Origin of the sequence: Bacillus sp. LNXM65 (assembly GCF_002998575.1) — a bacterium.
Classification (GTDB): Bacteria; Bacillota; Bacilli; order Bacillales; family Bacillaceae; genus Bacillus.
The window spans coordinates 229,679-287,349 of record NZ_PVRB01000001.1; the positions used below are offsets into that span (position 1 = coordinate 229,679).

Sequence of the window (57,671 nt, forward strand, 5' to 3'; positions counted from 1 at the left end):
ATCTTCTTTGTTATAAACCGTCAGCATCGGAATACGGTCTGCGTCTAGTTCTTCTAATAGCTCATGAACCGTCCGTTCGTGACCTTCGTAATCCTCATTAGAAGAATCGATGACGTGAAGCAAATAATCAGCTTCCTTCACTTCTTCAAGAGTGGAACGAAATGCCGCAATCAGTGTTGTTGGAAGGTCTTGGATAAAGCCAACAGTATCTGAAATCAGCACACTGTAGCCAGATGCTAATGTCATCTTACGTGTCATTGGATCAAGCGTCGCAAACAGCAGATCCTCTTCATGACTATCTGCTTCTGTTAATTGATTAAACAAAGTAGATTTTCCGGCATTCGTATATCCGACAATGGCAATTTGGAACACCCCATTTTTCTTCCGGCGTTCCCGGTATCTTGTACGGTGTTCTTTGACTGTAGATAATTGCCCGTTAATTTCGTGAATGCGGTTTCGAATATGGCGTCTATCTGTTTCAAGTTTTGTTTCACCTGGACCTCTTGCGCCAATTCCGCCTCCTTGTCTTGAGAGGCTAATCCCTTGTCCACTTAGTCTTGGCAAGGCATACTGAAGCTGGGCAAGCTCTATTTGCAGCTTCCCCTCTCTTGTACGAGCCCTTTTTGCAAAGATGTCTAAAATCAATTGTGTACGATCAATAATTTTCACATCTAAGGCAGTTGCCAAAGCTTTTAGCTGACTTGGAGACAGTTCGTCATTAAAAATAATGACATCACATTCGAATTCCTCGCAAAGCACTTCAAGCTCTTCTACTTTGCCTTTACCGATATATGTTGCGCTGTCTTGTCTATTTCTCTTTTGCGTCATCACGCTGACAGCTTCACCGCCAGCTGTTTTGGTTAAGGAAGCTAATTCTTCCATTGAGTATTGAAAGCGTTCATCCGTGACATGCGGCAATTGACAGCCGACAAGGATCGCTTTTTCTGTCATTTCATGTTCATTCAACGTCAGTTGTTTCCTTTCTGTACTTAAGTTTTCAGTAGTACCATCATACCAAACACATCACACGTATACCACTATTCGGATGGTTTATTTTAGTATCTCTTTATAAAAAGGATACGCCATTTTAAGTAGGCGTATCCTCTTTCATTTGCAGATCGTGACTTTTAATGGTGAGCAAATCTTTTTTATCATAATGATCCACAAGCAGAAGTCTCATCGCTTGGGTTCGAATGGCCTTTTCAATCGTGTTTCGCACAAACCGGCCGTTACTGAATTTTGCAGGGCTTGTGGTGCTTTTAATGTGCATTAAATAATCTCGCAGCTTCCATTCAGCTTCTTGCGTAAATATATATTCTCTGTCAGCCATCATTCGTTTGGCAATGTCCATGAGCTGATCGACAGTATAATCAGGAAAGCTGATATTGATTGGAAATCTTGATTGCAGGCCGGGGTTTAATGATAGAAAATGATCCATTTCCTTGGAGTAGCCAGCAAGAATGAGAATGAATTCGTGCTGTTTGTCCTCCATATGTTTTACTAGGGTATCAATCGCTTCTTTCCCAAAATCCTTTTCTCCTCCGCGGGCAAGAGAATAGGCTTCGTCAATGAACAAAATGCCACCTAGTGATTTTTTAATTAACTCCCTTGTTTTTTGCGCAGTATGACCAATGTACTCTCCGACAAGATCTCCGCGTTCCGCTTCAATTAAGTGCCCCTTTGAGAGGACATTCATTTCAAAGAAAAGCTTCCCGACAAGCCTTGCAACCGTTGTTTTCCCTGTGCCTGGATTCCCTTTGAACATCATATGAAGCGCTTGTTTCCCTACTTTCAACCCTTGTTCCTGCCTTTTTTGATTGACAAAAATCCAAGCATAAATCTCTTTTATGTTTCGTTTCATTTCATCCATACCGACAAGGCTGTTCATTTCACGCTCTATTTCCCGTAAGATGCTGTGTTTTGCCTCATTTTTCTGCAAGGCTTCTAGGTATTCTGCCTCTGAATCTGCATCAACCAATACTTGCTTTTGTCCGTTAAGTATAATATTGATTTGGCCGTTGTTTTTATATGTGACAGCTCGCTCCAACGTATTCACCTCTCGCTCTTCTCTCTTTATTCTATTCGGGTGGAGCTGTAATCGTGACAATCGCCCGCTTAAGCCCAAGTTTGCTGTCAAAATGACCCGAGATACCGGATATTGTAGGGATTTCTGCGGTTTCCCAGGAAATGATGTGCTATTTCCATTGTATTCATCCAATTTAGGCGGACAAACCAACAATTTGCTTTTTCTTAGAAAAATGTAGCTTTCTCATCACAAATTATGCAGAAAAGAGTCTCAATGATTTCCGCATTTTGTACAGGCAATTCTTCTATTTTCTCATAAAATAAAGACGAGGTGATGAATAGATGGTGAAGATTTTTATTGATCCTGGCCACGGAGGAACAGATTCTGGAGCTGCTGCTAATGGACTTTTGGAGAAAAACATCACACTTCAAATCGCGCTTTTACTGAGAGATATCATGATTAGTGAATATGATGGGGTTTCCGTCCGCTTAAGTCGTTCAATTGACCAATCCGTCACTTTGTCCCAGCGTACAAATGCGGCAAACAGCTGGGGAGCTGACTATTTCGTGTCTATTCATGTTAATGCAGGCGGGGGCACAGGTTTTGAAAGCTTTGTGTATCCTGGCGTTTCAGCACCGACCACCACGTATCGCAATGCCCTTCATGATGAAATTGTTCGCTCGGTGGATTTTGCCAACCGCGGCAAGAAAACAGCGAACTTCCACGTTCTTCGAGAAACTTCTATGCCCGCTATTTTAACAGAGAATGGTTTCATCGATACGACAGCTGATGCCAATAAGCTCCGCAACGCGACCTTCCTTCAAGGCATCGCTCGCGCTCATGCCACTGGATTAGAGAAAGCCTTTCAGCTGAAAAAAAAAGCAGGTAATCTTTATAAAGTACAGGCTGGGGCTTTCAAGGTGAAAGCCAATGCAGATGAATTAGCAGCCACACTTAAATCCAAAGGCTTTGACGCCTTCGTTGTATTAGAAGGCGGTATGTTCCGAGTGCAAGCTGGGGCTTTCCGCACAAAGCAAAATGCGGATGAGCTCGTCGCAAGATTAAAGCAGGCCGGTCACGACGCATTCGTTTTCCAATAAGCTGAAGCTGTTATAACGAAACAAACCGGCTCAAGTCTGCTGCTGAGCCGGTTTGTTATTGATTCATTTATGCTAAAATGTTCACGACAAATTGAGACCATGTTTCAAGTCGATCGAAGTATTCAGGCTTTTTCAAATCGGATGCTTTCATCCATTTTCCTGAGATTTGATCTGTTTCTTTTACTTCCACATGAGCACCTGGAGATAGTTCAAGCGCTGATAACAGGCCAATGTGCACACGGCCGACACTGTTGTCATCATCATTAATTAATCCAAGGGTTTTCACCTCAAGTTTGTCTTCTTCTTGAATAGAAAGTTCCTCGTCTAGTTCACGATCCGTATTTTCTTTTAGAATTTCAGCAAAGTTTTTTCCTTCGATAAAATTCATGTGACCACCAAAGCCAAGAGATAACTTATGATGCAATCGAGTCTCTCCCCCGCCTTGAAGCCTTTCATATACATACACTTCGTCCTCACGCTTAATCACGACATAAGGAATCGGCTGCTTGAAGTCAGGATTTTCTTCCGCATCGCCTCTGCGCATCTGCTTGAAGTGCTCTTCGATTTCTTTCATAATGGTGTTGATTGTTTTCTCTTCACTATTCACACCATTAAACGCAAGCGTTTCGTTTTGGAACACGCGTGCGCGCGGTGCAACTAGTATGATTTCATCCATTTTTCCCATGTTCGGTAACCTCCAGTATGTAACGCATTGTATGAAATGGCAAAAAGCCAAAACGAGTGATGCGTTTTGACTTTTACGCCTTACTTATGATTCATCTCCAAAGAAGAAGTCGTCATCTTTTAACGGCTCAACCGTCGCTTTTTTGTAGCCGTTCCCTTTCATTGAGAAGAAGTCATGCGATTTTGTTTTTGTATTGAGTCCGTTCAATACAATTGGATTGATCTCTTCTTCTTCAAAGTAAGGGGCAAATCCAAGGTTCATTAACGCTTTATTGGCATTGTAACGAATGAACTTTTTCACATCATGCGATAAATTGACTTGGTCATATATATCTTCCGTGTAATGAAGTTCATTTTCATAAAGCTCGTTCAAGAGGTCAATTGAGAAATCGTATAGCTCTTTTTGCACGTCAGGTGTTTGTTTGTTGTAAATTTCTTGTGCTAATAATCCAACGTATACACCATGAATCGCTTCATCACGCAAAATCAAGTTGATGATTTCACCACTTTGCATGAGCTTTCCTTGTCCATAGAAATAAAGCGGGTAGTAAAAACCACTGTAAAATAGGAAGCTTTCTAAATAAACAGAAGCAACCATTGCTTTAAAGAGGGAAATCGGATCGTCCTTTTGAATCGAACGGTATAAACTGACAATCATATCTGCTTTCTTTTGCAAGAATTTATTTTTCTTGACCCATTCAAACACTTCACTGATCGTTTCAGTTGGTGCGAGTGTCATGAAGATATTTGAGTATGATTTCGCGTGTACCGCATTTTCCATCATCGCCATAAAGTTTAATACCGCTTTACGCTGATGGCCTTCTACATGTTCAGCCACAATCGGCATCCCTGTATTTCCTTGTTCTGTATCAAGTAAAGTCAGGCCAGCAAGTACCTTCATGTACGTATCTCGCTCTTTTTCACCTAAATATTTCCATGTTAAGAGATCCCCGTTTAAGGAAATCTCTTCAGGAAGCCAGAACTGCTTCACATTTTGGTTGTAAAACATTTGTGTAAAATCGTCTTCGTGTTTTGACCAGTTGGCTGCATCATAAATTTTTGTCACGTTAAACTCTCCTTTAATCAAACAACACAAGAAAGACAGCCTTCCTGCCCTGTATCCTTCGTTCTTGCATAATAAAGTGTCTTAATGCCTTTATGGTGTGCATACAGATCGATACGGTTTAAGTCACGCGTTGTCATCGTATCTTTCAGGAATAGTGTAAAGCTGATTCCTTGATCGACGTGCTGCTGAATCGTTGCGATCATATCGACCACTTTAAACATGTCCATATCGTACGCTTCTTTATAGAAGAACCAGTTCTGCGCTGAAAGACCTGGCATTGGGTAATAGGTTTTGCTGTTGCCGTATGTTCTTTCTTCGATACGTTCCATAATTGGCATAACAGAGGCTGTGGCCGATTGCACATAAGAAATGGAACCTGTTGGTGCAATACATAAGCGGTAGCTATGGTACATGCCATTTTCCGCTACAAAGTCTTTGAGTGCTGCCCAGTCTTCTTTTGTTGGAATGTGCATGCCTTCAAATAGTGCTGCTGCTTTTTCTGTTTTTGGTGTGAAATCATTCTCCACGTATTTATTGAAGTACTCACCCGTTGCATAGCCAGAGCCTTCATAACGATGGAATGTTTCTCCTTTTTCTTTTGCAAGCTCACTTGAGCGTTTAATTGAATAATAGTTCACCATCATAAAGAAAGTATTCGCGAAATCTCTTGCTTCTTCACTTTCATAGGCAATTTGGTTTTGAGCCAAATACCCGTGAAGGTTCATCGCGCCAAGTCCGATTGATTTCATCGCCTTGTTCGCTTTTCGAACAGCCGGTGCATTGCGAATGTCTGTTGTTTCAGACACAAGTGTTAGTGAGTCTGTTGCAAGTTTGACCGTTTTTTCGATCGATTTGTTTTTCATGACATTCATGATATTTAATGAACCAAGATTACAAGAAATATCAAGACCAATTTCATCTTCTTGGTCATAGTCCGTGTAAGAAGAGACCTCTGAAGCCTGAAGCACTTCTGAGCAAAGGTTTGAGAATTTCACTCGTGAAATATGGTTTAATGCATGCTCTCTATTCACATTATCTTGGAACATGATATATGGATAGCCTGATTCTGAGCGAAGAACAGCCAATTTTTCAAGAAGCTTTCTCGGATTGACTTTTTCTTTTTTGATTTCCGGGTTTTCTACAAGCTCATCATACATTTCTTCCATGTCCATCTCATCAAGATGCTGTCCATATTCTTTATAGACTGTGTGTGGATAGAAGGTGTAAGCTGTTTTATCTTCTCTTGCCAGCTCGATAAATTTGTCCGGGATGACAACACCGATGGACAATGTTTTCACACGAACATCTTCATCAGCAGAGATTTTTTTTGTATCTAAGAAATCATTGATATCTCTGTGGAAAATATTGAGGTAGGCACTGCCTGATCCTTGTCTTTGTCCCATTTGATCTGCATATCTGAATGCATTATCAAGAAGCTTCATCACGCCGACGACACCTTTTGTCGCGTTTTCAACATCTTTGATTGCTTCGCCTTTTGCACGAAGTTTTGACAGGTTCAAACTGACGCCGCCGCCTAGTTTTGAAAGCTGCATTGAAATATCAATCGCTCTTGAAATATCGTTTAATGAGTCATTCACTTCAAGCAAGAAACAGCTCACAAGCTCACCGCGTCTTTTACGTCCAGCGTTTAAGAATGTTGGTGTACTTGGCTGGTACTCCTGATTGATCATCAGTTCTACAAACTCAAGTGCTTTTTCTTTATCTCCGCCCGCAAAGAAAAGCGCTACAACTGAAATGCGGTCTTCATAGCGTTCAAGGATTTTCTTTTTATCATTTGTTTTCAGTGCATAGTCGTTGTAAAACTTAAACGCACTCATGAATGATGGGAATCTAAATTTCTTCGCATATGCAGCTTCGAATACTTCTTTAATATCTGCCATGCTGTATTGTCTTAAAAATTCTTCCTCATAGTAGTCGTTTTCTATTAAGTAATCAATCTTCTCTTCTAAGTTGTGAAAGAAGACCGTGTTTTGATTAATATAATCTACGAAATAACTATGTACAGCTTCTTTGTCCTTATCAAACTGAAACTTTCCTTCTTTTTGAATCATAATCTCGTTATTTAATTGTATCCACTTTGGAACCTGATTTTGTGACAATTCTTTCTACCTCCTGTGTAAACAATTCAACATCCCTTTTTGTTCCGCTTAGTTCAAAGGTGTGCAAAATAGGAACTTGATATTGTTTAGAAATCGTATCGGCGCTTTTGGCAAAATTATCTCCCCACACTTTGTTTCCACTCACCGCTACACCTAGTAAAAGGTGAGCATTTTTCTCTAAAAAGGACTGAGTGGTACTAGGGACTTGTCCAAATCCTGTCGTAAAGGTGACGAGAATAAACGGCGTATCCAAAAACTCTTCTCCAGTCAATTTTCGTTTGTCTGTAAAAGGGGTCTTGTCCAAAAAGCGTTGAACATTTCCCGTTTTTGAATCAAATACGATTTGAATCAATTCCATCACGACCTAGTTTTTAGTATTGTTGATCATTTCGTTATTCACTATATATAGTATACTATGTTTTTTCAAAACACAACATATAGATGTTCGAAACGAAAAAAATCAACCAACCCGGCCGAACATTCATAGCCGAACTCGTACGTTCAAATAAATAGAGCAGAACAGGATCTAAAAATAGACTGCTCTACTCCCTATTCAACTGAAACCGAAATCTATCATAACACGAAAAAAAATCGCTTAGTAGACTAGACTTTTTGTTTTATTTTTTGTAGGCGTCGCACTGTAAATCTTCTGACACTTCTGTAATTTCCACTTCAACACCTAATTCTTTTAGCACCGCTTCAAGCGCAGAGACGATTGAAGCTTCTCTGACTAATTCTTTCCCATTTACAGAAACGCTTGTTCCATATTCGAAACAGGAGTCGTCTTCACAAGTTTGTTCCCAGTGATTAATTTTAATTTTGTGTGTCATGAACTCATCCTTTTCTGTCTAGATGTCTGATGCATGATTATAGTGTAGCGACTTCACATTCATTTGTAAATTTACGTGCTTACTCTTCAACAGAATCATCATCATATTCCTCGTCCCATTCATCTATGTACTTCGTTTTAACGAGGGTCAGTTCTCCCTCTTTTTCATCAAACCGGTACACATGTACTTCATCATCTTTCACAACAGCAAAGTGATTATTTTTTAGTGCAACAGCTGATTGTAAAAGGCCTTCTATATGTCCATTATCATCTTGATTAGCATAGTTATGCGAGCTTTCCTGTCTCGATTCAATGTTTGAAATGGCGCACGATCCAAATAAGACAACAATCCCAATCAATAGAAGGATCACTCTAATCCTTCTTAATTCAAGCTCTGCATTTTCCATATCGCTTCCCTCACCTTTCTTCATATCCAATAAGGGATTATACGTAAAATAGACAGAAAAGTTTCACGGCATGCAAAATAGCCCCTCTGCACTGACAAAAAACGTAGCGGGTTCCGGCCGGTTTATTCGCAGATGCATGGGGCTATTAGGTCGAACATATCCTATTCTAATTCTAGATTTACATTCTTTTGAGGTGCAAATGTAGAAATGGCGTGTTTATAAATAAGCTGCTGCTTCCCTTCTGTTTCAAGCAGCACCGTGAAATTGTCAAACCCTTTCACTTGACCGCGAAGCTGAAAGCCATTCAGTAAGAATACTGTGACAAAGGTATTGTCTTTACGGATTTGATTCAAAAATTGGTCCTGAATATTAATCGGTTTCATGTTTCGTCCTCCTTGATTCTGATAACTACAGTTTCGCTTTAAGTTCAAGCTTTCCTGCTATATATGCGAAAATTTCCTCTTTTTTGTCTGAAAAGTGGCAAGGCGGTGTCATGTCGAACCAAGTGACATCCATTTTATTACGAAACCACGTGAACTGACGCTTCGCATATCTGCGGGAATTTTGTTTTAATTGCCGGGTGGCTTCATCAAGTGAGCAGTCACCTTTAAAATACGCATACAGCTCTTTATAACCAATCGCTTGAACCGATTGACAATCCTTCAAGCCAGATTGATAAAGTGCGCTCACTTCCTCAATTAAGCCTTCATCTATCATCATATCAATTCTTTGGTGAATGCGCTCGTACAAAAGCTCTCGATCCATTTTCAGCCCAATGAAGGCTGTATCATAAAGAGGAACTTCTTGATGACCGTTTTGCATCTCCGACATTTTCTGACCTGTTGTATGGATCACTTCCAGCGCCCGGATCACGCGGCGGACATTATTCGGATGAATGGATTTTGCAGCATCAGGGTCTACTGCCTTTAGCTTTTCGTGCAGCTGAAGGGGGCCATGCCGCTGTTCAAACAGCGCTATTTCTTCTCTAAAAGCAGGATCACTTTTCTCGTCGGTAAATGTATAATCATATAAAACAGATTGGATATACAAACCTGTTCCGCCGACAATCATGGGTGTTTTCCCTCTAGCGGCAATCTCTTTGATTTTCAAACGGACCAGCTGCTGAAATTCAGCTGTAGAAAAGGATTCTTCCGGCTCTTTAATATCAATTAAGTGATGCGGGACACCATCCATTTCTTCAGGGGTGATTTTAGCTGTTCCAATGTCCATTCCTTTATAAATCTGCATAGAATCACCGCTGATAATTTCTCCATTAAATGCTTTGGCTATATGAATGCTCAGTTTTGTTTTGCCGACAGCCGTCGGTCCTACTAATACAATCACTGGTTGTTTCGTTTTTTTCATAACATCACTCTCTTTTACAAACTGCCTACAGTATAGCATAACTTCTCATTCTCTCCTATATACGGCCTATCACCAGCCGAGTGGTTCATTTCCGACCACTTCGTATGTTTTTCCTTTTAAACGGTGCGTATGCGTTGGCCGCTCTTCGTCCGGACTATAGACGACTCCTCCATACGGAATAGGGACAGAATCGTTATAGGCAGAAAACGTGACTTCCTCAATCTCGTGATAGTGCGTACCATCCACTCTCGGTATCGCAGGCCCTGTGATGCCGTAGTATCTGTGGAAATGCCCCCTCTCAAAAGAGGTGATCCCGCGATAAAAATGTGTATGCTGATCTGTATTGCTTCCATTGACAGGCTGAGAAATGCCTTCTATTAAATGATAATGCTCCTCTGTTACATCCGTTCGTGCTTTATAGGCATGAGCATGCGGCGGGCATTTTGCCCAATCAGATGGATACAGGCCCATTTTTAACATTCCTCCTTATATTAGGCATTCACCCAAACACATATAGGCCATTCGAATACACTGATGTCAGTTACAGTGATTTTATGTGAGAGGAGCCTTTTTTTATGAATTATTTTGACGCACAGCCATTTATGCAAGAAGACATGAGAAGACCTTTTGGTTTTGGCTTTGGACGCCCGGGTTTTGGGTTTGGGAGACCTGGATTCGGTTATGGTAGACCCGGATTCTTCGGACCTCCATTTTTAGGTGGTTTTGCTGGAGGTCTGCTTGCTGGGTCTCTGCTTGCGCCAGGATATGGATATGGGTACCCTTATCCGCCTCCGTACCCGCCATATGGACCATACCCTTATTATTAAATATGACGATTTAACGAAATCAAATGAATCGATTGACACACTCGTTTTTGATGGGTTAACATTTACTTTACCGACCGTTCAGTAAAGTAGGTGTTTTTTTTATGTCTAAAACCAAAAAAGAGCAAATCTTTGATGCAGCTGCCCGCACGATTTTAGAAGAAGGATTAAGCCAGCTTACCCTTCAGCAAGTGGCAGAGCATGCACATATGACCAAAGCCGGCCTGCTTTATCATTTTGCAAGCAAGGAAGAGCTCATCCAAAAAATGAATGAGCACGCGATTCTTTGCTTTCGTCAGCAGCTCGAAACGTATCAAGAAACTTACAAACACGAAAAAGCGCCTTATGTACGTGCATATATATTGGCCACATTACATGATCTTGATCATCAAAATACGACCCAGCTATGTACAAGTATGATGGCTACCATGTCATTTGATGAAGCGTTATTGAACCCTTGGCGTGATTTTTATGCGGAGTTCAAAGTGAAAGCAGCTGAGGAAATAAATGACCCTGCATTGAGTCAGCTGATCCGTCTTGCATGTGATGGGATATGGTTTTCAGAAATGTTTCAGCTTGAACCGCTGAACCGAGAGGAAAAAACCCTTTTACTTCATCGGATTTTACACCTATTAGAGGAGGGATGATGATGATCCTCGGATATCTTTTTCTAGCTGTGGCCATTTTTTCAGAAGCCATTGGTGCCGTGATGTTAAAACTCTCAAATGGCTTTACGCGCTTTAAGCCTAGCGCTGTCGTTGTTGCTGGCTATACACTTGCCTTTTATATGCTGTCATTGACACTTAACATCATTCCGCTTAGCATGTCTTACGCAACATGGTCTGGGGTTGGTACAGTCCTCACGGCTATTTTTGGCGTGCTTTTTTTCAAAGAAACCTTGAACCAAAGAGCAGTCATTGGGATGGCGATGCTTGTCTCAGGAGTCGTACTTTTAAATATGTCATAAAGGATGTGAGAGATCATGAAAGGAATGCTCTATTTAACAGGAGCCATTTTGACGGAGGTTTTTGGCAGTACGATGCTGAAGCTTTCACAAGGTTTTTCGCAACTGCTGCCGAGTATTGGGGTCCTGATCGGATTTGGCTGCGCCTTTACCTTCCTCAGTTTGGCACTTAAAACCATTGACCTTTCGTCTGCTTATGCGACATGGTCTGGCGTTGGAACAGCACTCACTGCTCTTATCGGACTCGTGCTGTTTAACGAAACCATTCACATAAAAGGCTTCATCGGCCTTGCACTTGTGATATGCGGCGTGATTGTCTTGAACCTGTCCAAAAAACAAAAGGAAGAAAACAAAGAACAAATCGATCAAACCGAATGGACGTCATAAAAAAAGTCATTTTCTCCATTTAATAAGAGAAAATGACTTTTTTGTTTTTACCCACCAACTTGAATGGTTTCTTCTAAGGAAATGGCCACATTTCCTTGAACAGCTCTTGAGATCATACATGAGCTTTCGGCTTTATGCGCGAGCTTGCGGGCCAGCTCAATATCTTGCGGGGAAGCGGATTGTTTGAGGATGATGACAGGCCGGTGAATGATTTTTTCATATGTAAACACACCATTGGTCACATCTACGACAGCCTCAGAACTCATCGTTAGATCCTCTTTCTCTAATTGGCTCCGCTCCATCATAGCGGCAAGTGTAATAATATAACACGTAGCCGCTGCACCTAAGAGCATCTCATCTGGATTTGTTCCAATGCCGGGACCGTCCATTTCTTTTGGAATTGAAATCTTCGTTTTTAACTGTGCACATGAGATTGTACCCACATCGTTACGCAGACCAGGCCAGCTCGCCTGAAGATGAAAATGATGACGCGCCATATTCGTCTCTCCTTTTGTTATACTTTTTATAGTGTAACAAGAATTCACGCTGCTTGTCTTAACATGTGCACCATCTTTATGTATATTCCTCATCCAGCACTGTCCGAATCGCCCTGACATACCGGTAGAACGTCTCGTTTTTTGTACTCGACCGCCGCCGAAAGTCAAAACTGTCAAATAAAGCTTCACGCTGACTTCTACTAATCTCTAGCTGTACACTTTGCCCTGTTTTTGTAAGATTATTAATATTATGATTGCTTGTTCCGCTCAGGGTTGCGTGTGCGACAGCCAGTTCAGCAGAAAATCCGTTCCGCTCTAATGAGTTCACAATTTTTTCTGCACGGTCGTAATCTGTTCCGCCAACGAGAGTATGGTCAATTCCTTCCTCACCTTTGTATCCATGAACTGCTAAGATATAATCGTGTGCTTTTGCCTGCGCGACGCCGACTGGCTCATCAAAGTTTGTGCTTGTAATATGAAGTTCTGACGCATTCTCTCTTAAGCCTTCAAACAAATACGTAGAGAAATCATTATCGAAAAAATGGACGATCTCGCTCACGCCGCCTTCAATCCTCCCGCCATGGGGTGACATCACTAGAAGACGGCTTCCAGGCACTGGGTTGGCTGTAATCTGATAGCTGCTTGTTGATTCGTTTTCTTCCAGTTCTTTAAAATTGCGATAAATATCATTTGAACCGCTTTCGTCTTCCCCACCTGATGACACTGGCTCATCATGTTCCTGTGCTTGCATTGTATAATAAACGCCCCATCCGATCGCAAGCAGGAGAAGCAAAGCAAAAAACTTCTTCATTCCCGTTCTCCTTTAACAGATTTCTAAGCCGTTTCTATGATTTATATTGAATCATCATTTCTTTTCATTTTTTCCACTTTTTCTCTTCAAATTTGATCATAACACTCTAGATCATGAGATTCCTCAAAAATAAGATAATTGCATTTATATACACAGAAACGCCTCTCCTCTTTGAAAACAGAGTTAGAATAGTATGACAGACAAATGAAGTTATGTTTAAAATGGCCTAGTTCTATCCAGTCTGTTTTCTTTAATTCGGCTTGTATTTATATGGATTTGATTTTTTTCCTCTGTGACAAGCCACATTTGTATGAGCATTGACCCTGTTTATCCCCCCCTTTTTTTCTGCAAAATCGATTGTTTCACCGGTTCTCTTTGAAGAACTCTCCCACCTATCATCGGCAGATTCTACATGTTTTTCACCTTTTTCTATTATTTTACAAAATGTAAGCGCTTTTCTTTTTAAAGAGAAATCAGTCAGCCGCCAATATGAAGAAAAGGAGGGGCATGAATCCGAACCAAGCAGCTCTCATTCTCATAACGTAATAGTGTACAAGAATGGATAGCTAGAATGGAGGGCATTACATGTTTGGATTTTCTATGGTGCAAATGGTCAGAACACATGCTAGTAAACTGGATCAGCCTTTAAGAGAAACCGTCCTTCACCTTTATAAACCTTTTAAATGGACGCCATGCTTTCTTCATCGTTTCTTGGAAGGAAGATTAAAGAAGAGAAAGAAGCTTCGTGTGATCATTGAATTTAAGGAAGGTGCGGTCGAAGCAGGTATTCAAAGCGCAAAACAGTTCATGAAAAAAAATAGAAAAACAAAAATTAAACGGCACTTTTCACATATCGACTGCTGCGCTGCTGACCTAACACCGGATGCTTTAGAGGAGCTGTTAGCGAATAGTGAGCATATTCGTAAAATTTATTTAGACCGGAAAGTTCATGCACTTCTGGATGTGGCCACACAAGCAAGTCATGCTGATGAAGTCATCCGAAACGGTACAACCTTAACAGGGGAAGGTATTACGGTCGCTGTCATTGACACAGGGATTTATCCGCATGAAGATCTAGAAGGAAGAATTCGCGATTTTGTGGATTTAGTCAAGCAAAAAACAAAGCCTTATGATGATAACGGGCATGGCACTCACTGCGCTGGAGATGTAGCTGGAGACGGAGCAGCCTCAGATGGCTTGTACAAAGGACCTGCTCCAAAAGCTCATTTAATTGGCGTGAAAGTGTTAAATAAACAAGGAGCTGGATCACTTTCTACTATTATAGAAGGGGTTGAATGGTGCATCCAGTTCAATGAAGATCACCCTGATGATCCGATTCATATTATGAGTATGTCACTAGGCGGAGATGCCCAGCGTTATGATGACGAACAAGACGATCCGATGGTGCGCGCTGTCAATGCTGCTTGGGATCAAGGCATTGTTGTTTGCGTCGCTGCCGGAAACTCTGGTCCTAACAGCCAAACGATTGCGAGCCCTGCCGTCAGTCAAAAAGTTATTACGGTTGGCGCTTTTGATGACCGGAATACACCAGAATCAAACGATGATATCGTGGCGCCATTTTCGAGCAGAGGTCCTACTGTTTATGGTGAAACAAAGCCTGATATCCTTGCACCAGGAGTGAACATCGTCTCTCTCAGATCACCAAGGTCCTTTCTAGATAAACTCGATAAATCATGCAGAGTCGATGACGATTACACGGCGTTATCTGGCACATCTATGGCAACACCGATTTGTGCTGGTATTTGCGCTCTTCTATTAGAGCATTCACCAGATTTAACGCCCGATGATGTCAAAACCCTGTTAAAAGAAAATACAAGCAAGTGGTCTGGAGATGACCCGATGATTTACGGAGCAGGTGCCATTGACGCAGAAAAAGCCATCAAAGAATAAATTAAAAAAGCCCTTTACGTTGATTCGTAAAGGGTGTTGTTTGTCTGTTATTACGTGTGAAGTCTTTCATCTACTTGAGCAGCTGACATGTTATGCTTCGTTCTCATACATCTCATCTCCTTTTTGAATGTGCGTACGCGCTTCGATCACAATCTCAAAAAAAGTGGAAGATTCCTTGTACATGTCGCGTTCCTTATAATAATTAGCCGCATCAAGTGCTAATTCCTCTAAATCAGCAAACATTTTTTTGCTTCGCAGACCAAAAAGGGCCGACCTTAATTGCTCACAGCTGTCTTTTTCTATATAAAGCGCCTGCAAAAATTGGAATTTCAACTGATAAATTTCATCTTCCAATAAACAAGCCTCTTTCATTCCTTTACGTATAGCCTCGCCAGCCCGCTGGATATCTCCGAGTTTAAAACAAGTAAGGGCAAGTGAGAATAATGATTTGATCATCGTGGATGCTTGATCTTTTTGATAAAGGGAAATGGCTTGTTCAAAAAAGACAGTCGCTGTATGATACGTTCCCATACTATAATGACAAGCACCTAAGTTATTAAGAGCCATCGCTTTAAAATAAGATGTGCATTCTTGCCGTTCCATCGCTTCACAGACCTTTAACGCTTTTTCTAAATAAGGAAGCGCTTTTTGGTGCTGACTCACATCAATCCAATTACCTGCCATGACAAAATCACATTGAATGCTTCTTTTTCCATAAAGCTGATGTTTCTTATAAATGTCTCTCGCCTTTTTAGCATAATGCATGGAGAAATAAGTTTGTTTCATATGATAGTATACTTCTGCGATTTTATAGTAAAATTCCGCTTTTTCAATCTCATCTGTCACTAAGATCAGTTGATGTTCCGCATGCTTGTAATAGGAAATAGCCTCGATATACCGGCGCTGGATAAACGCATACATTCCATGGAAAAAATGAAAGTAATAGCCGAGCAAGCCTGTCATCTCATCTTCTCCATCTTCCATTTCTTTCGGAAAAGACACGGCTTGAAGCGTTTCACTCCCTGCATGGACTGGCGTTAAATGCTGAAGCATCATTTGATGGCGAAAATCCATTAGAGAATAATATAGAAGTAAATCTTGATCCTCTTCCATCTCATGAATTTCTTCTTCAACAAGGCGCTTCATATCGTTTGCTTGTTCGACTTCAAATTTGCAAATATGCGTGTACCATTGATTGATCTTTACACCTACTTCGGAAGATGGTATTTTGTGTGCCATCCACTTCAGCCCCATTCTATCATATCAAACTGATAACTATTATTTTACATAATTTATGTTTTTAAGGCAAATTGTAAGTTATTACATAATTTATGTTCATTTCGCATATTTCTATCTTTTTTACCAAGTTTAAATAGAGTACTTTTGCCCATCAAAACGGTTTTTCTACGAAGATGGGTCAAATTCTCTTAATACTTCTTTTAAAGCACTGATATAACGTCTGAATGCTTTTTTCTTTCCTTTTCTCGTATCAAAATTGTCGAAAAAGGCTTCTCTCTGCGCCGTACTAATTTCTAGCTGAACACTTTCACCACTCGCATTTCGATTATTAATATTTTTGGGATCTGTTCCTGAAAGCCGTTCGCCTTCTTGCACCATTTCTGCAGAAAATCCTCGATCCTTTAATTCTCGTACAACTGCTCTTTGCATTTTTTCGTTTGTCCCGCCAACTAGCGTGTGTCTTTTATCACTTTTATAGCCGTGGATAGAAATGGAGAAGGGGTACGTTTTAATCATTTGAACCAATATCGGTTCATCAAACTTGGTGCTTGTAATATGCAAATCACGATTATTGTCTTGTTTTGTTCCTTCAAACAAATACGTAGAGTACTTTTCTTGAAATGCTTCTACAATTTCACTTGTTCCTGGTTCAATTTCCCCTCCATGAGGAGAAAAGACGAGTAAATCACTTCCACCCTTTTCGTGAAATTCTATTTCATAGCCTTCTCTTTCATGTCGGATAAGCTGTTTAAAGCTTTCATATTGATCCCCTTTTTTTCGCTCTTTTTGATACTTTTCTACCTCTTCTTGATATTGTTTTTGCTCTTTTTTTTCTTGAACAGAATGGCTGCATTTCACCATTAAAAGAGCACACAGGATCAGAAAGATGAATCCACATATCAGTAGCCTTTTCATTTCACCGCTCCTTTTCATTCTCTTAGGTGTCATCTTATCGCATTATTTTACTATCAATGGCTAACGAATTCAAAGGTTGTCCGGCTCATTTGAACGAATCAGGAGAACTTACCTGTTTTTTTATGCTGCCCTAGGTATTTCTGACTTCTTTGAATCATTCATTGCTTGAATAAAAACTGCATCGTATGACCTTATTTTAGCTTTAGTTAAAATCACCTACAAAAATGGACATATTCTTCTGATTTCAAACAAAAAAAGCCGTAAACAAAAGGTATGCCCTTCTGTTTACAGCCAATTACTGTATATCCATCATTAAACTCTTAGTTCATTCTCTAAAGCTGAAAGGACTTCATCTTGCGACAGTCCTTGTGCAAGAGAAATCTCACTCACTAACATGCCTCGTGCATCTTCAAGCATCTTCTTTTCACTTGAATTTAATGCTTTCTTCTGATTGCGTCTCATCAGATCTTTGACAACGTCTGCACCATCTTCGATCGCACCTGTTTTTAGCTTTTTCAGATTTTCATCATATCTTTGCTTCCAAGTAAGCGTGTCGTCGTTTGTTTCTTCTGCAAAATTGTTCATCACAACTTTCAGCGTTGCTTGATCTGCTACCGGACGTATACCTAGTTGATTGATTCTGCCTCTTGGGATCATCATCTGCATATTCGGCATTTGAATCAGAAAATATTCCTCCGTCTTACCTAAAATCTCTTTTTCTTCCATTCCTTCAATCACACCGGCACCATGCATAGGATAAACAATTTTATCACCTATTTGAAACAAATCCGCCACCTCCGAAAGTATTCACATTATGATTATAACACATTTCATCGGTGGATAAAAATTTATATTCTATCATGTTATTTTAGCACTAGTCAATTCTTTTTATTTGAGTTTTTCAGAAAAAGCCTTTTTTTACAAAAAAAGCGCCATTATCCAGTCCCCTTGTCTTATTCTTGCATATACTAGCATTGAGTCACATTTAGGAGGGATGACAATGTGCAAATGCAAGTGCAAACATTCCCACTCAAACTGTTATAAAAAGCATGACGATCATTGCCATGAGGATCCATGTAAAGAAAAAAAGTTTCATCATAAAAAAGATAAATGGTTTGAGAGCGATTTCTGGGATACTTCTAGAAGCTACGATCCCTATTACTGTCCTAAAAGTGTCTGCAGCAGCTGTAAGAAGCGTCGTAGAAGAAGACATGGCTTCTCATATTAGCAATTGACGCTTTCACCTGCTTTTCGTTTTCCCGGCTGAAAAGCCGGTTTTTTTCATATGGATAGGCTCATGAAACGAGTAATGCTCATAGGATATGGCAACCTGACATAAAGGATGAGATATCAAATGAACAATATGAATAGCCCAATGAATCATCATCACCAAGAAAACCCCTATCATACATTTGAGAATGTGTATACAGCCAATCATGAGCATGTGGTCGCGCCAAACATGGAGGATCCTATGAATATGCCAAAGCATGATCATACCGGTAAAAAAGATATGTACAGCGGACACTATCCGCATCATCATTCAACCTATTCGCCGTTTCCAAATCAGCATGATGCCTTTTCACATGTTTCAATGAAAGATCACCATCATCTTGGCCACTATGGTGGATACGGAATGATGCCATATCATCCATACGGATATCAAGATATGCATATGATGATGCCAAATCAGCAAATGACAGGCCATGGTTATGGAATGAACCAACCAAATGCGTTTTTCCCCCGTTATTACTAAACAAAGTGAAAAAATAAGGGTACAATATACCATTTAATACCATATAGGAATATGGTAACCTTATAGGTAAATAATGGGTGTAATCATCTATTATTTGCCTATATTCAACAAGGGGGAAGGAAAAAATGAAAAAAACATGGACAATGATCATGATCGGAATGCTTACACTGGTCATGGCACTATCGGTACCGATTGCCGCATCCGCAGAAGGAGTCAAAACGGAGGAAGGCAAAGCATCAACGAATGCAAGACCAGCTGAACTTTATGCAAAAATTACAGGTACAAGTAAGCAGGAATGGTCTTTTTCTGACATTGAGCTGACATACCGCCCAAATTCTATTTTAAGTATCGGTGCCATTGAGTTCACATTGCCTGCAGGCTTTCAAGCGACAACAAAAGACATCTTCAATGGAAAAGCATTAAAAGACAGCTACATTTTGAACAGTGGAAAAACTGTCCGCATTCCAGCTAGAATCGATTTATTAGGAATCTCACAATATAAATTACAACTTTCTCATAAAGTACTTCCTGCTGCAGGTACATATACGTTCCGCGCAGAAAACCGTGCGCTTAGCATTGGTTCTAAATTTTATGCAGAGGACACCCTTGATATTCAAACACGACCAGTTGTGGTCACACCGCCAAATCCTTGTGGATGCTAAATAAAAAAGCGCTCTAATAAGAGCGCTTCAGCGTGTAGACAAACCCTCGCATTCTTTGTCAGGTCTGTGCTCCGTTACTCACGAATGTTCAATTCGCTCCGTTCCGGTGCTCGCCCTTCCTAGACTGCAAAGGTTTTCTATCACGCTGAAAAGAAGACAAAGGGCCAAAATCAAGATGATTTTAGCCCTTTGTCTTTTTTTCATTTGATCACATGACCCGTTTAAACATTTTTTCCATTTCATATGTCGAGTGATGAATGATGATCGGCCGGCCGTGCGGACAAGTGAAGGGGTCCTTTGTCTGCCGGAGTTCATCTAATAAGGCTTTGATTTCATCATGACGCAAATGGCGATTTGCTTTGATAGAACCTTTACAGCTCATCATGATCGCCGCTTCTTCTCTCAATTTTTTGATATCAACACGCTTCTCATTTAGCACTTGCTCTATAATCTCTTCGATCAGTTCAGCCTCTTCCCCTTTTGGAAACCACTGCGGATGCGACCGAACAATGTAGCTTCCTGAACCGAAAGGCTCTAAGAAGACGCCCACTTTCGTTAGTATCTCTTTATGCTCTTCAATAATCAGCATATCGTTTTTCGAGTAGTGGAATGTTAATGGGACGAGCATTTCTTGCACTTCCTGCTTGATCTCTCCTACCTTCTCACGATAATACTCATACTTGATTCGCTCCTGGGCCGCATGCTGATCGATAATATAAAGCCCTCGTTCATTTTGAGCCAAAATATATGTGCCGTGCATTTGCCCGATGGGATACATGACTGGAACACGTTCGTTTTCTGAAATGGTTTCTGCAACATCTTCTCTCAGTACCGACTCTTCATATTCTAGTGAAGCGGCGGATTCCTCTAACTGAACACGCTCAGATGGAGCATCTTCATAAAATACGGGTGATGACGCCTCAGTCTTTTCCTGCTCAGGCGTCCCATATGTACCCGTCTGACTTGTCTCGTATACAACCGATTCGAGAGGCTCCGGCTGATAGGATAGCGGCGTTTCCGACACGCTTGTGTTTATTTTTTTCGCATCAAAGGTTAAGGATTGCTGCTCATTTTTGATAGCTGGCATTGGTGCTTTCTTTGGCAGCGAAGCACTTGGAATGAGTTGCTGCTTTTGAAATACTTCCTTAATTCCTTGTTTGATTAGCTCATGAAGTTCCTGCTCTTTACTTAGTCTCACTTCAAGCTTCGAAGGGTGAACGTTCACATCCACTAAAATGGGGTCCATCTTCATCTCAATAAATGTAATCGGATGGCGGCCAATCGGCAGCAGGGTATGATACCCTTCATGGACCGCTTTCACGAGCGGAAAATGCTTAACATATCTGCCGTTTACAACAGAAGACATATAATTCCGTGATGCCCTTGTCACTTCTGGCAAGGAGATATATCCTTTCACTTCAAAATCAAGTGATTGCACGTGAAGCGGCACCATTTTTTTCGCAACAGCTGTCCCGTAAATGGCCGCAAGCACATGCCGCACATCCCCGTTTCCATTCGTCTGAAGCAGGACTTTCCCTTGATGTCGCAAGCGAATCGATACTTCTGGGTGAGCCAGCGCAATTCGATTGACGACATCCGATATATTGCCAAGCTCCGTATGAACGGTTTTCATGTATTTTAAACGGGCAGGCGTATTGTAAAATAAGTTGGTAACGACAATCTCGGTACCGCGGCGGCCAGAGGTTTTTTTCTCTGAAATGATCTTTCCGCCTTGCAGTACCAGGTGCGTTCCAGCTCCTTCACCAGTACTTGTTTTCATTTCTAGATGAGAGACAGATGCGATACTTGGCAGCGCCTCTCCCCTGAACCCGAGCGTTCTGACACGGAACAGATCATTTTCATCTTTGATTTTACTCGTTGCATGGCGCTGAAAGGCGAGCTTACAATCTTCAGCATCGATTCCAACACCATTATCAATCATTCTAATAGAGGAAAGACCTGCTTCTTCTACATCGATTTCAATCACTGTACTGCTTGCATCGATTGCATTTTCCATAAGCTCCTTTACGACAGAAGCCGGACGCTCGACTACTTCACCTGCAGCAATTTTATTGGATAGGTCATCGGATAACTGAATAATCTTTGCCATTTTGCTCACCTCACCTTATATTATAATTTCTTTTGCAATTCATATAGCTTTGTCATCGCTTCGAGCGGGGTCATATCCATTAGGTTGAATGACTTTAATTCCTCGATCACCGCTTGATCTTTCTGTTTTAGAACTGGTTTAGTTTGCGGTTTTTCTTCTACTTCAAAGAAAGAAAGCTGCTGTTTTCCCTCGGTCTTTTCTGTTTTTGGGGCTGCAGATACGTGCGGGGTCACTTCATGTGATCCGCTCTCAAGCTCCGTCAAAATGGTCTGGGCCCTATCGATGATGGCATCAGGCAATTCAGCAAGCTGCGCTACATGAATACCATAGCTTTTATCAGCTGCCCCCTCTTTGATTTGATGTAAGAAAACGACCGTGCCTTCATGCTCTTCAGCACGTACATGGACATTTTTCAGCTCGCTTAATTGAGACTCAAGGACTGTAAGCTCATGGTAATGTGTAGAAAATAGCGTTTTGGCACCAATATGATCGTGAACAAATTCAATGATTGCCTGCGCAAGAGCCATTCCATCATAAGTGCTTGTCCCGCGTCCAATTTCATCAAATAAGATCAAGCTGTTTTTCGTTGCATGCACCATCGCATTTTTTGCTTCAAGCATCTCTACCATAAAAGTACTCTGACCAGAAATCAAATCATCTGCCGCACCAATGCGTGTAAAGATTTGATCAAAGATCGGAAGGGTCGCCTTTGATGCCGGCACAAAGCAGCCAATTTGCGCAAGAATTGAGATAAGCGCCATTTGTCTCATATACGTACTTTTCCCTGACATATTCGGCCCAGTAATGAGTAAGGTTTGCCGGCCATTTCCCATATGGCAGTCATTTGGCACATACTCCTGATGATCCATCACTTTTTCAACGACTGGGTGACGGCCATCTATGACATCCACCTCATCCTCTGAGAATTCCGGACGGATATAACGGCGCTTTTCACTGACAGTCGCAAAACATTGGAGGGCATCCAGCTCACTCATTTGTTTTGCGAGCAGCTGTAATCTCGGAATATAGACTTTCACTTGTTCCCTGAGAGCTGCGAATAGTTCATATTCCAGTTCGCTTATATTTGATTCTGCCTCAAGAATCAGCGCTTCTTTTTCTTTCAATTCAGGTGTAATATACCTCTCTGCATTGGCAAGCGTTTGTTTTCTTTCATAACGCCCTTCCTCCAGAAGATGCGTATTCGCGCGTGTCACTTCGATATAATAACCGAACACTTTATTAAACCCGACTTTTAAGGAGCGAATGCCTGTGTATTCTCTTTCTTGCTGTTCAAGCCGTGCAATCCAGTCCTTCCCATTTCGACTGGCATCACGGTATTCATCTAATTTTGCATTGTAGCCGTCTTTAATCAAATTGCCTTCTTTTAACGTCATCGGCGGATTCTCATATAGCGCATCTTCTAATAAATCAAGTAAGTCACCACAAGGGTCAATATCATTCGCTCTTGATTTCGCCATTTCCTCTGGCAATGAATGCACAAGCTCTTTAATGGCTGGCACTTGCTTTAAGGATTCTTTTAACTGAATGAGATCACGGGCATTTACGTTGCCAAATGCGACGCGGCCCGCTAGACGCTCAAGATCATATACTTGCTTTAATCGTTCACGCAGATCCTCTCGTTCAAAGAAATGATCCATGAGAATTTGCACCATTTCCTGACGTTCCATAATTTGCGTAGGACGAATTAACGGCCGGTCGATCCATTGTTTGAGCAGCCTTCCGCCCATCGCTGTTTTTGTTTCATCTAGCAGCCATAATAAAGAGCCCTTCTTGCTTTTTGAGCGGATCGTCTCTGTTAATTCAAGATTTCGTTTTGAGTAAAGATCAATTTTCATTGTTTGTTCGAGCTCAAACACTTGCACTTGCTGAAGGTGATCGAGACTTCTTTTTTGCGTTCTTTTTAAATAGGCATATAATGTCAAAAAGGTCGATCTTAGTTGCTCGTTAAGGGGGGACACGAGTCGCTCAGCTTCATCGATTAACTCATCACTATCTTCGTATGAAATGGTCGCTTGGCACCGTTCCTTTAAGGTCTTGACTGTTTCCTCATCCAGCTGCTTTGACACCACAATTTCTTTTGCACCGACAGAATAAATTTCAGACACGACTTCATCTAATCGATCGATGAAAGCCGCAATGTTTTCACCTGTAGATAAATCGGAAAGTGCAAGTCCGTACCCATTTTCAAACCTTGTAACAGATGCAATGAAGTTGTTTTCGTTTTCACTTAAGCCTTTACCATCCATCACCGTACCTGGTGTAATGAGTTGAACGACTTCTCTTTTGACTACACCTTTTGCCGTTTTAGGATCTTCCACCTGCTCACAAATCGCGACCTTGTAGCCTTTTGAAATCAATTGTTCTATGTATGCAGAAGCAGAATGATAAGGAACACCGCACATTGGTATTGTCCCGCCATCTCTGCTTGTTAACGTAATTTCTAATTCTTGTGCCGCTTCTTTTGCGTCATCAAAAAACATCTCATAAAAATCGCCTAAGCGAAAAAATAAAAAGGCATCTTGATACTCTGCCTTGATTTTTAAATATTGCTGTATCATGGGCGTATAACTTGCCATATTTCTAATCCCTCACTATATTACATTCGAATTCATACCATCTTTCATTATAGCATAAAAAACCCCCTTTTTTCTCCTAGATAGGACACAAAAAAACTAGGGGGATATGCGCCCTAGTCATGAATTATTCTTCTGGATCACCCGCTAGGAATTCTGGATGAATATCCTCTAACTCCTCATCCACCTCTTCTTCCCACTCGTGATCATCTTTTTCTTTCCAGCTTGAATTGACCTCTACAACAATTTTTGTTTCTCCTACCACTTCAGCAATGAATTCACGCTCTGCCTGAACGATAATTTTATTGCCGTTTGGTGAAATGGTCACTTCTAAACAATTCGGCTGCTGCAGCACTTTTGCAATCACTTCATGCTCATCATCAAGGAAATTTTTATCTTTATATCTCAGTTTGATGATGTCTACATATTTCACCCGTTCTGTGACGACTTCTGTTTTTGTGTTATCAGCGTAAGAATACCATACGTTAATATCAAAGGTTCCTTCAATCTCAACAGTTTTACCGACCTTTTCAGCATCATACTTATGATTAATGATCCAACCACCTAGGATGCTGGTTGGTTTTTGCGATGGAGAAATGGTGTGTGTGCTTTGGGTGAATTTCCTCCCTTTTGCAACCACCGCTTTTGTAATAATCTCTCTGTATTCAGACATTCCGGCATGCCTCCTTGTTCTTGATCGTTTTATCTTATGCTGGGCATTCGTCTAGTGTGTCACGATTTTGAACTTCATGTTCAATTAAATTCATTTCTGTTTCAGTGTATGCATGGTCGCCCATAAACTTGCCTTGAAAATTGGAAAAGTTGGAGAGTGAGAGTTTGAGGTTGATTGGAATGGTTTAATTTGATTTAATACAGATAGTAGTCCTTCTTTATATAAGGAGGAGATATCATGAAAGAATTTAATATTATAATAAGTATTTTTGGTTTAAGCGTTGAGTTTCGCTTCAAATCTTTTAATCTGTAAAATCAATTAACCTTCGTTCAATAAGCTTCTTTCTAACATTTTCATATTATTACTTTACGTTAAAAATAAAGGGCTACTGCATCAACAACAAAATGTTGATGCAGTAGCAAAATATAAATTACATATATTCTATAACAAAAAAACCCCGCATCTGCGGGGTTTTCTCATTTAATGGAGCAACTTGGTGATGAGTTTTTCACTTTTGAACCGGTTTCTCCTAATAAGAGGTCACCGCCGGTTGAAAGAATGATTTCATCTGTTACTTGATTAGAAATCGTATGCGCTACGAGCTGAAGCAGGGAATTGACTTCCACTTGTGATTCTTTGAATTCTTGAATCACCGGGATTTCATCCAGTTCTTCTTGCAGGGCATCGATTTTTTCTTCCACTTGCTTTAAGGCTTCATGTTTGCCGTAATGCTTTAAATTCACAGCTTGTTTTTGAAGCGCCTTAATTTGATTAATAATCGTTGAAATTTTTGTATTTTCATTGATTTGCGCTTCTGCTTTCTTGAAGAAATCAACTTCTTCTGTTTCAGAAATCATTTTAGCGAGCTCTCTTGCACGCTCGACAATCTCTTCTTTTGAATAAAGCGTCATTTTAATTCACCTCGATAGCTTCTCCAACCATTTCTCCGTCAAGAGACCAAGTTTTGGCTTGTGTGATTTTCACTTTGACGATGTTGCCAATCGCTTCTTTTGGTGCTTTAAAATTCACAAGCTTGCTTTTACTTGTATATCCGGCTAGGATTTCAGGGTTGTTTTTACTTTCACCCTCTACTAATACTTCGACAGTCTGCCCTTCATATTCCTTCATTTTTTTCGCGGAAATTTCATTCACGAGGGCATTCAGGCGCTGCAGACGTTCTTTTTTCACATGCATTGGCACGTTGTCTTGCATTTTCGCTGCTGGTGTTCCTTCTCTTGGAGAGTAAATGAACGTATAAGCGGCATCAAACTCAACCTCGCGATAGAGGGAAAGTGTTTCCTCAAACTGCTCATCTGTCTCATTTGGGAACCCAACAATAATGTCCGTTGTTAATGAAGCATTTGGCATGGCTTCTTTGATTTTGCGCACAAGATCAAGATAACGCTCACGGTCATATTTTCTCGCCATGAGTTTCAATACAGAAGAACTTCCTGATTGAACTGGCAAATGAATATGATCGAGAAGGTTCCCACCCTTAGCAAGCACTTCAATTAAGTGATCGTCAAAGTCACGCGGGTGGCTTGTTGTAAAACGGATACGCGGAATATCGATTTTACGCAGCTCATCCATCAGGTGTCCAAGACCATATTCCATGTCTTCAAAATCTTTTCCATACGCATTCACGTTTTGACCAAGAAGGGTAATTTCCTTATATCCTTCTGCCGCTAAACGTCTGACCTCTTGAATAATTTCATCCGGGCGGCGGCTTCTTTCCTTACCGCGCGTGTAAGGGACGATACAGTATGTACAGAATTTATCACAGCCGTACATAATATTCACCCAGCCCTTAATTTTTCCTTGGCGGGCTCTCGGAAGGTTTTCAATGACATCGCCTTCTTTTGACCAAACCTCGATGACCATTTCTTTTGAAAGATAGCATTCAGATAACAACTCTGGCAGGCGGTGAATGTTGTGTGTACCGAAAATCAAATCAACAAATGGATGTTTCTTCAAAATACGGTTGACGACAGATTCCTCTTGCGACATACATCCGCAGACACCTAAAATTAAATCTGGCTTTTCACGTTTTAATGCTTTTAAATGACCAAGCTCTCCGAACACTTTGTTTTCCGCATTTTCACGAATCGCACAAGTGTTTAATAAGATGACATTTGCATCTTCCGTTGAGTTTGTTGGCTCATAACCAAGCGCCATAAAGATACCAGCCATCACTTCTGTGTCATGCTCATTCATTTGACAGCCATATGTTCGAATATAAAACTTGCGGCCGTTCCCTAAACCTTGAAACCGCTCGTCAATTTGAAATTGATTGTATTCGACTTCTTCTTTACCCCGTTTTTTTGCTTCTTTTAAGGAAGGCGGAATGTACACAGCTTCAAAATACTGGCTGTAGTCCTTCTCGGATTTTTTGTCCGATGAACTTACTTGTCCGCTCGCTTTTCTCTGCTCTTCATTCATGAATTTGTACTCCTTTCAAACCAAGCTCCACCCTACAGTATAGACTATTTTGTGATGAATTGAAAATAATTCATATACAGTTTTTCTATAAAAAATGCCTATTCAGCAAGAAGGTCACAGCCAATCTCTTTATTAAAAAAAGAGAGCCTGCGCTCTCTCAATCAAGTATGTTCAGTTTTTTTGCTTCTTCTTTGATCACCGTCAGTGCACGGTCTAGTTCTTCTTTTGTGTGCTCTGCTGTGATGATGGCTCTAATTCTCGCTTTTCCTTTTGCCACAGTTGGAAAGGCGATGCCTTGAGCAAACACGCCTCGCTCTATTAAAGCCTTTGAAAAGCGGAAAGTAAGGGCTTCGTCTCCAATCATGATTGGAATAATCGGTGTTTCTGTCGGAGCAACTTGAAATCCAAGGCTGACGACTTTTCCTTTAAAATAGGCGGCGTTTTCCCAGAGCGTGCTAATTCGCTCTGGTTCGTCTAACAGTACTTCAATCGCTTCTTCACACGCTCTAGTCACAGCTGGCGGATGTGAGGTACTGAATAAAAACGGTCTTGCTTTATGCTTTAAATAATCAATTAAAACGGCTGATCCCGCTACATAGCCGCCGAGCACTCCGACAGCCTTGCTAAGTGTCCCAACCTGAATATGCACTCTGCCGTCGAGTTTAAAATGGTTGACTGTCCCGCGGCCATTTTCACCAAGCACGCCCGAGGCATGCGCATCGTCTACCATCACAAAAGCATCATATGCTTCTGCGAGCCTGACAATCTCAGGAAGTGGCGCAATATCTCCATCCATCGAGAACACACCATCTGTGACGATGAGACGCATGCGGTAATTCATAGATTTCTTTAAAATTTTCTCAAGCTGTTCCATATTGGAATGACCGTATACCTTTTTATCTGCTTTTGTTAATCGGATGCCGTCAATGATTGAGGCATGATTCAGTTCATCTGAAATCACAATATCATCTTTTGTCAGGATACTTGATAAGACCCCTTGGTTGGTCGTAAAGCCTGATTGGAACACAAGGGCTGCCTCTGTCTTTTTAAATGCAGCGAGCTTTTTTTCAAGACGTTCGTGCATCGTCATTGTGCCGGCGATGGTTCGTACAGACCCTGTGCCAGCACCAAATTCATCAATTGCCTCTTTTGCCGCTTTCATCAGCCTTGGATGTGAGGTGAGGCCTAAGTAGTTATTTGAGGAGAGCTGTATGACAGATTGTTCATTTAATGTCACAGTGGATGATTGTTTTGAGTCGATCTCTTTCAATGTTTGGTGGGTGCCTTGCTGCTTCATTGTTTCCAATTCATCTTGTAAATACGTGAATTCTTTCATCATTTCTTCCCCCTTTGATTTGATGGCAGCATCAGTACGACCTTTCCGCACGTACCATTTCTCATGAGTTCAAATCCCTTTTCGAACTGTTCAAATGGCAGCGTATGGGTGACAACTGGCTGGACATCGATGGTATTCGTTCTTAATAACTCAGATACTTGACGCCACGTCTCAAACATTTTTCTCCCCGTGATTCCTTGGACGGTTAATCCCCTAAAAACAATTTGATTCGTAATATCAATTGTCACTGGCCGTTCTGGCAAGCTTAGTATATTGACTTTCCCTCCATTTGCACAAGCTTCGAGAGCTTGATTAATGGCAACTGGATGTCCTGACATCTCGCATATCACATCTGCTCCTTCCATCCGTGTGAACTGCTTAATCACCTCAACAGGATCATCTTTTCCAATATCCACGATATGGTCTGCCCCCATTTTTCGGGCAAGATCCAGCCTGTATTCGTTTTGATCGACGGCAAACACTTGAACAGCACCGGAAGCTTTCGCGACGGCGATCGCCATTAAACCGATTGGTCCGCAGCCAAAAATCGCCACTGACTTACCTGAAACGGGTGTGTGCAGCACTGTATGAACAGCATTTCCAAGCGGCTCTTGGATAGACGCAAGCTCTACTGGCATTTGAGCTGGATTGTGCCACACATTTTGTTCAGGTACTTTGACATATTCAGCAAAGCAGCCGTCAATGTCTACCCCTAAAATTTTCGTTTCACTGCACAAATGCTGCTGACCGGTTAAACACATATAGCACTGATTACATACAACATGTGTCTCTGCCGATACAAAATCCCCTACTTTTGCACGTGAGACTTGCTTCCCTACTTTGACAACTTCCCCTGTAAATTCATGTCCAAAAATGTAGGGCGCTTTAACTCTTCCCTTTGCCCAGTCATCCCAGTTATAAATATGCACGTCTGTTCCGCATATCGAAGTGGCTTTCACCTGAATCAATACTTCATGATCATTGATTTCTGGAATCGGCATTTCCATCAGTACCGCCCCGTAAGCGCTTTCTTTTTTAACAATTGCTTTCATCGTTCCACACATGACGTACAACCCCTTTGTTAAAAAACTTCTCCCAATGAGATTTTAACACGTCTTATTTTAGTCGTAAATACCACTGTCTACTGTAAAAAGACAAATGAACACTCCACATATTTTTTTGGATATTTTTCTAAAAAAAAAGCAAATCCCCGTAGAGAAGGAGATTTGCTTTTTGCGTCACCGTCTTTTTGAAACGGCAATATATAAGGCTGGTACAATGAAGAGTGTGAGAATCGTTGAGAAAAAGACACCCGAAACTATGCAGATTGCCAGCGGCTTAAAGAGCGGATCATTACTTAATGCTACAGGCATAAGGGCAACCAGTGCTGTAAAGGCTGTTAGTAAAATTGGCCTAATCCTAGCTCTTCCCGCTTCAATGACAGCTGTCTGTTGATCGAATCCTTGCTTACGCCGCTGCTCAATAAATTCGAACAAGACAACCGCATTTCGGACCACGATACCAGCTAATGAGACAATTCCCATGGTTGCCATGAAGCTGAACGGTGTTTGTGTGACAAACAGTCCTATAACAGCTCCAGATATCGCTAAGTAAACCGTACCTAGAACTAACAATGGAAGCATCAATGAATTGAACTGAAAAGCGATGGTCACATAAATGAGCAGCAAGACAACCCCAAATAAGAGACTAATTTCAATAAAGAACTGGGTTTGATCTTCATTTTCTCCACCTTGAGAAATGGTTAGCTCCTTCGCTGCATCCGTTTTTCCTACTTGATTGACGACTTCTTTCATGTCATCTTTAAACGACTCTGACGTGCCAGGGTACGCCTTCAGCGTAATGGTCGGAATTCCATTTTCATGTGGAATGCTTTCGTACTGCTCTGTTTCTTTTTCTTTTACATATCGGCTAAGCGGCTCGAGTGAAGGCATACCACCTTCATTTGAATTGACAGGCACTTTTATTTCTTTTAGCTTTAATCCATTTTGGTGTGTAGCCATATCCTGTTTGACCACTAGGTCGATATCATTTGATCCTTGTTTAAAGCTGCCTAATGGCATGCCTTCTGTCACTAGACCGAGCTGTTTGCTGACAAACTGAGCGCTGAGACCATCCTCTGCCATTCGGTCACGGTTTAACTCAAAGGAGATGGTTTTTACCGGCTGATTGACATCGTCAGTGATCAAGCTCGCTCCTTTTTCTTTCATTTCACTTGTGAGCGTTTCTTTGATATTAATGAGCTTTGCAAAAGAGTCACCCGCAATGGTTACTGTCACAGGCGCACCGGTTGGCGGCCCTTGAACAATGGTTTTCATAAAAATATCAGCATCTTTGAATTTCTTACGCAATGGCTCTGTCATACGATCTATCAATTGTTTACTCGTCATCTGATCATTGTCTACTCTCACGACAACTTGACCAGTATGATCACTTGAATTTGAGATACTTTCATTAAACAGGTTCGGTACACCACCGCCTGCAAAGATCGCCGTCTCTTCAATGCCTTTCTGCTGTTTCATCTCTTGTTCTATTTTCTCTAATGTTTCATTTGTTTTGTCTAATGTTGTTTCACTTGGAAGAGTGACAGTGACAACCACTTCTTTTTTATTCGCTGCAGGGAAAAATTCAAATGGTGTGACGAAAATCAGTAAAAAGGCAAGCGTTGCAACGAGCAAACCACTTAGGCCAATAAGCAGCGGACGCTTCACAATATTCGTCAGCACACGGTCTGCATAAAAATCAGCTAATTTTTTTAACGGTTTGCCTAGGAATCCTGGCTCTTTTTGAATTTTCTTGTTCTTTCTTTTTCGGTTCACGGTATATTGATAGACTGGCACTAGTGTCAGAGAAATCACCATAGACGCAAGTACAGTCGTGACTAGGACAGACGGTAATGCTCGTATAAATGAACCGTTTGCACCTGATAAGAAAACAAGTGGCAAGAAAGCAAACACAACCGCAAGTGTTGAAGTCAAAATAGACCCTGCAACTTCTTTCACACCTGCAATCGTTCCTTTAAGCGGACTTTCGTATTTTTTCATCTGCCTTAAAATATTATCGTTGACGACAATGGCATCATCGACAAGTATTCCTAGGGCAATGATAAAGCCGATAATCGAAATCTGATTGAGGTCCACTTGTAAAAATGGCAGCGGAATCGTTCCGATTGTGATCGATAATGGGATGGCAAGTGAAACGATGAACGCACCGCCAATGGTAAGACCAAGTGTGGTGACGATAATGACAGCGATGACCGCAACAATGGCTTCTTTTATCAAATCATTAAAAATGGCATCCACATCACTTTTTTGTGAATAGTAGTCTACCCACTCCACACCATTTGGAAGCTGCTTCTCTTTCTCAATAACATCACTGACTTTGTCATACATTTTAGGAATATCAAGCCCTGGTTTGATATTGACTGTAAATGAATAGGCGGGCTTTCCGTTATACGACACAATGTCACTTTTCTCTTTTTCTACTTCTTTTAAGCTGCCAAGCTGACTGATTGTGACCGGCTCACGGTTCGTTTTGGAGAAAAGCTCAATCTTTTTCACTTGATCCAAACGGTCATAGGCATCAATGGACAGCTTAACCTTCTCGCCGCCTGCCCGAATGTCGCCTAGTGGAGATGTGTCAAATTCCTGATTGATGGCATTTGTGACATCCGTTACATTTAACCCTTCATCCTCCAATTTACTTGAATCTAAGTTTAATACCGCTTGTTTGTCATTGAATCCTTTGATGACGACACTGTCTACCCCTTTGATGTCCTCAACCTTTTCCTTCAACGCACGCAGCGATTCCTGACTTTTTGCCAAGTCCGTTGATTGACTCGCCACAACCATATAAGAACCAACCGGCACGTTGCCGAACTCATCCTTTACATCCGGCTCCATCACTCCGTCAGGAAAGGACGACGCAGCACTTGTGGTTTCATTCTTAATTTGATTTGCCACCTCTTGAAAGTCGGCTTGATCACCAATTTCAAGCACAATATTTGAAAAACCAATGGCAGAAACAGAGCTCGTTTTCTCTACACCATTGATATCAGATATGGCTGATTCGAGCTTATTGGTTACATTATTTTCCACCTGTTTTGCATCCGCACCAGGAAACACGGTGGAAATCGTGACGATATTCGCTTGGAATTCTGGCAGTTCTCGTTTAGGGAGCTGCGCGAATAAATAGCCGCCAGCAATGAGAACAATAAAAAATAAAATAAAAACAAGCTTTCCTCTTTTCAAAAAAGCTTCAATCATTATTTCACCTACTTAAATATTTATTTTTGATGAAGTATTTTTAACTTAACCTTAATTTATCATCATGGTGAAAAAATGCAAGCTCTAATATGTCATTTTTATCTATTTCATGAACTGAATATGTTATATAAGAAATGTATAGTGGTAAACAAAAACAACCTGCTTACATGATGTAAGCAGGTTGAAAATAATAAAATTAGAATTATCGCGGCTCAACAATCAATTTGATTGCTGTTCTTTCTTCTCCATCGATAAGAATGTCAGTAAAGGCTGGAATGCATATCAAATCCACTCCGCTTGGTGCAACAAATCCCCTTGCTATGGCTACAGCCTTGACCGCCTGATTCAGCGCTCCAGCGCCGATTGCTTGTATTTCCGCTGCACCGCGTTCACGTAAAACGCCTGCTAATGCTCCTGCTACTGAATTCGGATTTGACTTTGCTGAAACTTTTAAAATTTCCATTTCTGCTCCCCCTTAAATTTACAATGGATAAGTGAGTGTTCATTAGAACAATCTTTGTTAGATGATGCTATTTTTTGAAAATCCATCCCCAAAATGTTTTTCAAAAATAGCAGGCTACCTACCATTTTTACTATATTCACGATAGAGGGCGCATATTCCTTCTTTCTGATTAATATTTTTCTGAAATAAATATGTGAACATTTATTCAAAGAAAATATGGTCATCATTTATCAAAATTCGATCAATTTTGACAGCTTTTTTCGACTGTTCGTCAATTTCTACGATTACTGCACTTAATGTTGTGCGTCCTTCTGCAATCTCAAAACGGACTGGAAGACTCGTTTTGAATCGTTTAATAATCGTCTCCCGATCAACGCCTAAAATGCCATCATAAGGTCCTGTCATTCCCACATCTGAAATATACGCAGTTCCTTTTGGCAAAACGCGGTTATCTGCTGTTTGAACATGTGTATGCGTTCCAACGACACATGATGCACGGCCGTCTGTATACCAGCCCATCGCTTGCTTTTCACTTGTGGCTTCACCATGAAAATCAATAAAAATGAACGGTGTACGTTTGGATGCTTCCGCAATTAACTCGTCTACTTTTTGAAACGGGCAGTCAATTGGCGGTAAAAAAGTGCGTCCTTGTAAATTGATGACGGCCAGTTCTTTTCCTTGTTTTTTTATAAACGTAAGACCTTTACCAGGTGTGCCTTCTGGGAAGTTCGCCGGACGAACCATGTTGGCTGCGTCATCGATGAAATCAAAAATGTCTCTTTTATCCCATGTATGGTTGCCCATTGTAAGCACGTCAGCTCCTGCTTGCAACAGCTCATGATAGATTTTTTCAGTTATCCCTTTCCCATGAGCAGCATTTTCTCCGTTGACAATGGTAAAGTGGGGCTGATATTTCTTCTTCAACTTTGGTAAGTATTCTTTCAGTGTATCTCGTCCAGGTGAACCGACGATATCTCCAACAAATAGTATTTTCATGCGCTTTGAACCCTTTCTCTTATAAATTGACTTCTTATCAGTGTTGCATATTTACACAAAAAAATAAAGCGGCGCTAAGCGCACCGCTCTATTTTGCATACTCTACTGCGCGAGTTTCTCGAATGACCGTCACTTTAATGTGACCAGGGTAATCGAGCTCGTCCTCAATCCGCTTACGAATATCCCTTGCTAGACGGTGAGCTTCAAGATCATTAATTGAATCTGGCTTCACCATAATACGTACTTCACGTCCAGCCTGTATCGCAAACGATTTTTCAACACCTTCATAAGATTCTGAGATATCTTCTAATTTCTCAAGTCTCCGAATGTAATTTTCAAGCGTTTCACTTCTTGCACCAGGGCGTGCTGCAGATAATGCATCTGCTGCCGCAACAAGAACAGCGATAATAGATGTCGGTTCTTGGTCACCGTGGTGAGAGGCAATACTGTTGATGACAACAGGATGCTCTTTATATTTCGTCGCAAGCTCAACGCCAATTTCTACGTGGCTTCCTTCTACTTCATGATCAATGGCTTTTCCAATGTCATGCAGAAGACCTGCTCGTTTTGCAAGCTTTGCATCTTCTCCAAGCTCTGAAGCCATGAGACCTGCAAGATGTGCAACCTCAATAGAATGCTTCAGGACATTTTGTCCATAACTTGTACGGAATTTTAAGCGACCGAGAATTTTGATGAGATCCGGATGCAGACCGTGAACTCCGACTTCGAATGTCGTTTGCTCACCCATCTCGCGGATATAATCATCGACTTCACGGCGTGATTTTTCCACCATTTCTTCAATTCGTGCAGGATGAATGCGGCCATCCTGGACTAGCTTGTCCAGAGCTATCCTCGCTGTTTCACGTCTAATCGGATCAAAGCCCGATAGGATAACAGCTTCAGGTGTATCATCTATGATCAAGTCAATACCTGTTAACGTTTCTAACGTACGGATATTTCGTCCTTCACGTCCGATAATACGACCTTTCATCTCATCATTTGGAAGATTGACTACAGATACCGTCGTTTCAGCTACATGATCAGCTGCACAACGCTGTAACGCAAGTGAAAGAATGTTTTTCGCCTTTTTATCAGCCTCTTCTTTCGCTCGGTTTTCAGATTCTTTCGTCATGACTGCAATGTCGTGGGAAAGCTCATTTTCAACTTGATCCAGAATGATTTGTTTCGCTTCATCTCGAGTTAAACTAGAAATGCGTTCTAACTCGGCTTTCTGCAAACGAATCATATCATCCACTTTGCTTTCCATCTCTTCAATATGTTGTTGTCGTTCATTCAGAGAATGATCTCTCTTCTCCAACAGGGACTCCCGTTTATCTAAAGATTCGTCTTTGCGATCAAGATTTTCCTCTTTTTGAAGTAAACGGTTTTCTTGTCTTTGAAGCTCATTACGTCTTTCACGAACTTCTTGCTCCGCCTCTACACGAAAGGAATGAATTTCATCTTTCGCTTCCAAGAGCGCTTCTTTCTTCAATGCTTCCGCATCACGCTTTGCATCCTCAACAATTTGTTCGGCCATGTTTCTTGCGCCGGATATTTTTGCTTCTGCAATGGTTTTACGAACAAAGTAGCCAACAACTAAACAGATTAGGCTCAGCAAAATGGAGATGATCGTAAACATCGTAGGCGACATATTTTCACCTCCTCTTGCTATGAACTTGGTTTTACAAATAAAGTGTCGGCATGTACATTGTTTTGTGTCTCAACATACAGGGCCTTCACAGGGAATGAGATCCTCACTGCCCTTGTCAAGTTTAAATTAGTTATCAATCATGTTAAGAAAAACAAGTGATACATTCCCATTGTAATTGTGTCGGAAATACTTGTCAAGCTAGTCAGACTGAGGCGTAAGTCGTTATTTCAAGCAAAGACAGAACTTTTGACCTGCTAGCTGTCATGTAAATGTAAAAAAAAGACGCTTTTCAGCGTCTTTAGCGTGTAGACAAACCCTCGCATTCGGTGTCAGGTCTGCGCTCCGGTACTCGCCCTTCCTAGACTTCAAAGGTTTTCTATCACGCTGAAAAGAAGACAAAGGGCTAAAATAAAGATCATTTTAGCCCTTTGTCAACCATCTAAGACGCTTTTCAGCGTCTTTTAGTCTTTAAATTTCCAATTCCTCTTGTCCTTCTTCTTCTTCAGCTGCTTTCACTCCGTTTGTGTCCAAACCGTAGTGCTCTCTAATTTGTTCTTGAATCATGAGAAGAATATCTTTGTTTTCTTTAAGGAACTGTTTCGCATTTTCGCGGCCTTGCCCAAGACGTTCCTCTTGATAAGAATACCAAGCACCGCTCTTTTGTACGATATCTAGTTCGCTTCCAAGGTCGATGATTTCTCCCTCTTTTGAGATTCCTTCACCGTACATAATGTCTACTTCTGCAATACGGAATGGCGGTGCTACTTTGTTTTTCACCACTTTAATTCTCGTTTTATTCCCCATAATGTCATTGCCCTGCTTCAGCTGTTCAGCACGGCGCACTTCTAAACGAACAGACGAATAGAACTTAAGCGCACGTCCACCTGGCGTTGTTTCAGGGTTACCGAACATGACCCCAACTTTTTCACGAATTTGGTTAATAAAGATGGCAATGGTTTTCGATTTATTAATGGCACCTGATAGTTTACGAAGTGCTTGGGACATCAAACGTGCTTGTAAACCAACATGTGAATCACCCATGTCCCCTTCAATCTCTGCTTTTGGTACAAGAGCAGCTACTGAGTCAATGACAACAATATCAACTGCACCACTACGGACAAGAGCTTCTGCAATTTCAAGTGCTTGTTCTCCTGTATCAGGCTGAGAAAGTAACAGCTCATCAATATTGACACCTAGTTTTTGAGCGTAAACTGGATCGAGCGCATGCTCTGCATCGATAAATGCAGCTTGTCCTCCCTGCTGCTGAACCTCAGCAATGGCATGAAGTGCTACTGTCGTTTTACCAGAACTCTCTGGACCATATACTTCAATAATACGGCCGCGAGGATATCCACCTATTCCAAGTGCAGTATCAAGTGCTAACGAACCACTCGGTACTGTTGAAATGCGTGTATCTGTTTGCTCTCCTAGTTTCATAATAGAGCCTTTACCAAACTGTTTTTCTATTTGTTTAAGAGCCATATCTAAGGCTGCTTGACGATCACTCATTCTATTGTTTCCTCCTTTATCAATTCCACTATCTATACTATACCTTGTTTTACGTCATTTGCCAAGAAAAAAACGAACACATATTCGATTTTTTCTTGGCAGATTTTTAAGAAAAGAGTGATTTCTATTAGAAAAAACACTCTTTTATAAAGGAGTAAACCTAACAAAAAACAAAATTAACTCTCTTTTAATAAATTGAGCAAGTGATGCAGACCGTATTTCACAGCGCGCTTTCGAATGCCCGACCGGCTTCCTGTAAACATCCATTCAAACACGTCTGTATGGTCTTTCGTAGATAGCCCAATGAACACTTTTCCGACAGGCTGTCCCTCGTGGGTATCAGGGCCTGCTACACCCGTAAAACTAATGCCAATATCACTTCCCGCGAGCTTTCTAGCACCTTCAGCAAGCTCTAGAGCACACTCTTTGCTGACAGCACCATGAGAAGACAACGTTTCCTCCCGGCAGCCAAGCACCTGCTGTTTGACTTGATTTGTATAACAAACGACACTGCCGCTTAAAATCGACGATGCACCTTCAAGATCTGTCAGCCATTCAGAAAACATTCCGCCAGTCAGGCTCTCAGCCGCTGCCACTGTTTTCCCGTGTTCGTGCAAGGCCTTGGAAGCTTCACGGACAAGTGATGTATCACCATACCCGTAGAAGTACTCACCTACCCGCGCTAAAATTTTCGCTTCTGTTTCTTTTAACAGACGCTCCGTTTCTTTTTCATCCTCATGCTTAGCCGTGAGCCTAAGTGTCACTTCACCGTCAGATGCGAGAGGTGCAATCGTTGGGTTGGTTTGAGCATCAATTAAATCTTCTAGGTCTGTTTCAAGCTGTGATTCACCGATTCCGAAGAAGCGGAGAACAACAGACACGATTTTTTCCTTTAAACCCAGTTTCTCAGAAATCAGCGGCTTCGCCTCGTTCTCAAACATCGGATGCAGTTCACTTGGCGGTCCAGGAAGCAACATATAAAATGTATCGTCTTCTTGAATAAACATACCTGGGGCCATCCCAAACCGGTTTACGAGCACATCAGATCCTTCTAGAACGAGTGCCTGCTTACGGTTATTCGGCGACATGTCTCGTCCAGTCTTTCGAAAGTAGTCTTGAATGGATTCAAATGCTTCTTCATTTAGTACGAGCTCTTTTCCGAGCGTACTCGCAATGGTTTCTTTTGTTAAATCATCTTTGGTTGGTCCAAGACCACCTGAGAAGATAATAAAATTCGATCTTTCCTGCGCCACTTGAATGGCCCTTTTTAAACGCTCTGGATTGTCACCAACTGCTGTGTGGTAATAAACATTCACACCAATTTCAGCTAGCTGTTTGCTGATAAATTGTGCATTCGTATTCGTAATTTGCCCTAGCAAAAGTTCGGACCCGACTGCAATAATTTCTGCTTTTCTCTCTGACTTCAAAGCGTACACGTCCTTTTTAGTTAGAATTCTTTAAAGCTTCCCAGTTTTTTGCAAAGTAATCCCAGCCTGACACAACAGTGAAGAACACTGCTACCCACATCGCAAGGTCACCAAACGGGAATGATACAAGTTCAAATGGCAGGTTATGCAATAGAAGTGCTGAAATCGCAATGATTTGCGCCCATGTTTTCACTTTTCCAAGCATATTAGCTGCTACCACTTCACCGCCTCCGGCTAATACAAGCCTTAGACCGGTTACAGCAAATTCACGGCTAATGATCACAATCGCCATCCATGCCGGTGTGAGGTTGTATTGAACAAGTATAATTAAAGCAGCTGAAACAAGCAATTTATCTGCAAGCGGATCTAAAAATTTACCAAAGTTTGTCACTAAGTTAAGTTTACGCGCATAGTACCCATCAATCCAGTCAGTTGTCGAAGCGACAATAAACAGGATTGCTCCAACAAGATGCGTCACTTCGATGCTGACGTGACCAAAACGCGCAACACCCCAATCTAAAGGTGCAAGCATAATGATCATAAAAACAGGGATCAAGGCGATCCTAGAAAGAGTTATTTTATTCGGTAAGTTAAACATGAAATTCAATCCTCCAATAAGCCATTTTTTTATGTATATATAATAGTAGGAACAAAAGAAAAGTCATCTACTTGCTTAAGATGACTTTTCCTTTCCTTTATTCACAATCACAATGTTTTGTGTCATGGTGTTTTTAGGGTCTAATTCGTACTTAAGCGTTTCGTCATTCACCTTGATATCAATTCCAGTCGCATTGCCTAGACGGATATCGACCTGAGAGAGCTCAGACAAGTCTGTTTTAAACGATTCGCCATCTTTTAGTTCACCCATCTTCAGCACTTTTCCAGATTCGTCTCTGACGCGCAGCCATGAAGCTTTTGTTGCAGAAATGATTAACTCCATCTCATCTGCACCTGACACTTCATACGTTGTCGTTGAGCCTTCCGTATTCGTTGCCTTCAAAGAGACCGTTTCATCGTCTTTGGATGAATCCTTTGATGAGTCATCTTTTTTAGATGATTTTTCTTGATCATCTGACGAAGCTTTTTCTTTTTTCTTTTGATCCTTTGCGAGAGATGAATCCTCAGATACTTCATATTTAGATTCTGACTGCTGAGGAGCCGCCTGATTGTTCTTCTGCCCGCTATCATGATTGACCGCCTGCACAATTACATAAATGATCGCGATGACCACAAGGACGCCTCCAATAATCAAGATGGTCGGCAGCAGCTCAAGCACCTTCGAGGCAGGCTTTGGCAGCTCTCTTTGCGGCTTAATATTTGATAATTTATCAGATACTTCATCGTTATACGTGCTCGGTACATCTTTACGAAATTCTTCGAACAATTGTTCAGGATTTAGTCCAACGGCTTCGGCATATTGTTTAATAAACGCTCTGACGTAAAATTTACCTGGAATAATATCATAGTTTCCTTGTTCGATTGCTAGCAAGTAGCGCTTTTGGATTTTGGTCACCGTCTGAAGATCCTCCAGCGACATCCCTTTTTCCTCTCTGGCCTCAATGAGCCGTTTTCCCAATTCAGTCAAAACAAACACCTACCATTACCATATTAAAAATCGAAGCCAGAAAAACCAGAATGATCAAACACTTGTGGTTCTTCAGCGTGCTCATATGTAATCTCTTCATCTGCACTATTACGCAATTCAATGATATAGTCGAAATCATCCATTGTATATTCTGAATTTTGAATAAAGATGTCTGGATGCTCAACCACCTTCGTTGCCGGCAGTCTCATAATTTCTCTTAAAAGCTGCAAGTGCTTCTCAGAACCTCTTCGCGTCGACACAATCCCATCAATAATAAAGACGTTATCTGGGCTGTATTCATCCGCAATCAGCTGACTTCGGATCGTCTGTTTCAAAAGAGTGGACGATACAAAAAGCCATCTCTTGCTGGCACATACACTTGAAGCCACAATTGATTCTGTCTTTCCGACACGCGGCATCCCGCGAATCCCAATCAATTTATGTCCTTCTTTTTTAAATAGTTCAGCCATAAAATCAACAAGAAGACCAAGCTCGTCCCTTTCAAAACGGAACGTCTTTTTGTCATCCGCATCACGCTGAATATATCTGCCGTGACGAACCGCTAAGCGGTCACGAAGTTTTGGCTGTCTTAATTTCGTTACTTTTATCGTTTCCATTGTATTTAAAATTGATTCAAGGCGCTTAATTTGATCTGTGTGGTCACAGCGCAAAAGCATTCCGCGTCTTGATACATCAACACCATTAATTGTCACAATATTAATTGAAAGCATCCCCATTAGAGAAGAAATGTCTCCTAATAGTCCGGGACGGTTTACCTGTATCTCATATTCAAAATACCATTCGAGCTTTGCCAAATGATATTACCCCCTTCATTGTGGCAAATTTTTACCTTCCTTTATCATAAAGCATTTTCACATTTTTAGAAAGCACAATGTTGCTAAACGGTTAAAATAAAAAGAGAGGCACAAACGACCCCTCTTTTTGTTTAGTGCGAGCTATTATTTTCAACCAGCTTGACCATCATATTGGCAATAGCGCGCTGCTCATCTTCTGATGCAACGCTCCAAAGGTCAGCAAGTACTCTTTCTTGCTCGTTCTTTGCTTCAACTTCGTTAGCTAAATATCCGCCAATTTCATACGCAAGGTTATTGATGGTATCATCTTTTAAACCTTTATCCTGCGCATGATTTAAACGGTCACCTAAAAAGTTTTTCCAATGGTCCCAGTTCTCAAGTACTGACATGTCGATTCCTCCATTCGAAAAGATGAATTACAGCCATAGCTTTTGTCATGGAGAGACGAATTATACACGTTTTTTAACAGTACCAGCCGCCATTAACGGATAAAATTTGACCTGTCATATAACTTGACTGCTTTGAGGCGAGAAACCAAATGACATTTGCAATCTCCTCAGGTGATGCAAGCCGGCCAAGCGGGATTTCTTCCTCAAGCATTGCAATATCTTCTTGTGTGAAGCTTTTCATCATGTCTGTACGGACAGCACCTGGCGAAACAGCATTTGCTCTAATTCCACTTGGGGCAAGCTCTTTTGCCAGACCTTTAATAAACGCATTTTGCGCCCCCTTCACCATGCTGTACAGCACTTCACACGATGCACCTGTTTCTCCCCATATCGAGCTTACTACAACAATATGACCTGCTTTTTTTTGAATCATGGCTGGCAATAGGTGTTGGGTGAGCTCATATGGACTTGTGACATGCAGCTGCACCATACTGGCTAATACATCTTTTTCTGTATCTGTCACTAATCCGACATGACTTTTACCGCTATTTAATACAAGAATATCTGGGGATACAGGCAGACGGCTGACGAGCTCATCTGCTCCGCCCATTTTAGCTAAATCCGCTTGAACGACGTGCGTCTGAATATGACTTGTTTCTTCCAGCTGAGCGGCAAGCTGCACGGCTGCCTGTTCATTTTTGTGATAATGGAGCATCACGTGGCAGCCTTCATGGGCAAGCTTTTTGGCTGCCGCCTGCCCAATCCCGCCACTGGCACCTGTTATCAGCGCCCAACGACTCATCACATGGATTCCTACTTTCTATTTGAAATATCTATTCTTTTCGTTTAAATGGGAACCAGTTAGCTGATCCGAACAATTTCACCATCACAGGTACGAACAATGGTAGCACAACGAGTGCGTACAGCAAAAGTCCTGTTAGAACAAGTGTTGCAATCTGCAGGAGAGACAGCACTCCTGAAGGAAGCATTGCTGCAAAGGTTCCTGCCAAAATAACAGCAGCAGACATAATGACAGAGCCCATATTCTTCATTGATTCGGTCATAGCAAACTGAATGTCTTTTGTTTTGTATTCATTGAACCGCTCCATTAAGAAAATCGAATAATCGACTCCGAGCGCCATTAATATGACAAATCCAAAGAATGGAACAGCCCAGTTAATGCCCGGGTATCCGAAGAAATGGGTGAAAATAAATTCTGTCATCCCGATAGCTGTAAAGTAAGTCAAAATAAGTGAACCAACCAAGTACAGCGGCATAACAAGCGAACGGAACAGGATCACCAGGATGAGGAAAATACCGATCATCATGTAAAGAACCGTCTTATTGAAATCTTGGTCTGACAGCTGTTTTAAATCAGCGTTCATACTTGATACACCTGAAACGCCGAATGATGCATCTTTTAGGTTCGTTTCAGGAAGTGCCCGCTCGACAGAAGCTTCTACTTGTTTGATCGTCGACAGGGCTTCATTGCCATATGGATTTTTTTCTAAAATGACATCAATTTTTGTCATCTTGCGGTCATCCGACATGTATGAATCAAATACTTGCTTGAATGCTTTATTTTTCAGCACGTCTTTTGGGATAAACCAGCCGGCCATGTCTTGATCTGGTGCATTTTTCAGTTCGTCTAAGTAGTCACCTGCACCCATTAACCCGCTTGAAATTTTCTCCAGTCCACTTGCGCTTTTGTTCAGCCCATCTGTCAGCTTGGTCAGGTCATCACCAAAGCCGCCAATCTTTTCTTTCATTTGTTTTTGACCATCAATCACTTTGCCAGCTCCATTTGCAAGCTTCGGCATATTATCAGCTAACTGTCCTTGACCTTTAGACGTTTGATCAAGTCCAGTTTCAATTGCGTCTAAGCCAGCAATGAGCTCATCGATTTGACTCGTCAAGACTTTCTGCTGCTCTGAAGCTTTTGCGATAAAGGCATCCGCTGCTTCAAGCTGTTTTTTGGCTTCTTTTGCTTGTTTGGCATAGCTGTCTGCCTGTTTCACCCCTTCTTTTAACGTCGTAGAAAGTTCATTATATGAAGCTTTGATGGCTTGATACGATTGATTTTCTTTTACCTGCGGAATTTGTTTTTCGAGTGTACTAAATTGTTGATTTGCTTGTGTGATTAATGCTTTTACATCCGCTGCGGCAGAGGATGACGTATCAACTTGCGCTAATGCTGCCTTTAATTCTTTGGAAATGCTTTTATATAGCGCAACTTGCTGATTCACTTGTGCGACTTGAGCCGTTAATTCCTTTTTCGCACTTTTAATTTTTTCTTTAATCTCTGCTACACCGTTTTTGTTTTGATCGATTCCGCTTTGCAGTTTTCTTAACATTTTCTCGACATTTTGAATGCCTGTTTGTACTGATTCAGTGCCAGAAATCAGCTGGTTAATGCCTTTTCCAGATGATTTGATCTGCGGCGTTTGATCTTCAATAGATTTACTCATTGTCGTCAGTGCATCTTGGATTTTTTTCAAGCCTTCATTGCTTTTATCAAGTCCGGTATTCAGCTCTTTGGCTTGTGATTTCACGTACAGATCACTCAGCCCTTTACCGACAGGACGTGTCGCACTTCTCACTTTACTTACGCCATCTGTTTGTTCAATTGCACGGCTGAGCTTTTCAACGGCAATCAATCCTTTATTGTTGTCTAACAAATCAGCTGATTTGACGACAATCGTTGCCGGCAGTGCTTCTCCTGGCCCAAATTTGTCAGAAATGGTATTGAATGCATTGACTGATTCGTATTTATTACCGATTTCATCTAAGCTGTTATACGAAAGCGTTCCTTTATACATGAGAATGGGCGGAAGCGTAATGATTCCTACGATTAATAAACTGAAAAGTGGTTTTTTAAATGAAAAGCGTCCTGCTGTTTCCCACATTTTTGACTGCGGATGAGCAATATCACCTTTAATCGGCCAAAATAACACTTTTCCTAAAACCGCCATAAAGAACGGAACAATCGTGAGAAGCGCCACAATCAGCACAGCGACACCAACTGCTACTGCAACAGCTGATTTATAGAGCTGGAATTGCGCCAGGCCTATACAGGTAAAACCGATTAGCACAGCAATTCCGCTGAATAAAACGGTCTTTCCTGCTGTTTTATACGTAATCAGAATCGCCTCAATTTTATCTTTACCGTGTGCGATCTCTTCTTTAAAGCGACTGAGAAGCAGAATGCAGTAGTCCGTTCCTATTCCAAACATGATCGCGACCATGAAAATTTGGGTAAAGGTCGAGAGCGGGAAGTCGAGATATTTAACTAAATAAGCCACGATGGATTGACTCACCAAGTAAGACAGAGCTACTGCGACTAATGGTACGAAAGGCGCCACAGCTGATCTAAAGACAAGGACAAGAACGATGAGAATAAACCCAATCGTAATGAACTCTGTTTTCTTCAGACCTTCTTGCGAGCTTGTGATCACATCATCATCAATTAACGGCTGTCCTGTCATTTCAAATGTTAGGTTTAAGCTCTTCAGCTTTTCATTGACTTTTTCTTTAAAATCGGAAGCTTTGATTTTGTTTGAGTCATATGTAACTGGAACAAGAAGCGTTGTTTCATCTTTAGAGAGCATTTGTTTTTTGATATCTTTATTGGCTTCAAAATAAGAAGTGATGTCCTCTACATGAAGATCTTGATCTTTTTCTATAATCTCCATTGCCTTTTTTAAAGATGTTTCTCTTTCTTTTACGATGTTCTTTTCTTGAAAGACAATGACGATTGATTTTTCTGTATCGCCGTTTTCAGACATTTTCTTTAATAACTGATCCGCATATGAGGACGGATAGCCGTCTGGTACAGAAATTTGCCCTTTTTCTTTTGTTAATTGCGCCATATTAGGAGCGGTGATGAGTAACACTGCCGCTAATACGATCCATAGAATCGTGATCAGCCATCTACCCTTTATGATTGCTCTCATTAGTACTTTGTGCCTCCTCTTCGATGATCACTTGATAGATCTTTTCATATGTTTGAATAAATGATTCCATTTCTTTTTCTTCCAGCTTTTCAAAATAAGATCGAACTAGATCCTGAAGCTGCTTTTCCATTCGGCTGACCACATCTTTGCCCTCTGGCGTGACGTATAGGTGAACATTTCTTCGATCGGCTTGATCATGCTCACGGACAATATAGTTTTTCGTAAAAAGACGATTTGTCATGGAGGTTACAGCACTTTTGTTCACATTACATACATTTGCAAGGTCAGTTGATGTACATCCAGGATGTAAATTGATGTATCGAAGCGAGTAATACTGATCAAGCGTCAGCTCTTTATCAAGCTTTTCCGTGATCATACCCGATACCTTTTTTTCCATCATGAGATAGACGTCTGCATATCTCTGAATGAGCTGTGCAATTTTATTTTGTTCCATACGCTGCTCCTTTTTAGTTTAAGTGTTTAACTATTAAAGAGTTTAACTAACGAACAAATTGATTGTCAATGAAAATCCTCACTAATAACATGCTTTTATCAATTAGACATAAAAAAGACAAACTCATTTGATCTGAGTTTGTCTTTTTTTATTTATTTTGTTTTCGGGACGACTTTGAAAACGGACATCCGTTCTTCATCAATTTCTTCCTCTAAAATTTGCTGAATGTCGGCTAATTGGATTTGTTCCAGCATGGTCACGACATCAAATAAGCTCATGTCTAAAAATGCATATCGAGTGAATTGGTTCGCAATGTATTCGGGAGAGTTCATGGCTTTTAAAAAGCTGCCGATTTTCTTCTTGCGCGCGAGCTCAATTTTTTCTTCTGACATCAGGTTCTTTGCTTGAAGAAGGGTTTCTTTTAATTCTTTTGCCAGTTGATCAGGATCATTTGTATCTCCGCCAACGGACGTGAAGCCAAAGCCGCCTTCTTCCGTATAATCGTAGCTGAAGGTCTCATCAATTAAGCCTTTTTCATACATTTGTTCATATTGTAAGGAGCTTTTACCAAACAGCGTCTCTAAAATGAGATTCATCCCGAGCTCATGTTTTAGCAGCTGATTTCCTTTTTTATGAGGATTCTTTGTTTTCAACCCGAACATACATTTCGAGCCTTGTACGTTCATTGGAAGTTCGTATTCTTTTCGGTACACACCTTCAGGCTCATTGATGTCTTTTCGTTTAATCTCTGGCTGGTCTGTAAATGGCTTTTTCGCCTGATTCGCTCTGACTTGATCTAATATTTGCTTCGGATCAACGGGACCGACAACAAATAGAAGCATATTGCTCGGGTGATAGAACGTTTCATAGCATTCATACAAATGATCTTTTGTAATCGGAGCAATACTTTCTACTGTTCCAGCAATATCAATTCTCACGGGATGCTCTTGATATAGATTTTCAATCAGACCGAAGAATAAACGCCAGTCCGGATTGTCATCATACATGTTAATCTCTTGGCCAATGATGCCTTTTTCTTTTTCGACCGTTTTTTCAGTAAAATAAGGCTCTTGAACAAAATCAATGAGTGTCTCAAGGTTTTGTTCGACATTTGAGGTGCTTGAGAATAAGTAAGCTGTTCTCGTAAACGTTGTAAAAGCGTTTGCGGATGCTCCTTGCTTACTAAATGTATGAAATACGTCTCCATCTTCTTTTTCAAACAGTTTATGCTCTAAGAAATGGGCAATTCCGTCAGGCACTCGAATCATGTCTTCTTTGCCAAGCGGCACAAATTCGTTATCGACAGAGCCATATTTGGTTGTAAAGGTCGCATAGGTTTTGTTAAACCCTTGCTTTGGCAGCACATAGACGTCAAGTCCGCTCTCCATTTTTTCGTGATAGACCGTTTCTTGCAGCTGGTCGAATTGAATTGTTTTCACTGTCATGAAGCACCCTCCGTTCCTTTAAGAAAATAGGTCGTATCCCATTCGATTTTCTGACCCACTTTGATGATGTCCTCTTTTGTCACTCGGTCTAATGCTTCTAAAAAGGAATCAAGGGTTTCCCCTGTTGGCACAACGGCATGCTGATACAAATATTCTGCTGTCCCATAAGATGTATCAATCGTTTCAAGCAGCTGATTTTTGACGACAGCCTTTGTTTGGTCAATCGCTTCATCTGAAAAATCACCTTTTTGCATTGCTTCAAATTGTTCTTTAATGATGTCTACTGCCTGCCGGTAGTTGCCGACTTCAATTCCTGACATGACCATCATCAAGCCTTTAAAGCTCTCAAGTCTAGACACAGCGTAGTACGCAAGACTTGCTTTTTCCCGAACATTGATGAATAGCTTCGAATGCGAGAAGCCGCCAAATATGCCATTAAACAAATGCAGCGCCGGATAATCTTCATCTGCAATCGTCGTATGCGTGCGAAAGCCGATATTCAGCTTGCCTTGCTTCACGTCCTCTTCATCAATGACTTCTTTTGCTTCTTTTTGCGTTCTTGTTGAGTCAGCGTGTTGTTTGACCGGTTCTCTATCACTTGTTTTGAAGTATTGAGAGACCATTCGGCTGATGTCTTGTTCGTCAACATCTCCCACAACATAAAGATCAAGCTGATTCGATTGAAGCGCATGCTCATAAGCTTCAAAAAGCGAGTGAGCTGTGATCGTTTCGATATCTTCCATTTCTCCATTGACGTGCAGTGCATATGGTTCACCTTTGCACATTTCCTGCACAAGCCTTAAGTTCGAGTAACGCATTTTATCATCATACACTGCTTGAATTCGCTGTTTTAAAGTACGTTTTTCTTGATCTACATATAATTGACTAAACGCTCCATCTTCAACATACGGATGGAATAGTAGATCAGATAGTAAAGCAATTCCTTTTTCTAGTAAAGGTGTTTGATCCTTTAAATATTTTTCATTCGCCATTTCCAGGCGGAAGGTAATGATGTGATTCTCCCCTTTTTTCGCCATGTCTGCTGAAACAGTAGCACCATAAAGCTCATCAAAATAAGCACGCAATTCTCCTGTTTTCGGCTTTTTTTCTGTTCCTCTTAACAGCACATGCGGGAAAAGTGAACGCATGGTGACGTCATCTTTCGATAGAGGCGCAAGCATTTTAAAAAGGATTGTGACCGTTTTAAATTTTTCTGTTTTGACAATATGAGTATGAAGACCAGGTGTGTCTAGTGTCTTCTCTTGTAAGTACGTCATGAGAAACCTCCTTTGTTCATCCTATTTATTATGTATTAGAACATAGCTGATATATACGTAAAACAGCCATTTAATAGACATTATATCAATCAGAGGAAAGGATAGGAAATAAAAACGCCTCTGCTATAAGCAGAGACGCCGGTGTTATTTCATTCTAAAAGGCCACCAATTCCATTTACCGAAAATACGAACCATGACCGGGATAAAGAGCGGCAATACAACAAACGCATATAATAAAAGTCCAATGAGTATGACCGTTGCAATTTCAACAAGTGATAATACACCAGACGGCAGCATGGCGGCGAAGGTCCCCGCTAATATCGCGACTGCTGAAATAATGACGGAACCCATATTTCTCATCGCTGATATCATTGATGCTTGCACATGCTCTCCTTTCCATTCATTAAAGCGATCCATCAGAAAGATCGAATAATCAATGCCAAGGGTGACAAGAATGACAAAGCTGAAAAATGGGACAGCCCAGCTAAGACCGTCGTAGCCAAAAAATGTTTTGAAGATCCATTCTGTTAATCCGACGGAAGTAAAATACGTTAAAATGAGTGAAAGTGTTAAGTATATCGGCATGACGATTGACCGTAATAATATAATTAAAATGATAAAGATGCCAACTAACATGAAAATGACCGTTCGAATAAAGTCACCGTCAGATGTTTCTTTTAAATCTACATTTAAACTTGAGATACCAGACACACCGTAATTTACATTCTTTAACCCGCTGACAGGTAAATATTGATCAAGGGTGTCCTCAATTTTGGCAACGCCTTTCATCGCTTCATTGCTGTATGGATTCACATTTAAAATAACTTCTAAGGTTGTTAATTTACGATCTGGAGACATATACGTTTTAAAGATTTGCTTAAATTCATGGCGTTTCAGCACTTCTTCTGGAATAAACCAGCCCGTTATTTCTTCATCTGGCGCTTGCTGAAGCTGCTTTAAATAGCCGTCCGCCTCGGTGAAGCCGCTTTTGACCTGCTCGAGCCCTTCAATACTTTCACCTAATCCATCTGTTAATAATGTAAGTTTTGATGAGAGCTGATTAAATCCTTTTTTGATGGCTTTTTGTCCGCCTGTCAGTTGATCTGCGCCATCTTCAATTTTAGGCATTTCTTTAATCAATTGTTTTTGTCCTTCATTTGTTTGTTCAAGACCGTCATAAATTTGATCGAGCCCGTCCATGAGTGCTTGCACTTGGCGTTTTACGTCTTTTTGCTTGCTTGATAAGGTTTGAATTACTTGATCTGCTTTTTTGATCTTTTGTTTAAAGTGAGAGGCTTCCTCTTCATACACACTCATTTGGTCCCCAGCTTGATCAAGCATTTCTTTTGTGTCTTTGAATACTTTCTTGATTTCTTTATATTCATCCATATCTTTTACTTCTGGAAGCCGTTTTTCAAGTGCTTCAAACGATACATTTTCATAGGAATTTTTTACTTTTTTAATGGTGGTCATCAGCTGCTGATTCGATTTCGCATGACGTCCCAGCGTACTCACCATTCGCTTAAGCTCTTGAATCATCGCTTCACTGCTGCGATATTCTTGCTCTAATTCCTTTTTCGCTTCTTTGATTTTACTTCGGATGGTCCCGACGCCATCTTTACTGCGCCTTACCCCATCTTCTAAAGAGATCAAGGACTCCCTTACTTCTCCAATTCCGCTTTTGATCGCTTTTGTTCCATCAATCAGCTGGTCAATGCCTTTAGCGGATTCTTGAATTTTTGGTTTTTGTTTGAGAAGGGCAAGATTTGTTTCGGTCAGGCCATCTGAAATTTTCCCGATTCCTTCGTGGCCTTTGCCAAGTTCTCCTCCCAGCTCTTTTGCTTGAGAGGTGACGTAAAGCTGACTTAGCCCGTCTCCAACAGGCCTAGTGACACTGCGGACTGTTTTTACTTCGTCAATGTCATTTAATTTACGGGTCAGTTTTTCAATCATGACAATCTTTTCTTGGTTATCTAACTTATTGTCACTTTCAACAAGTACATTCAGGGGCAGCGCTTCCCCAAAGCCAAATTGCTCTGATATCGTATTAAATGCAGACACTGATTCATACTTTGTCCCAATCTCATTTAAGCTGTTATAAGAAAGAGTTCCGTCGTACATCAAAATAGGAGGCACAGTAATTAGTGCAACTAAACCTAAACTGATCAGCGGCCTTTTAAATGAAAAACGCCCAGCCCATTCCCACATTTTACTTTGCGGGTGGCGAATGTTTTCTCTTTTAGATGGCCAAAAAAGGGATTTTCCGAAAACAGACATAAAAAAGGGAACGATGGTGACTAGGGCAATCAGCAGTATGCCAACTCCAACAGCAACACTAACAGCTGATTGATACAATTGAAATTTGGCAAACCCAATGCTTGAGAAGCCGACTAATACGGCTAAGCCACTGAAAAAGACCGTTTTCCCTGCACATTTATATGTGATGATAATCGACTCTTTGACATCACGACCTTGACCGATCTCTTCTTTAAAACGGCTTAACAGCAAAATACAATAATCTGTTCCTATACCGAACATAATAGCTACCATAAAAATCTGAGTAAAATTAGATAGAGGAAATTGCATATATTCTACTAGAAAAGCCACAATACACCGGCTGACGGCATAAGAAATGCCGATCGTAATGAGCGGAACAACAGGTGCCAAAATCGATCTGAAAACAATGATTAAAATAAAGAAAATAAAAATCATCGTAATAAGTTCAGTTTTCTTCAGACCTTGTTGAGAGCTTTTAATGACATCTGAATCCACAAATTTTTGACCCGTCATTTCATATGAGACATGATAGGGCTTTAAAACTTCCTCAATTTGTTCTTTAATCTTCACAGCTTTTGTTTCGTAGTGGTCGAATTTGAATGGAACAAGAAGTGTACTTTTATCCTTTGATAAAAGTTGTTTTTGAATGTCCGGATCTACATGAAAATACGAAGTAATTCCGTCAATGTGGAGGTCTGGGGCATGAGTCATGAGTGCAGATAAAGCCTTTTTTAATTCCTGCTCTTTTTCAGGGAACAGATGTTGTTCGGAGAATACAATGACACCCGTATCTTTTTTCCCGTTATGATCTGATAGCTTATCCAATAAGTGAAGTGCCTCAGCTGTTGGTGTCCCCTCCGGAACCTTTAATTGCCCTTTTTCTCTTGTTAATTCCTCTAAATTAGGCGCAGTAATAAACAGAATCACAGCTGTTATCATCCACACCACTAATACAATCCATCTTGCTTTAATTATTTGCAACATAGCTGCTTCAAGCTCCTTCTAGTTCATCAATCAATTTGCTGTATTTGAGCGTGTCTGAAGTGCTGACTGCGTCTCCTTCAACGTGCTAATGGCAGGATGACCTATTCAATTGTCTTTTCGTGTTGAAGAAACACATATTCATCATCAGCACGCGAGCTCAATTTCTGCCTGAAGAAAGACAGAAAATGAATGTTTTTGAACACCTCCTATTTGGGATAATTTAAAAGATATTACTATACATTAGTTTAACTATCAAAATTTTACATGTCAATTTATAAAAAAGAAAAAAGATGGCAAAATACCGTCTTTTTTCTAGATTAAACCGTTTTTAATTGTTCACTTTCATCCTTTTCATCTGGCTGGATGAAGAAGAGGACCAAAAATAGTGAAATAAGACTGCAAATGGTCGAGAGAATAAAAACGATGGAGTCCCCTTTATCCATGAGATAGGCGTAAATCGGAGGTCCTAAAGCGACACCGATAAAACGCATACTGCTGTAAAATGACGTAATGGTTCCGCACTGCTCTTTTTCGATTCCTTCTGTGATCAGGGCATCAAGTGCAGGCAGTACAATACCGATGCCAACACCGCCAATGCTTAAACAGATAAACAATACGTAAAAGCTGTGATTCCACCATAAAAACATATAGGAAAGTGATAACAAGGCCATGCCTACGATTATAAAGATTCTCATTTTCCCTTTTTCTTTTCCAATCGTTTTCCCAGCAATGTATGAACTGATGGATAGAAAAAGGAGCGGGATACTAAGCAGGAGCCCTTTTTTGACACCCTTAATTTGATAAGCTGCCTCTAGGTTATCAGATAAGTAAAAAAGCACACCAAAAAGAAGAAACATAATAAAACCGCCAATTGCAAAAATGGCATAAAGCCAGCGTCCCTCATGCTTAAAAATGGTCTTTGTTGATTTTAAAAATTCTTTGAATGTAGGCGGGTCCTCCTCTTTTTTCGCGGACTCTACCATGAACAGTACCATGAGAAAGCTGATGATTGAAAAGAACGGAATAAACCAAAACGGCACAAACCAAAACCATGAAGCTAGAAGCGCCCCAATAATCGGGCTTAATACCTTTCCAGCTGTGTTAGAGGTTTCGATGGCGCCAAGTCCCGCACTTACTTCTTCATCATCATGAAACAAATCTCCTATAAACGGCATCACGACAGGTGCTGCCCCGGCTGAGCCAATGCCTTGAAGGACCCTTCCAAATAGAATCCACATGTAAGGTTCTTTCATGATCGTTGAGGCAACTGCTGCCACAGCCCCACCAAGACCTGCGATTAACAGACACGGCAGGAGTACCTTTTTACGCCCGATTCGGTCCGATAAATAGCCGGCGATTGGAATACATAAGATCGCTACAACAGAGTATACCGTAATAATGAGGGAGACTTGAAAAGAAGTGATGGAGAGTGTCTTTTCTATCTCTGGCAATACAGGTATTAACATCGAGTTCCCAAGTGTCATGATTAGAGGCACTGATGATAATGCAATAATATTCTTTTTACTGACTGTTTTCTCGCCCAACATCATTCACCCAATTCTATATACTGTTACGTATTAGTGTGGCAAGTTTTACGGGTATTATGTATGGGCAAACAAAAAGCAACCGCTTATGGAAGCGACTGCTTGTTAAAATCGTTTACGTATCACATGAAAGCTGAATTTATCCGCTCGAAAATAATTAAGCGAGTATAAGACCGGCTGATCATCCTGATCATAGTGCATTTGTTTCAGTAATAATAATGCTGTTTCAGGGTCACATTCGAGTATCGGTGAAACCTGATCGTGGTAGCCGATTGGTTCGATGTCAGCAACTGCATATTTAATTCCGCTGTGTGGTTCTCTTCCAAACAGCTCAAAAAGAGACTCTTCTTCATGTGTAAAAGAAGCGGGAAGATGCTTGACCGGAATTTTATCTAAACAATATACCACTGGCTGTCCATCTGCCGTTCGAACGCGTTCCATTGAAAAAATCTCATCAGATTCATCACACTGAAAACGAATCACATCATTCTCTGTCGGCTCCCCTTCTTGCGAGGATAAAAAGATGGTACCAGGCGTCATATTGACCTGCTCGATCATTTTCGTGACACTTGCCAGCTGTTCTATGCCTGTTGAAAAGAGTGGTCTTGAGTTGACGAACGTTCCCACACCATGCCTTCTAATTAAATACTTCTCTTCTTCTAATACACGAAGGGCTTCACGCAGTGTCGCTCTGCTCACGCCTAAAAGCTTTGAGAGCTCAAACTCAGAAGGCAGCTTTTCTTTTTCTGCATATACGCCTGTTTGTATATCTTCTTTAATACGGTCAATCACTTTCAAATATAAATGGCGATTGTCTGTTTTGGTCGACATGTTTTCCCTCCGTCTAATCAATGCAAATGATAAGATGAGAAATCTCTATTCCGAGATAAGTTGAACACAACTATATCATGTTTTTGCAAATAAATAAATAGTCTGACTTCCAGTTAACATAATCATACTATCGTTTACTTCTTTTTTAGGAAAGCTCTCTTCGATTTATGAAGAGAGCTCGTCATATTGTTCTTTTGAGAGCAGGACTTCTCTCGGTTTACTTCCTTCATAAGGGCCGACAACGCCTCGCTCTTCCATTGCGTCAATCAGGCGGGCCGCTCGGGTATAGCCGATGCGGAATCTTCTTTGAAGCATAGAGACAGAAGCCGTCTGCATGCCGATGATGAGTTCCACTGCTTCATCATATAAATCGTCATCCACAGCTCTAAGCTGATCCTGCGTTTCTTCAGTTGGAATCATTTCTTCTTGATATTGTGCTTTTTGCTGGGTGATCACATGTTCAACGACATGCTCCACTTCTTCATCTGATAAAAAGGCGCCTTGCACACGAACCGGTTTGTTTGCACCTACCGGTAGAAACAGCATATCCCCTCTGCCCAGCAGTTTTTCTGCGCCACCCATATCAAGGATCGTCCTTGAATCTGTTTGCGAGGACACGCTAAAGGCGATGCGGGATGGGATGTTGGCTTTAATGACACCTGTAATGACATCGACAGAAGGTCTTTGTGTAGCAATAATTAAATGAATCCCGGCAGCACGAGCCATTTGCGAAAGTCTTGTAATGGAATCTTCTACATCAGAGGAAGCGACCATCATTAAATCTGCAAGCTCGTCTACAATGACGACAATATAAGGAAGTTCTGGCTGTTTGGCCTCTTCTGATTGATTCATTCGTTTAATGTAATCATTGTATCCTTCAATATTTCTTGTCCCCGTATGGGAAAACAATTCATAGCGGCGTTCCATTTCGCTGACTACTTTTTTAAGTGCCTGTGAGGCTTTCTTAGGGTCCGTTACAACCGGAGCGAGCAGATGCGGAATGCCATTATACACATTTAGTTCAACCATTTTCGGATCAATCATCATCATTTTCACCTCATGAGGTTTCGCTCTCATAAGAATACTTGTGATAATACCATTGATGCACACACTTTTTCCGCTTCCAGTCGAGCCTGCTACAAGTAAATGCGGCATTTTGTTCATTTCAGCCAGAACGGCTTCACCAGAAATATTTCGGCCCAGTCCAATCAGCAGCTTCGCATTAGGACGGTCATTTTGCTTCGATTCTAATACCTCTTTTAAAGAAACCATCGCGATTTCTGCATTAGGAACCTCAATACCGATGGCTGATTTACCAGGTATCGGCGCCTCAATCCGAATGTCTTTTGCTGCGAGAGCAAGGGCTAAGTCATCACTAAGATTGACGATCTTACTTACCTTCACGCCGACATCTGGATAGACTTCATATTTTGTGACCGCCGGTCCTAAGTGAACCTGTGTGACTTTTGCTTTTACACCAAAGCTTTGAAACGTTTTTTCAAGCTTTCTTGCATTTTCGTATATATTTTTCTTGTCTGTTTGCTGCCCTGAGTGCTGCGGCTCTGCCAAAATATCAAGTGACGGCAATTCGTAATCTTTGTTTTCAAGTTCAGTAAATGTCATCGGCGGCGCCTCTTTTGGTTCATCGGGTGTATCTGATGGAACTGGTGCACTTTGCACAGACTCTTGAAGAGGCTCTGTCTCTTTTGCCGTCTGCTCTTTTTGAACGAGCGGGGTGAGAATGTCATCTCTATCAGCAAAGCTTGAGATGATTGGCTGGCTATTGTCTGAAACCGGCGTTTCCTCTTCGATCAAGATCTGGTCATCATCGTCCTCTTCCTGAATACGAGACCGTTTTTTCTTTTCACCTGTTTTTTGAGGGGGCGCGCTCTTTTTCGCCTGCCTGATTCCTTTCATATCTTCAACAAACGCTTTCCACTGCTTCACCATAAATTGTGAGACAGGCAGTGTCACTTTTTTCACCATTTCTTGAAGAGAACGATTTGTAATCAGCACAATTCCAATCAGCATCAGAACGATTGCCATAATTTGAGAGCCTGCTTGCGCAAATAAGAAATATGAAGCAGCAAATAATACGGCACCGATCATGCCGCCTCCTAAATCAGGTGACCCAGTCTCACCTTTCATATCCATTAAGAAAAGCTCAAATGTATTTCTTATCACACTTTGAGAGCCTATTGCGCCCGCAGATGAAAGGTGCTGAAAGAGCTTCACATGAGACAAAAGCAAGATACTCGCAATGATGCAGTATAGCCCTGCTTTTCTCCTTGTCAACATATCTGGGATTTGTTTTTTCCAGAAGATGGTCACGCCAAAAAGAAATAATCCGATAAGGCAGAGAATGAACCATTCACCTGCAAAAAATCGGAATAAATGTACGAAGGTTTGTCCAACGACGCCTAGCTGTAAAATGGCAATGATCGCTATGGCAATACAGACTAACCCATTTAATTCATATTTCAGTTTTAGCTGTTTATTTTGTTTTTTTCTCGTTTTCCGTTTTCTCTTTTTAGCCATACTCATCACCTTACTACGAAAGAAAATATAACCTACCGAAAAGATCAGAAAGAAAGCAGCCTGGTTTTGGCTGCATCTTGTTGTAAGTTTTCCCTTTATTATAGCATAGAATCATTCATATGAGTCGGTTTGATTGGTGCCTAATTGTAACTTCAATCGCTTGCCTGGTGCAAGCTCTTGATTCAGAAAGTCCATTGGATTGGTACTCATGACTTGAACGATTTCTGCTTCATCCTCTTTCATTTCAACCATAACTGGCACGCCTTGGATGTTTACCTGCTGAAGTTTGCGGTCTCCTTGTTCCTCCGCGTAAATGGCTTCATATGGCATAGGTGTATATAAAATCATTGGATCAGCCCCTCGTTTTGAGATGCCCTGTCTCCAATCAGTTCGTTCAACTTTTTAATCGCTTGTCCTACGCCGCCTACTTCATTCATGAGTCCGTATTCTGCTGCCTCATGACCAACAACATTTGTTCCAATGTCTCTTGTCAAATTGCCTTTTGAGAACATGAGCTCTTTAAACTTCTCTTCTGTAA

The 57,671-nt window shown here is 41.1% G+C and carries 52 protein-coding genes (2 of these 52 running past the window's edge); 8 read left to right on the plus strand and 44 right to left on the minus strand.

Annotation, left to right across the window (positions count from 1 at the left end; all coding sequences use genetic code 11):
- On the minus strand, positions 1 to 966 hold the 5' portion of the coding sequence (hflX, locus tag C6Y03_RS01125; RefSeq protein WP_060596368.1) for a GTPase HflX. Its footprint begins 297 nt before the window's first position; only the first 966 of its 1,263 coding nucleotides appear in the window; the start codon lies at positions 964 to 966; the stop codon falls past the left edge of the window.
- Positions 967 to 1,087: 121 nt separating this feature from the next.
- Positions 1,088 to 2,047, minus strand: a complete 960-nt coding sequence (gene spoVK, locus C6Y03_RS01130; RefSeq protein WP_034662129.1) for a stage V sporulation protein K — start codon at positions 2,045 to 2,047, stop codon at positions 1,088 to 1,090.
- 320 nt (positions 2,048 to 2,367) lie between these two features.
- Between spoVK and C6Y03_RS01135 the strand changes: the two genes are divergently transcribed.
- Positions 2,368 to 3,126: an N-acetylmuramoyl-L-alanine amidase gene (locus C6Y03_RS01135; RefSeq protein WP_106030921.1), complete on the plus strand. Its 759-nt coding sequence runs from the start codon at positions 2,368 to 2,370 to the stop codon at positions 3,124 to 3,126.
- Positions 3,127 to 3,193: 67 nt separating this feature from the next.
- Here the strand turns inward: C6Y03_RS01135 and C6Y03_RS01140 are convergent, their stop codons facing one another.
- The 9 genes from C6Y03_RS01140 to C6Y03_RS01180 all read right to left on the minus strand — a co-directional run bounded on the left by C6Y03_RS01140 (position 3,194) and on the right by C6Y03_RS01180 (position 10,068).
- Positions 3,194 to 3,811 carry a hypothetical protein gene (locus C6Y03_RS01140; RefSeq protein WP_106030920.1) on the minus strand — a complete coding sequence of 206 codons (618 nt, stop codon included), beginning with the start codon at positions 3,809 to 3,811 and terminating at the stop codon, positions 3,194 to 3,196.
- An 84-nt stretch (positions 3,812 to 3,895) separates the two neighbouring features.
- Positions 3,896 to 4,876: a class 1b ribonucleoside-diphosphate reductase subunit beta gene (gene nrdF / locus C6Y03_RS01145; RefSeq protein ID WP_003212452.1), complete on the minus strand. Its 981-nt coding sequence runs from the start codon at positions 4,874 to 4,876 to the stop codon at positions 3,896 to 3,898.
- A gap of 17 nt (positions 4,877 to 4,893) precedes the next feature.
- Positions 4,894 to 6,996 carry a class 1b ribonucleoside-diphosphate reductase subunit alpha gene (nrdE, locus tag C6Y03_RS01150; RefSeq protein ID WP_066030874.1) on the minus strand — a complete coding sequence of 701 codons (2,103 nt, stop codon included), beginning with the start codon at positions 6,994 to 6,996 and terminating at the stop codon, positions 4,894 to 4,896.
- Positions 6,956 to 7,348, minus strand: coding sequence for a class Ib ribonucleoside-diphosphate reductase assembly flavoprotein NrdI (nrdI, locus tag C6Y03_RS01155; RefSeq protein ID WP_008360380.1), 393 nt, complete (start codon positions 7,346 to 7,348; stop codon positions 6,956 to 6,958). Before nrdI ends, nrdE begins: the two co-directional genes overlap by 41 nt.
- A gap of 265 nt (positions 7,349 to 7,613) precedes the next feature.
- On the minus strand, positions 7,614 to 7,826 hold the full coding sequence (locus C6Y03_RS01160) for a hypothetical protein (RefSeq protein WP_003212415.1): 213 nt from the start codon (positions 7,824 to 7,826) through the stop codon (positions 7,614 to 7,616).
- 79 nt (positions 7,827 to 7,905) lie between these two features.
- Complete coding sequence (locus tag C6Y03_RS01165) at positions 7,906 to 8,232, minus strand: YmzC family protein (protein ID WP_106030919.1); 327 nt, start codon at positions 8,230 to 8,232, stop codon at positions 7,906 to 7,908.
- Between the two features lie 161 nt (positions 8,233 to 8,393).
- Positions 8,394 to 8,615: an RNA chaperone Hfq gene (gene hfq, locus C6Y03_RS01170; RefSeq protein ID WP_003211269.1), complete on the minus strand. Its 222-nt coding sequence runs from the start codon at positions 8,613 to 8,615 to the stop codon at positions 8,394 to 8,396.
- 25 nt (positions 8,616 to 8,640) lie between these two features.
- Positions 8,641 to 9,597 carry a tRNA (adenosine(37)-N6)-dimethylallyltransferase MiaA gene (gene miaA / locus C6Y03_RS01175; protein WP_106030918.1) on the minus strand — a complete coding sequence of 319 codons (957 nt, stop codon included), beginning with the start codon at positions 9,595 to 9,597 and terminating at the stop codon, positions 8,641 to 8,643.
- A 69-nt stretch (positions 9,598 to 9,666) separates the two neighbouring features.
- Positions 9,667 to 10,068, minus strand: coding sequence for a YmaF family protein (locus C6Y03_RS01180; protein ID WP_060596355.1), 402 nt, complete (start codon positions 10,066 to 10,068; stop codon positions 9,667 to 9,669).
- Positions 10,069 to 10,172: 104 nt separating this feature from the next.
- On the opposite strand from C6Y03_RS01180, the gene C6Y03_RS01185 reads away from it, so the two are divergent.
- From C6Y03_RS01185 to erbB, 4 genes are all read left to right on the plus strand, one after another.
- Complete coding sequence (locus C6Y03_RS01185; RefSeq protein ID WP_106030917.1) at positions 10,173 to 10,424, plus strand: spore coat protein; 252 nt, start codon at positions 10,173 to 10,175, stop codon at positions 10,422 to 10,424.
- Between the two features lie 101 nt (positions 10,425 to 10,525).
- Complete coding sequence (locus C6Y03_RS01190) at positions 10,526 to 11,068, plus strand: TetR/AcrR family transcriptional regulator (RefSeq protein ID WP_106030916.1); 543 nt, start codon at positions 10,526 to 10,528, stop codon at positions 11,066 to 11,068.
- Between the two features lie 2 nt (positions 11,069 to 11,070).
- Positions 11,071 to 11,388 carry an SMR family multidrug efflux transporter EbrA gene (gene erbA, locus C6Y03_RS01195; RefSeq protein ID WP_106030915.1) on the plus strand — a complete coding sequence of 106 codons (318 nt, stop codon included), beginning with the start codon at positions 11,071 to 11,073 and terminating at the stop codon, positions 11,386 to 11,388.
- A gap of 15 nt (positions 11,389 to 11,403) precedes the next feature.
- Entirely contained in the window at positions 11,404 to 11,772 is a 369-nt protein-coding gene (gene erbB, locus C6Y03_RS01200; protein WP_034662159.1) for an SMR family multidrug efflux transporter EbrB, read from the plus strand.
- A gap of 47 nt (positions 11,773 to 11,819) precedes the next feature.
- Here the strand turns inward: erbB and C6Y03_RS01205 are convergent, their stop codons facing one another.
- Positions 11,820 to 12,269 carry an OsmC family protein gene (locus C6Y03_RS01205; RefSeq protein ID WP_106030914.1) on the minus strand — a complete coding sequence of 150 codons (450 nt, stop codon included), beginning with the start codon at positions 12,267 to 12,269 and terminating at the stop codon, positions 11,820 to 11,822.
- Positions 12,270 to 12,345: 76 nt separating this feature from the next.
- Positions 12,346 to 13,080, minus strand: a complete 735-nt coding sequence (locus C6Y03_RS01210; RefSeq protein ID WP_034662166.1) for a poly-gamma-glutamate hydrolase family protein — start codon at positions 13,078 to 13,080, stop codon at positions 12,346 to 12,348.
- A gap of 585 nt (positions 13,081 to 13,665) precedes the next feature.
- On the opposite strand from C6Y03_RS01210, the gene C6Y03_RS01215 reads away from it, so the two are divergent.
- A complete protein-coding gene (locus C6Y03_RS01215; protein WP_106038719.1) occupies positions 13,666 to 14,991 on the plus strand; it encodes a S8 family peptidase in 1,326 nt (441 codons plus the stop codon).
- Positions 14,992 to 15,081: 90 nt separating this feature from the next.
- Here the strand turns inward: C6Y03_RS01215 and C6Y03_RS01220 are convergent, their stop codons facing one another.
- From C6Y03_RS01220 to C6Y03_RS01230, 3 genes are all read right to left on the minus strand, one after another.
- A complete protein-coding gene (locus C6Y03_RS01220) occupies positions 15,082 to 16,230 on the minus strand; it encodes a Rap family tetratricopeptide repeat protein (RefSeq protein ID WP_034666524.1) in 1,149 nt (382 codons plus the stop codon).
- Positions 16,231 to 16,395: 165 nt separating this feature from the next.
- Positions 16,396 to 17,145, minus strand: coding sequence for a poly-gamma-glutamate hydrolase family protein (locus C6Y03_RS01225; RefSeq protein WP_034662173.1), 750 nt, complete (start codon positions 17,143 to 17,145; stop codon positions 16,396 to 16,398).
- A 312-nt stretch (positions 17,146 to 17,457) separates the two neighbouring features.
- Positions 17,458 to 17,931 (minus strand): CarD family transcriptional regulator, encoded by a 474-nt coding sequence (locus tag C6Y03_RS01230; protein ID WP_034662177.1) that lies wholly within the window; start codon positions 17,929 to 17,931, stop codon positions 17,458 to 17,460.
- 568 nt (positions 17,932 to 18,499) lie between these two features.
- Between C6Y03_RS01230 and C6Y03_RS01240 the strand changes: the two genes are divergently transcribed.
- Complete coding sequence (locus tag C6Y03_RS01240) at positions 18,500 to 18,898, plus strand: hypothetical protein (RefSeq protein WP_060596342.1); 399 nt, start codon at positions 18,500 to 18,502, stop codon at positions 18,896 to 18,898.
- A gap of 125 nt (positions 18,899 to 19,023) precedes the next feature.
- The gene (gene bslA / locus C6Y03_RS01245; RefSeq protein ID WP_060596340.1) at positions 19,024 to 19,560 is read left to right on the plus strand and encodes a biofilm surface layer hydrophobin BslA; all 537 of its coding nucleotides are present in this window, start codon (positions 19,024 to 19,026) and stop codon (positions 19,558 to 19,560) included.
- Between the two features lie 208 nt (positions 19,561 to 19,768).
- Here the strand turns inward: bslA and mutL are convergent, their stop codons facing one another.
- From mutL to C6Y03_RS01395, 28 genes are all read right to left on the minus strand, one after another.
- Positions 19,769 to 21,670: a DNA mismatch repair endonuclease MutL gene (mutL, locus tag C6Y03_RS01255; RefSeq protein WP_066030881.1), complete on the minus strand. Its 1,902-nt coding sequence runs from the start codon at positions 21,668 to 21,670 to the stop codon at positions 19,769 to 19,771.
- A 20-nt stretch (positions 21,671 to 21,690) separates the two neighbouring features.
- The gene (gene mutS / locus C6Y03_RS01260; protein WP_106038720.1) at positions 21,691 to 24,267 is read right to left on the minus strand and encodes a DNA mismatch repair protein MutS; all 2,577 of its coding nucleotides are present in this window, start codon (positions 24,265 to 24,267) and stop codon (positions 21,691 to 21,693) included.
- Positions 24,268 to 24,391: 124 nt separating this feature from the next.
- The gene (gene cotE, locus C6Y03_RS01265; RefSeq protein ID WP_003212450.1) at positions 24,392 to 24,937 is read right to left on the minus strand and encodes an outer spore coat protein CotE; all 546 of its coding nucleotides are present in this window, start codon (positions 24,935 to 24,937) and stop codon (positions 24,392 to 24,394) included.
- A 476-nt stretch (positions 24,938 to 25,413) separates the two neighbouring features.
- Entirely contained in the window at positions 25,414 to 25,848 is a 435-nt protein-coding gene (gene ricA / locus C6Y03_RS01270; protein WP_106038721.1) for a regulatory iron-sulfur-containing complex subunit RicA, read from the minus strand.
- Between the two features lies 1 nt (position 25,849).
- Positions 25,850 to 27,376 (minus strand): tRNA (N6-isopentenyl adenosine(37)-C2)-methylthiotransferase MiaB, encoded by a 1,527-nt coding sequence (gene miaB, locus C6Y03_RS01275; protein ID WP_060596336.1) that lies wholly within the window; start codon positions 27,374 to 27,376, stop codon positions 25,850 to 25,852.
- Between the two features lie 157 nt (positions 27,377 to 27,533).
- Positions 27,534 to 28,715 carry a glycine C-acetyltransferase gene (locus C6Y03_RS01280; RefSeq protein ID WP_106038722.1) on the minus strand — a complete coding sequence of 394 codons (1,182 nt, stop codon included), beginning with the start codon at positions 28,713 to 28,715 and terminating at the stop codon, positions 27,534 to 27,536.
- Positions 28,712 to 29,776, minus strand: a complete 1,065-nt coding sequence (gene tdh, locus C6Y03_RS01285) for an L-threonine 3-dehydrogenase (protein ID WP_034662202.1) — start codon at positions 29,774 to 29,776, stop codon at positions 28,712 to 28,714. The genes C6Y03_RS01280 and tdh overlap by 4 nt, the downstream gene beginning before the upstream one ends.
- A gap of 174 nt (positions 29,777 to 29,950) precedes the next feature.
- Positions 29,951 to 32,995, minus strand: coding sequence for an efflux RND transporter permease subunit (locus tag C6Y03_RS01290; protein ID WP_106038723.1), 3,045 nt, complete (start codon positions 32,993 to 32,995; stop codon positions 29,951 to 29,953).
- Between the two features lie 202 nt (positions 32,996 to 33,197).
- A complete protein-coding gene (gene spoVS, locus C6Y03_RS01295; RefSeq protein WP_003211281.1) occupies positions 33,198 to 33,458 on the minus strand; it encodes a stage V sporulation protein SpoVS in 261 nt (86 codons plus the stop codon).
- A 201-nt stretch (positions 33,459 to 33,659) separates the two neighbouring features.
- The gene (locus tag C6Y03_RS01305) at positions 33,660 to 34,454 is read right to left on the minus strand and encodes a TIGR00282 family metallophosphoesterase (protein ID WP_034662209.1); all 795 of its coding nucleotides are present in this window, start codon (positions 34,452 to 34,454) and stop codon (positions 33,660 to 33,662) included.
- A gap of 88 nt (positions 34,455 to 34,542) precedes the next feature.
- Entirely contained in the window at positions 34,543 to 36,105 is a 1,563-nt protein-coding gene (gene rny / locus C6Y03_RS01310; protein ID WP_003211958.1) for a ribonuclease Y, read from the minus strand.
- A 468-nt stretch (positions 36,106 to 36,573) separates the two neighbouring features.
- Positions 36,574 to 37,614, minus strand: coding sequence for a recombinase RecA (gene recA, locus C6Y03_RS01315; RefSeq protein ID WP_034662211.1), 1,041 nt, complete (start codon positions 37,612 to 37,614; stop codon positions 36,574 to 36,576).
- A gap of 176 nt (positions 37,615 to 37,790) precedes the next feature.
- Positions 37,791 to 39,041 carry a competence/damage-inducible protein A gene (locus C6Y03_RS01320; RefSeq protein WP_060596326.1) on the minus strand — a complete coding sequence of 417 codons (1,251 nt, stop codon included), beginning with the start codon at positions 39,039 to 39,041 and terminating at the stop codon, positions 37,791 to 37,793.
- A gap of 16 nt (positions 39,042 to 39,057) precedes the next feature.
- Positions 39,058 to 39,639, minus strand: a complete 582-nt coding sequence (gene pgsA / locus C6Y03_RS01325; RefSeq protein WP_066030887.1) for a CDP-diacylglycerol--glycerol-3-phosphate 3-phosphatidyltransferase — start codon at positions 39,637 to 39,639, stop codon at positions 39,058 to 39,060.
- Between the two features lie 75 nt (positions 39,640 to 39,714).
- Complete coding sequence (locus C6Y03_RS01330) at positions 39,715 to 40,626, minus strand: helix-turn-helix domain-containing protein (RefSeq protein WP_106038724.1); 912 nt, start codon at positions 40,624 to 40,626, stop codon at positions 39,715 to 39,717.
- A gap of 23 nt (positions 40,627 to 40,649) precedes the next feature.
- Entirely contained in the window at positions 40,650 to 41,441 is a 792-nt protein-coding gene (locus C6Y03_RS01335) for a DUF3388 domain-containing protein (protein ID WP_003211480.1), read from the minus strand.
- Between the two features lie 131 nt (positions 41,442 to 41,572).
- A complete protein-coding gene (locus C6Y03_RS01340; protein ID WP_003211590.1) occupies positions 41,573 to 41,830 on the minus strand; it encodes a DUF3243 domain-containing protein in 258 nt (85 codons plus the stop codon).
- A 73-nt stretch (positions 41,831 to 41,903) separates the two neighbouring features.
- On the minus strand, positions 41,904 to 42,632 hold the full coding sequence (ymfI, locus tag C6Y03_RS01345) for an elongation factor P 5-aminopentanone reductase (RefSeq protein ID WP_106038725.1): 729 nt from the start codon (positions 42,630 to 42,632) through the stop codon (positions 41,904 to 41,906).
- A gap of 31 nt (positions 42,633 to 42,663) precedes the next feature.
- Positions 42,664 to 45,783, minus strand: coding sequence for an MMPL family transporter (locus C6Y03_RS01350; RefSeq protein ID WP_106038726.1), 3,120 nt, complete (start codon positions 45,781 to 45,783; stop codon positions 42,664 to 42,666).
- Positions 45,761 to 46,237, minus strand: coding sequence for a MarR family winged helix-turn-helix transcriptional regulator (locus C6Y03_RS01355; RefSeq protein ID WP_060596316.1), 477 nt, complete (start codon positions 46,235 to 46,237; stop codon positions 45,761 to 45,763). The genes C6Y03_RS01350 and C6Y03_RS01355 overlap by 23 nt, the downstream gene beginning before the upstream one ends.
- Before the next feature lie 152 nt (positions 46,238 to 46,389).
- Entirely contained in the window at positions 46,390 to 47,682 is a 1,293-nt protein-coding gene (yfmH, locus tag C6Y03_RS01360; RefSeq protein ID WP_095285186.1) for an EF-P 5-aminopentanol modification-associated protein YfmH, read from the minus strand.
- Positions 47,679 to 48,959, minus strand: coding sequence for an EF-P 5-aminopentanol modification-associated protein YfmF (gene yfmF / locus C6Y03_RS01365; RefSeq protein WP_106038727.1), 1,281 nt, complete (start codon positions 48,957 to 48,959; stop codon positions 47,679 to 47,681). Before yfmF ends, yfmH begins: the two co-directional genes overlap by 4 nt.
- Before the next feature lie 144 nt (positions 48,960 to 49,103).
- A complete protein-coding gene (locus C6Y03_RS01370; RefSeq protein ID WP_106038728.1) occupies positions 49,104 to 52,220 on the minus strand; it encodes an MMPL family transporter in 3,117 nt (1,038 codons plus the stop codon).
- A gap of 317 nt (positions 52,221 to 52,537) precedes the next feature.
- The gene (gene bcbE / locus C6Y03_RS01375) at positions 52,538 to 53,767 is read right to left on the minus strand and encodes a bacillibactin exporter BcbE (RefSeq protein WP_223260721.1); all 1,230 of its coding nucleotides are present in this window, start codon (positions 53,765 to 53,767) and stop codon (positions 52,538 to 52,540) included.
- Between the two features lie 102 nt (positions 53,768 to 53,869).
- Positions 53,870 to 54,595: a GntR family transcriptional regulator gene (locus C6Y03_RS01380; RefSeq protein WP_060596309.1), complete on the minus strand. Its 726-nt coding sequence runs from the start codon at positions 54,593 to 54,595 to the stop codon at positions 53,870 to 53,872.
- Between the two features lie 165 nt (positions 54,596 to 54,760).
- Positions 54,761 to 57,133 (minus strand): FtsK/SpoIIIE family DNA translocase, encoded by a 2,373-nt coding sequence (locus C6Y03_RS01385; protein ID WP_106038730.1) that lies wholly within the window; start codon positions 57,131 to 57,133, stop codon positions 54,761 to 54,763.
- Positions 57,134 to 57,244: 111 nt separating this feature from the next.
- Complete coding sequence (locus C6Y03_RS01390) at positions 57,245 to 57,481, minus strand: YlzJ-like family protein (RefSeq protein ID WP_060596305.1); 237 nt, start codon at positions 57,479 to 57,481, stop codon at positions 57,245 to 57,247.
- Positions 57,478 to 57,671 carry the end of a ClpP family protease gene (locus tag C6Y03_RS01395; RefSeq protein ID WP_106038731.1) on the minus strand. 535 nt of this gene lie beyond the right edge of the window, so 194 of the gene's 729 nt are visible here — the last part of the coding sequence; its start codon lies off the right edge, out of view — the gene reads right to left on this strand; its stop codon occupies positions 57,478 to 57,480. Before C6Y03_RS01395 ends, C6Y03_RS01390 begins: the two co-directional genes overlap by 4 nt.

Bases quoted from the DNA above. Each gene is read 5' to 3' on its own strand.
- C6Y03_RS01135 (WP_106030921.1), top strand. From the start codon at position 2,368: ATGGTGAAGATTTTTATTGATCCTGGCCACGGAGGAACAGATTCTGGA.
- C6Y03_RS01140 (WP_106030920.1), bottom strand. From the start codon at position 3,811: ATGGGAAAAATGGATGAAATCATACTAGTTGCACCGCGCGCACGCGTG.
- C6Y03_RS01160 (WP_003212415.1), bottom strand. From the start codon at position 7,826: ATGACACACAAAATTAAAATTAATCACTGGGAACAAACTTGTGAAGAC.
- C6Y03_RS01165 (WP_106030919.1), bottom strand. From the start codon at position 8,232: ATGGAAAATGCAGAGCTTGAATTAAGAAGGATTAGAGTGATCCTTCTA.
- hfq (WP_003211269.1), bottom strand. From the start codon at position 8,615: ATGAAACCGATTAATATTCAGGACCAATTTTTGAATCAAATCCGTAAA.
- miaA (WP_106030918.1), bottom strand. From the start codon at position 9,597: ATGAAAAAAACGAAACAACCAGTGATTGTATTAGTAGGACCGACGGCT.
- C6Y03_RS01180 (WP_060596355.1), bottom strand. From the start codon at position 10,068: ATGGGCCTGTATCCATCTGATTGGGCAAAATGCCCGCCGCATGCTCAT.
- C6Y03_RS01185 (WP_106030917.1), top strand. From the start codon at position 10,173: ATGAATTATTTTGACGCACAGCCATTTATGCAAGAAGACATGAGAAGA.
- C6Y03_RS01190 (WP_106030916.1), top strand. From the start codon at position 10,526: ATGTCTAAAACCAAAAAAGAGCAAATCTTTGATGCAGCTGCCCGCACG.
- erbA (WP_106030915.1), top strand. From the start codon at position 11,071: ATGATCCTCGGATATCTTTTTCTAGCTGTGGCCATTTTTTCAGAAGCC.
- erbB (WP_034662159.1), top strand. From the start codon at position 11,404: ATGAAAGGAATGCTCTATTTAACAGGAGCCATTTTGACGGAGGTTTTT.
- C6Y03_RS01205 (WP_106030914.1), bottom strand. From the start codon at position 12,269: ATGGCGCGTCATCATTTTCATCTTCAGGCGAGCTGGCCTGGTCTGCGT.
- C6Y03_RS01210 (WP_034662166.1), bottom strand. From the start codon at position 13,080: ATGAAGAAGTTTTTTGCTTTGCTTCTCCTGCTTGCGATCGGATGGGGC.
- C6Y03_RS01215 (WP_106038719.1), top strand. From the start codon at position 13,666: ATGTTTGGATTTTCTATGGTGCAAATGGTCAGAACACATGCTAGTAAA.
- C6Y03_RS01220 (WP_034666524.1), bottom strand. From the start codon at position 16,230: ATGGCACACAAAATACCATCTTCCGAAGTAGGTGTAAAGATCAATCAA.
- C6Y03_RS01225 (WP_034662173.1), bottom strand. From the start codon at position 17,145: ATGAAAAGGCTACTGATATGTGGATTCATCTTTCTGATCCTGTGTGCT.
- C6Y03_RS01240 (WP_060596342.1), top strand. From the start codon at position 18,500: ATGAACAATATGAATAGCCCAATGAATCATCATCACCAAGAAAACCCC.
- bslA (WP_060596340.1), top strand. From the start codon at position 19,024: ATGAAAAAAACATGGACAATGATCATGATCGGAATGCTTACACTGGTC.
- mutL (WP_066030881.1), bottom strand. From the start codon at position 21,670: ATGGCAAAGATTATTCAGTTATCCGATGACCTATCCAATAAAATTGCT.
- mutS (WP_106038720.1), bottom strand. From the start codon at position 24,267: ATGGCAAGTTATACGCCCATGATACAGCAATATTTAAAAATCAAGGCA.
- cotE (WP_003212450.1), bottom strand. From the start codon at position 24,937: ATGTCTGAATACAGAGAGATTATTACAAAAGCGGTGGTTGCAAAAGGG.
- ricA (WP_106038721.1), bottom strand. From the start codon at position 25,848: ATGACGCTTTATTCAAAAGAAGAGATTGTCGAGCGTGCAAGAGAGCTC.
- miaB (WP_060596336.1), bottom strand. From the start codon at position 27,376: ATGAATGAAGAGCAGAGAAAAGCGAGCGGACAAGTAAGTTCATCGGAC.
- C6Y03_RS01280 (WP_106038722.1), bottom strand. From the start codon at position 28,715: ATGATGAAAGAATTCACGTATTTACAAGATGAATTGGAAACAATGAAG.
- tdh (WP_034662202.1), bottom strand. From the start codon at position 29,776: ATGTGTGGAACGATGAAAGCAATTGTTAAAAAAGAAAGCGCTTACGGG.
- C6Y03_RS01290 (WP_106038723.1), bottom strand. From the start codon at position 32,995: ATGATTGAAGCTTTTTTGAAAAGAGGAAAGCTTGTTTTTATTTTATTT.
- spoVS (WP_003211281.1), bottom strand. From the start codon at position 33,458: ATGGAAATTTTAAAAGTTTCAGCAAAGTCAAATCCGAATTCAGTAGCA.
- C6Y03_RS01305 (WP_034662209.1), bottom strand. From the start codon at position 34,454: ATGAAAATACTATTTGTTGGAGATATCGTCGGTTCACCTGGACGAGAT.
- rny (WP_003211958.1), bottom strand. From the start codon at position 36,105: ATGTCGCCTACGATGTTTACGATCATCTCCATTTTGCTGAGCCTAATC.
- recA (WP_034662211.1), bottom strand. From the start codon at position 37,614: ATGAGTGATCGTCAAGCAGCCTTAGATATGGCTCTTAAACAAATAGAA.
- pgsA (WP_066030887.1), bottom strand. From the start codon at position 39,639: ATGTTTAACTTACCGAATAAAATAACTCTTTCTAGGATCGCCTTGATC.
- C6Y03_RS01340 (WP_003211590.1), bottom strand. From the start codon at position 41,830: ATGTCAGTACTTGAGAACTGGGACCATTGGAAAAACTTTTTAGGTGAC.
- ymfI (WP_106038725.1), bottom strand. From the start codon at position 42,632: ATGAGTCGTTGGGCGCTGATAACAGGTGCCAGTGGCGGGATTGGGCAG.
- C6Y03_RS01350 (WP_106038726.1), bottom strand. From the start codon at position 45,783: ATGAGAGCAATCATAAAGGGTAGATGGCTGATCACGATTCTATGGATC.
- C6Y03_RS01355 (WP_060596316.1), bottom strand. From the start codon at position 46,237: ATGGAACAAAATAAAATTGCACAGCTCATTCAGAGATATGCAGACGTC.
- yfmH (WP_095285186.1), bottom strand. From the start codon at position 47,682: ATGACAGTGAAAACAATTCAATTCGACCAGCTGCAAGAAACGGTCTAT.
- yfmF (WP_106038727.1), bottom strand. From the start codon at position 48,959: ATGACGTACTTACAAGAGAAGACACTAGACACACCTGGTCTTCATACT.
- C6Y03_RS01370 (WP_106038728.1), bottom strand. From the start codon at position 52,220: ATGTTGCAAATAATTAAAGCAAGATGGATTGTATTAGTGGTGTGGATG.
- bcbE (WP_223260721.1), bottom strand. From the start codon at position 53,767: ATGTTGGGCGAGAAAACAGTCAGTAAAAAGAATATTATTGCATTATCA.
- C6Y03_RS01380 (WP_060596309.1), bottom strand. From the start codon at position 54,595: ATGTCGACCAAAACAGACAATCGCCATTTATATTTGAAAGTGATTGAC.
- C6Y03_RS01385 (WP_106038730.1), bottom strand. From the start codon at position 57,133: ATGGCTAAAAAGAGAAAACGGAAAACGAGAAAAAAACAAAATAAACAG.
- C6Y03_RS01390 (WP_060596305.1), bottom strand. From the start codon at position 57,481: ATGATTTTATATACACCTATGCCATATGAAGCCATTTACGCGGAGGAA.